The 45,709-nt window shown below is 65.8% G+C and carries 46 protein-coding genes and 1 pseudogene (1 of these 47 running past the window's edge); 26 read left to right on the top strand and 21 right to left on the bottom strand.

Annotation, left to right across the window (positions count from 1 at the left end; all coding sequences use genetic code 11):
- On the top strand, window positions 1-2,320 hold a 2,320-nt coding region (locus GQR91_RS01815), incomplete at its 5' end, for an autotransporter outer membrane beta-barrel domain-containing protein (RefSeq protein WP_164727726.1).
- Between the two features lie 1,072 nt (window positions 2,321-3,392).
- Here the strand turns inward: GQR91_RS01815 and GQR91_RS01810 are convergent.
- Window positions 3,393-4,739 (bottom strand): BNR repeat-containing protein, encoded by a 1,347-nt coding sequence (locus GQR91_RS01810; protein WP_211368550.1) that lies wholly within the window; start codon window positions 4,737-4,739, stop codon window positions 3,393-3,395.
- 417 nt (window positions 4,740-5,156) lie between these two features.
- Between GQR91_RS01810 and GQR91_RS19420 the strand changes: the two genes are divergently transcribed.
- From GQR91_RS19420 to GQR91_RS01795, 3 genes are all read left to right on the top strand, one after another.
- The gene (locus GQR91_RS19420) at window positions 5,157-5,477 is read left to right on the top strand and encodes an HU family DNA-binding protein (protein WP_149683324.1); all 321 of its coding nucleotides are present in this window, start codon (window positions 5,157-5,159) and stop codon (window positions 5,475-5,477) included.
- Window positions 5,478-5,574: 97 nt separating this feature from the next.
- Complete coding sequence (locus GQR91_RS01800; protein ID WP_149683323.1) at window positions 5,575-5,832, top strand: HU family DNA-binding protein; 258 nt, start codon at window positions 5,575-5,577, stop codon at window positions 5,830-5,832.
- A gap of 142 nt (window positions 5,833-5,974) precedes the next feature.
- The gene (locus tag GQR91_RS01795; RefSeq protein WP_174236668.1) at window positions 5,975-6,217 is read left to right on the top strand and encodes a hypothetical protein; all 243 of its coding nucleotides are present in this window, start codon (window positions 5,975-5,977) and stop codon (window positions 6,215-6,217) included.
- Between the two features lie 63 nt (window positions 6,218-6,280).
- On the opposite strand, the gene GQR91_RS01790 is transcribed toward GQR91_RS01795, so the two are convergent.
- Window positions 6,281-6,490 carry a hypothetical protein gene (locus GQR91_RS01790; protein ID WP_149683322.1) on the bottom strand — a complete coding sequence of 70 codons (210 nt, stop codon included), beginning with the start codon at window positions 6,488-6,490 and terminating at the stop codon, window positions 6,281-6,283.
- A 226-nt stretch (window positions 6,491-6,716) separates the two neighbouring features.
- On the opposite strand from GQR91_RS01790, the gene GQR91_RS01785 reads away from it, so the two are divergent.
- The 7 genes from GQR91_RS01785 (at window position 6,717) to GQR91_RS01755 (ending at window position 15,483) form a co-directional block, all read left to right on the top strand.
- A complete protein-coding gene (locus tag GQR91_RS01785) occupies window positions 6,717-7,583 on the top strand; it encodes a TorF family putative porin (RefSeq protein WP_149683321.1) in 867 nt (288 codons plus the stop codon).
- A gap of 113 nt (window positions 7,584-7,696) precedes the next feature.
- Window positions 7,697-7,786, top strand: coding sequence for a K(+)-transporting ATPase subunit F (kdpF, locus tag GQR91_RS01780; protein WP_037531783.1), 90 nt, complete (start codon window positions 7,697-7,699; stop codon window positions 7,784-7,786).
- Between the two features lie 13 nt (window positions 7,787-7,799).
- The gene (gene kdpA / locus GQR91_RS01775) at window positions 7,800-9,503 is read left to right on the top strand and encodes a potassium-transporting ATPase subunit KdpA (RefSeq protein WP_164727725.1); all 1,704 of its coding nucleotides are present in this window, start codon (window positions 7,800-7,802) and stop codon (window positions 9,501-9,503) included.
- Window positions 9,504-9,514: 11 nt separating this feature from the next.
- Window positions 9,515-11,551, top strand: a complete 2,037-nt coding sequence (gene kdpB, locus GQR91_RS01770) for a potassium-transporting ATPase subunit KdpB (RefSeq protein WP_149683385.1) — start codon at window positions 9,515-9,517, stop codon at window positions 11,549-11,551.
- A gap of 12 nt (window positions 11,552-11,563) precedes the next feature.
- Window positions 11,564-12,136, top strand: coding sequence for a potassium-transporting ATPase subunit KdpC (kdpC, locus tag GQR91_RS01765; RefSeq protein WP_149683384.1), 573 nt, complete (start codon window positions 11,564-11,566; stop codon window positions 12,134-12,136).
- Window positions 12,120-14,795: a sensor histidine kinase gene (locus GQR91_RS01760; protein WP_149683383.1), complete on the top strand. Its 2,676-nt coding sequence runs from the start codon at window positions 12,120-12,122 to the stop codon at window positions 14,793-14,795. Before kdpC ends, GQR91_RS01760 begins: the two co-directional genes overlap by 17 nt.
- A gap of 1 nt (window position 14,796) precedes the next feature.
- Entirely contained in the window at window positions 14,797-15,483 is a 687-nt protein-coding gene (locus GQR91_RS01755; protein ID WP_149683382.1) for a response regulator transcription factor, read from the top strand.
- A 29-nt stretch (window positions 15,484-15,512) separates the two neighbouring features.
- Here the strand turns inward: GQR91_RS01755 and GQR91_RS01750 are convergent, their stop codons facing one another.
- The 5 genes from GQR91_RS01750 to GQR91_RS01730 all read right to left on the bottom strand — a co-directional run bounded on the left by GQR91_RS01750 (window position 15,513) and on the right by GQR91_RS01730 (window position 18,757).
- Window positions 15,513-16,859, bottom strand: coding sequence for a glycoside hydrolase family 27 protein (locus GQR91_RS01750; RefSeq protein ID WP_149683381.1), 1,347 nt, complete (start codon window positions 16,857-16,859; stop codon window positions 15,513-15,515).
- Between the two features lie 131 nt (window positions 16,860-16,990).
- Entirely contained in the window at window positions 16,991-17,245 is a 255-nt protein-coding gene (locus GQR91_RS01745) for a ribbon-helix-helix domain-containing protein (protein ID WP_149683380.1), read from the bottom strand.
- Entirely contained in the window at window positions 17,242-17,895 is a 654-nt protein-coding gene (gene parA, locus GQR91_RS01740) for a ParA family partition ATPase (RefSeq protein WP_112384088.1), read from the bottom strand. Before parA ends, GQR91_RS01745 begins: the two co-directional genes overlap by 4 nt.
- 57 nt (window positions 17,896-17,952) lie before the next feature.
- Entirely contained in the window at window positions 17,953-18,105 is a 153-nt protein-coding gene (locus tag GQR91_RS01735; protein WP_160146861.1) for a hypothetical protein, read from the bottom strand.
- A gap of 106 nt (window positions 18,106-18,211) precedes the next feature.
- Entirely contained in the window at window positions 18,212-18,757 is a 546-nt protein-coding gene (locus tag GQR91_RS01730) for a sugar O-acetyltransferase (RefSeq protein WP_149683379.1), read from the bottom strand.
- Window positions 18,758-18,928: 171 nt separating this feature from the next.
- On the opposite strand from GQR91_RS01730, the gene GQR91_RS01725 reads away from it, so the two are divergent.
- Window positions 18,929-19,888 carry a ferritin-like domain-containing protein gene (locus GQR91_RS01725; RefSeq protein ID WP_149683378.1) on the top strand — a complete coding sequence of 320 codons (960 nt, stop codon included), beginning with the start codon at window positions 18,929-18,931 and terminating at the stop codon, window positions 19,886-19,888.
- A gap of 30 nt (window positions 19,889-19,918) precedes the next feature.
- The gene (locus GQR91_RS01720; RefSeq protein WP_149683377.1) at window positions 19,919-20,920 is read left to right on the top strand and encodes a ferritin-like domain-containing protein; all 1,002 of its coding nucleotides are present in this window, start codon (window positions 19,919-19,921) and stop codon (window positions 20,918-20,920) included.
- A 227-nt stretch (window positions 20,921-21,147) separates the two neighbouring features.
- Here GQR91_RS01720 and GQR91_RS01715 read toward each other — a convergent pair whose 3' ends face one another.
- Window positions 21,148-21,960: a helix-turn-helix domain-containing protein gene (locus GQR91_RS01715; protein WP_249042498.1), complete on the bottom strand. Its 813-nt coding sequence runs from the start codon at window positions 21,958-21,960 to the stop codon at window positions 21,148-21,150.
- 462 nt (window positions 21,961-22,422) lie between these two features.
- Complete coding sequence (locus GQR91_RS01710) at window positions 22,423-23,364, bottom strand: replication initiator protein A (protein ID WP_211368549.1); 942 nt, start codon at window positions 23,362-23,364, stop codon at window positions 22,423-22,425.
- A 364-nt stretch (window positions 23,365-23,728) separates the two neighbouring features.
- Here GQR91_RS01710 and GQR91_RS01705 point away from each other — a divergent pair, with 364 nt between their 5' ends.
- The 9 genes from GQR91_RS01705 (at window position 23,729) to GQR91_RS01665 (ending at window position 30,243) form a co-directional block, all read left to right on the top strand.
- Window positions 23,729-23,965: a DUF6894 family protein gene (locus tag GQR91_RS01705; RefSeq protein ID WP_164727724.1), complete on the top strand. Its 237-nt coding sequence runs from the start codon at window positions 23,729-23,731 to the stop codon at window positions 23,963-23,965.
- A gap of 47 nt (window positions 23,966-24,012) precedes the next feature.
- Window positions 24,013-25,653, top strand: a complete 1,641-nt coding sequence (locus tag GQR91_RS01700) for a M61 family metallopeptidase (protein WP_160146859.1) — start codon at window positions 24,013-24,015, stop codon at window positions 25,651-25,653.
- A 10-nt stretch (window positions 25,654-25,663) separates the two neighbouring features.
- Window positions 25,664-25,873, top strand: a complete 210-nt coding sequence (locus GQR91_RS01695; protein WP_149683375.1) for a hypothetical protein — start codon at window positions 25,664-25,666, stop codon at window positions 25,871-25,873.
- Between the two features lie 98 nt (window positions 25,874-25,971).
- On the top strand, window positions 25,972-27,120 hold the full coding sequence (locus GQR91_RS01690; protein WP_112384093.1) for a zinc-dependent alcohol dehydrogenase: 1,149 nt from the start codon (window positions 25,972-25,974) through the stop codon (window positions 27,118-27,120).
- 13 nt (window positions 27,121-27,133) lie between these two features.
- Window positions 27,134-27,724: a hypothetical protein gene (locus GQR91_RS01685; RefSeq protein ID WP_211368548.1), complete on the top strand. Its 591-nt coding sequence runs from the start codon at window positions 27,134-27,136 to the stop codon at window positions 27,722-27,724.
- 64 nt (window positions 27,725-27,788) lie between these two features.
- The gene (locus GQR91_RS01680; RefSeq protein WP_149683374.1) at window positions 27,789-28,685 is read left to right on the top strand and encodes a Gfo/Idh/MocA family protein; all 897 of its coding nucleotides are present in this window, start codon (window positions 27,789-27,791) and stop codon (window positions 28,683-28,685) included.
- A 74-nt stretch (window positions 28,686-28,759) separates the two neighbouring features.
- A complete protein-coding gene (locus tag GQR91_RS01675; RefSeq protein ID WP_149683373.1) occupies window positions 28,760-29,266 on the top strand; it encodes a GNAT family N-acetyltransferase in 507 nt (168 codons plus the stop codon).
- A gap of 63 nt (window positions 29,267-29,329) precedes the next feature.
- Window positions 29,330-29,764 carry an antitoxin Xre/MbcA/ParS toxin-binding domain-containing protein gene (locus tag GQR91_RS01670; RefSeq protein WP_112384095.1) on the top strand — a complete coding sequence of 145 codons (435 nt, stop codon included), beginning with the start codon at window positions 29,330-29,332 and terminating at the stop codon, window positions 29,762-29,764.
- A complete protein-coding gene (locus tag GQR91_RS01665; RefSeq protein ID WP_162853779.1) occupies window positions 29,761-30,243 on the top strand; it encodes an RES family NAD+ phosphorylase in 483 nt (160 codons plus the stop codon). The genes GQR91_RS01670 and GQR91_RS01665 overlap by 4 nt, the downstream gene beginning before the upstream one ends.
- 18 nt (window positions 30,244-30,261) lie before the next feature.
- Here the strand turns inward: GQR91_RS01665 and GQR91_RS01660 are convergent, their stop codons facing one another.
- From GQR91_RS01660 to GQR91_RS01635, 6 genes are all read right to left on the bottom strand, one after another.
- Window positions 30,262-31,041, bottom strand: a complete 780-nt coding sequence (locus GQR91_RS01660; protein ID WP_149683372.1) for a hypothetical protein — start codon at window positions 31,039-31,041, stop codon at window positions 30,262-30,264.
- Complete coding sequence (locus tag GQR91_RS01655) at window positions 31,038-31,646, bottom strand: hypothetical protein (RefSeq protein ID WP_149683371.1); 609 nt, start codon at window positions 31,644-31,646, stop codon at window positions 31,038-31,040. The genes GQR91_RS01660 and GQR91_RS01655 overlap by 4 nt, the downstream gene beginning before the upstream one ends.
- A 76-nt stretch (window positions 31,647-31,722) precedes the next feature.
- Window positions 31,723-32,271 (bottom strand): hypothetical protein, encoded by a 549-nt coding sequence (locus tag GQR91_RS01650; protein WP_160146858.1) that lies wholly within the window; start codon window positions 32,269-32,271, stop codon window positions 31,723-31,725.
- Between the two features lie 189 nt (window positions 32,272-32,460).
- Entirely contained in the window at window positions 32,461-33,471 is a 1,011-nt protein-coding gene (locus GQR91_RS01645) for a CsgG/HfaB family protein (protein ID WP_149683369.1), read from the bottom strand.
- A gap of 1 nt (window position 33,472) precedes the next feature.
- Complete coding sequence (locus GQR91_RS01640) at window positions 33,473-33,859, bottom strand: curli assembly protein CsgF (RefSeq protein WP_174236669.1); 387 nt, start codon at window positions 33,857-33,859, stop codon at window positions 33,473-33,475.
- Window positions 33,860-34,237: 378 nt separating this feature from the next.
- Window positions 34,238-34,975 carry an SDR family oxidoreductase gene (locus GQR91_RS01635; protein ID WP_149683368.1) on the bottom strand — a complete coding sequence of 246 codons (738 nt, stop codon included), beginning with the start codon at window positions 34,973-34,975 and terminating at the stop codon, window positions 34,238-34,240.
- A 191-nt stretch (window positions 34,976-35,166) separates the two neighbouring features.
- On the opposite strand from GQR91_RS01635, the gene GQR91_RS01630 reads away from it, so the two are divergent.
- Window positions 35,167-35,352 (top strand): hypothetical protein, encoded by a 186-nt coding sequence (locus tag GQR91_RS01630; RefSeq protein ID WP_149683367.1) that lies wholly within the window; start codon window positions 35,167-35,169, stop codon window positions 35,350-35,352.
- Window positions 35,353-35,413: 61 nt separating this feature from the next.
- On the opposite strand, the gene GQR91_RS01625 is transcribed toward GQR91_RS01630, so the two are convergent.
- Complete coding sequence (locus GQR91_RS01625) at window positions 35,414-36,475, bottom strand: hypothetical protein (protein ID WP_149683366.1); 1,062 nt, start codon at window positions 36,473-36,475, stop codon at window positions 35,414-35,416.
- A gap of 51 nt (window positions 36,476-36,526) precedes the next feature.
- On the opposite strand from GQR91_RS01625, the gene GQR91_RS01620 reads away from it, so the two are divergent.
- Window positions 36,527-36,859: a cupin domain-containing protein gene (locus tag GQR91_RS01620; protein WP_149683365.1), complete on the top strand. Its 333-nt coding sequence runs from the start codon at window positions 36,527-36,529 to the stop codon at window positions 36,857-36,859.
- Window positions 36,860-36,892: 33 nt separating this feature from the next.
- On the opposite strand, the gene GQR91_RS01615 is transcribed toward GQR91_RS01620, so the two are convergent.
- Window positions 36,893-38,452, bottom strand: a complete 1,560-nt coding sequence (locus tag GQR91_RS01615; protein WP_149683364.1) for a cryptochrome/photolyase family protein — start codon at window positions 38,450-38,452, stop codon at window positions 36,893-36,895.
- A gap of 223 nt (window positions 38,453-38,675) precedes the next feature.
- On the opposite strand from GQR91_RS01615, the gene GQR91_RS01610 reads away from it, so the two are divergent.
- On the top strand, window positions 38,676-39,968 hold the full coding sequence (locus GQR91_RS01610) for a site-specific integrase (RefSeq protein WP_149683363.1): 1,293 nt from the start codon (window positions 38,676-38,678) through the stop codon (window positions 39,966-39,968).
- An 8-nt stretch (window positions 39,969-39,976) separates the two neighbouring features.
- Here the strand turns inward: GQR91_RS01610 and GQR91_RS01605 are convergent, their stop codons facing one another.
- Window positions 39,977-42,184, bottom strand: a complete 2,208-nt coding sequence (locus tag GQR91_RS01605) for a TonB-dependent receptor domain-containing protein (protein ID WP_235904156.1) — start codon at window positions 42,182-42,184, stop codon at window positions 39,977-39,979.
- 354 nt (window positions 42,185-42,538) lie between these two features.
- Here GQR91_RS01605 and GQR91_RS19415 point away from each other — a divergent pair.
- Window positions 42,539-42,850 (top strand): annotated as a pseudogene (locus GQR91_RS19415) (response regulator); the annotation flags it as partial.
- Window positions 42,851-42,941: 91 nt separating this feature from the next.
- Here the strand turns inward: GQR91_RS19415 and GQR91_RS01595 are convergent.
- The 3 genes from GQR91_RS01595 to GQR91_RS01585 all read right to left on the bottom strand — a co-directional run.
- Window positions 42,942-43,445 (bottom strand): acyltransferase family protein, encoded by a 504-nt coding sequence (locus tag GQR91_RS01595; protein ID WP_149683362.1) that lies wholly within the window; start codon window positions 43,443-43,445, stop codon window positions 42,942-42,944.
- A 177-nt stretch (window positions 43,446-43,622) separates the two neighbouring features.
- A complete protein-coding gene (locus tag GQR91_RS01590) occupies window positions 43,623-45,317 on the bottom strand; it encodes an alpha/beta hydrolase (RefSeq protein ID WP_211368547.1) in 1,695 nt (564 codons plus the stop codon).
- 83 nt (window positions 45,318-45,400) lie between these two features.
- Window positions 45,401-45,709 carry the 3' portion of an acyltransferase gene (locus GQR91_RS01585; protein ID WP_149683361.1) on the bottom strand. Its footprint extends 282 nt past the window's final position, so 309 of the gene's 591 nt are visible here — the last part of the coding sequence; its start codon lies off the right edge, out of view — the gene reads right to left on this strand; it ends in the stop codon at window positions 45,401-45,403.

The following is a 45,709-nucleotide window of genomic DNA, read 5'->3' as shown; positions in this document are numbered from 1 at the left end:
TCTTGGCTCCGATGGCGATGACAGCTTCGCCACGGACGGCGATGTCGCGCGCGTGGCGCTCGGCGCCGGCAACGACCTGCTTGCGCTCGGCACCACGCGCGCGTCCGGTCTTTATGCGGGCGGCGCAGGCACCGACACGCTGCGCTTCACCGCGACCGACCCCGTCACGCTGGCGGGTACGGCAACCGGCTTCGAACAGGTCGTGCTGGCGGGCAACGCCCTGACGATCACCGGCACGCTCGGCACCGTTGGCGCATCGCTGACGTTCGGCGCAGGGGATCAGCAAATATCCGTCGCCCCGACCGGGACGCTCGCTGGCGTGATCGATCTCGGCGCGGGCAACGATGCGCTACGCCTTGCGGCTGGGGCCACGCTGAACGGCACCGTCTCGGGTGGCACGGGCAATGATATCGCCACGCTGGAGCTGGCCGGCGACCGCACCCTCGCCAGCACCACCTTGCGCGATTTCGAGACCTTGGCGACCGAAGGTCGCGGTGTCCTGACGCTTACCGGCGCGCATGTCTATGACCAGGTGCTGGCGGGCACCGACCTGGGTATCGCCAGCGATTCCTCGCTGGCGGCGACGCAGGTCCGCTTCGGGGGCGGCGACAACCGCATGCTGATCGCCGGCCGCTTTGCCGGCGCAGTGGATGGCGGCGCAGGCCGGGACAGCATCTCGGTATCCGGTGGTTCCGCGACCGCGCCGGTCGCCTTCACGTCGATCGCCGGTGTCGAGGCGTTTGGCATGACGGGCGGCTATGCGACCATCGCCGGCACCGCCGCACTTGGCGGCATCGACCTGACGGGCGGGCGCCTGGTGGGGCTGGCCGGATCGACGATTACCGCACCGCGGATCGCGGTCGGTCAGGGCGCGACCTTCGGATCGGCCGGTACCGTCAACGGCGACATCGCGGTTGCAGGCACGCTCAGTCCCGGCGCATCGCCGGGCGTCATGACGGTCAACGGCAACGTCACGCTCGCCAGCACCTCGACCTCCTTGTTCGAGATCACGCCGGCGCTCGCCGACAAGCTCGTCGTCAACGGCGCGGTTGCGATCGGCCAGGGTGCCACGCTTCAGATCACCGCGACCGGCGCGATCCGGCCCGGCACGTCCTATGATCTCGTCGTGGCCAGTGGCGGCATCACCGGCAGCTACACCAACGTTCTGAAATCCGACACCTTGTTCGGCTTCGTCGTGCAGCGTGCGGACCGCATCCAGCTCCTCGGCCAGTTCCTGGGCGACCCGCGCTTCAGCCCCCAGGTCAGCCGCTCCATCGCCTATGCCAACGCCACCCTCATCACCCAACCCGCCACCAGCACCCTGTTCGCAGCCTTGCCCTCCCTGCTGACCGCATCGGGCACCTCGGACCCGCGCGCCTTCGCCCAACTCACCCCCGAACCCTACGCCTCCGCCACACAACTCGCCGTCGACCATGCATTGACGCTGACGCAGGCCGCGCGCAGCCCTGCATTTGCAACGACACGTGACGAGCCCGGCGCTTTCACCTTTGCGCAGACGGTCGGCCAGTGGCACACGCTGCAGGGCGATGCGGCGCAGGGAAGCGCAACCGCACGCACCCAAAGCTACGGCTTCCTCGGTGGTCTGGGCTATGGTGACCGAGAGTGGTCGGCCGGGGCGTTTGCCGGCTATCTCAACGGCCGGCAGCAGATCGGCGCACTGGGCGCGCGTACCCGCGCCGATGGCATCGTGGCCGGTGTGCACGGACGCTACGGCGCCGACGCGGGCTGGGGCTTCAGCGCGTCGCTGCTGTACGACGGTGGTGAAGCGTACACCGATCGTACGCTGCTCGGTGCAGGGGGTGCAACTGCCCGTTACAACCTGCATAGCTGGGTCAGCGATCTGGCGGCCTATTACGGACTCGAGGTCGGTAACGGCTGGTCGCTGCGTCCGCGTGTCGGCATCACCTACGTTCGGACCACGCGTGAGGGGGTCACGGAAAATGGTGGCAGCGCCTTTGCCCTTGCGGTGGCACGAGACCGGCATGTCGCAGGCTTCACGGATGCGGGTGTGACCTTCGCGCGTAGTGAAGCCTCGGACGCTCCGTTCCGCCCGTTCGTGACACTGGGTGCGCGCTACCAGATCGAGGGACAGCGCACGGATGCACGGGCGGGCTATGCCGGAGGCGGCCTTGGCCTGACCGCGATCGGCGCGTCACGCGCCGAACTGGTTGGCACCGCGTCAGGCGGTGTCGCCTATCGTCTGCCAAGCGGGCTCGACATCTTCGCCACCGCTGCGGCCCAGACCGGGCGTGACGATCACCAGGAGACGATCAGCGCGGGAGTGCGCCTGCGCTTTTGATGTGACGTCCTCCGGTTTTGCCCAGTTTGAGTGAGGATTTTTTGTCCTTTGGAGCCTTTGGGCAAAGATCCGGGATATGAAGAAGCCGAGGTATACTCAGGAGCGAATTGCCTTTGCGCTAAACAGTTGGTCACGGGCCTGTAGCTTGGACAAGCAAATCCGGCAGGAGGTTCTGGCAAAAAAGCTCTGACGCCTGAACGTGTGCGAGATAGTCGCGCACGTCCAGGCGTCTCACGGTGTCAGCGAGTAGCGCGACTGCTCGGCGCTAGGCGTCGAGCAGTCGTCGATGCGCTCCTACGCCGGCTTCATCGGTCTTGCCTCTGCATTGCTCGGGTTGCCCACGCGGACTAGCGAAATTGGCCATGCCGCCCACAGCTACCACCCCTCCAAACCATAGCCGATATCTTATAATAACCATAACATGGTATTATCGTTACCGACATTTAGAGATTACATCGGTTGATGGTTGATCACGCCCTTGCTGTCCGGCAGCGGCACCCGCGCGCACTGTGATGGGTAGCGGATCCTTGATCCTCGCTCCGGCCCATTGGCCCCCGTATGAACCAAGCGCGACAGGTGCGCGGATCGCTAGTGATTTGATCAGTTCAATTATGCTTTTGACGACACCGTATAAGGGCGTCGGCGCATACGGTCGGGATTGCTGAACCCCGACCACCCGGCGGTCGGCCTTGGCCGCATCGGAGCGCGACCATAGGCACCGATCAACGCTCAAAGGCATCTTCGTGAACCTGGATAGCGATCGGTGCCGGGGCGTCCTGGCCATTTTAGATTCCGGCGCTTGTTGAATCGGTTGCGCGGCCATCTGCTAAAACAGCGCAGGACTACCAAGACCGCATGAGGGATCTGGCGAACCATATCCCGGCAATAGGATGGACGGCGCAGGTTCGGCGGTTTCAGCGGCTTCGCCGTCTGGGGCGTTTCGGATGGCAGTGATGAGAGCGTACGCTGACGGAGTGGCTCTGCGATGCCCCCACGAACCGTCCGGAAGCCGTATGATGTGCCGGCTACGACCTATCTTGGCGGACACATAGCGCGCGACACGTCGCCTGCCTCAACGCGGCGTCGCTTCCTCCACCAGCCGCAGCACGGTCGGAGTTGTGATGTCTTCGTCCGGCTGATCGCGATGCGGCGGGCGGCTGGGCCAGGCAAGCGCGACGCCGCTGCCACTCGGGTCCTCCAGCGTATTGAGTACCATGCCTTCGGGCACCGCGATCACGCCGCGCAAGCGATCCGCCAGGCGGTTCGCCGGCCGCTCCTCGATCCGTTTAAGGCTGGCGGCATCAAGGAGGAAATCGATCGGCTTGCCGTCCCGTATGACGGACACGCGGATGCGATCGCGGCCGACCGGCACCGGCCCCTCGACAAACAGACGACTGTCGAGCGAGCCTCCACCACGAAAGTCCCAGCGAAAGCCCTGCCAGCCGCTGACCTGCTGCGTCCGCCAGCGATCGCCCTCACGCCGCGCGACGAAGATCTGCGTGTTCCCGGCCTTGTCGAACTTGTGATAGGTGATCATCACCCGCCCTCCGGGGTCGAAGCCGATCACGGTGTTGTTGTTGATCATCCCGCCCTCGACCGGAACGGGATCGACGATTTCGGCGCTAGACAGGCGGATCGGCAGCGTCAGCGGAGTGCCGTCGGCCCGCGTCCAGTGCACCAGATCGCGGCTTTTGGCATAGGACAGGTCGTGGTTCGTCTCGGCCATCGGGCTTTCGCGCCAGACCCAGGCGAGATGGAACCAGCCATCCGGGCCCAGTCGTGGCCCGACGAAATAGGCGTTGCGCCGCCCTTCCCCATCGGTCAGCGGTGTCGACAGCAGGTGGCGCCACGTCCGGGTGGCGGGGTCGTAGACATTGTAGATCTCGTTGCCGTTGCCGCTGCGCCCATCGCGATATTTCATGACGAGCCGCCCATCGGCATCGTGCAGGAATATCGGATAGGTCATGCGCTGTTCGGCCGCGGGGTCCACCATCACTGGTACGCGCGCCAGGGTACGGACATCGCCCGCCTGCGTGGTACGGTAATAGACCAGCGGATCGCCGTGAAGATTGCCGACGACATGGATCTGTCCGGCCGCATCCAGCGCCATCGCGAGGTAATTGTGGCTGTCCCATCCGGTCCAGCTGTCGACCTTGTGATAGACCCAGGCCGGGGCGCCGCGCGGTCGCGAGGCGACGGTCAGTTGCCGGTTGGCATCATAATAGGCGACGATGATCCGGCTATCGGTGACGACCATCGCATAGCCGACCCGGTGGCTGGACCAGACCCGGTCGATTGCAGACAATGCCGGGGTAGCGGCCGCGATCGGCGCCTGCATCGCACCTGTCGGCGCCCCGCTTGAAAGGACCACCCCGGCGAGGAGCGCCAGGACGGAGGTGGAAAGCAGCGAAGGGAGCAAGTGCTTGATCCTCGTCAAAAGGCGACGCGTTCACCGATCTCATAAAGGTCGCCGATTATATCTGCATACCACTGCAGATTGATCTTGGATTTATATACTCATGCATGAGCATTATTCAGGTCTAGTGGCATAAAACTGTGAAAACAGCGGCATAGCACCGGTCCTTGCTGGCATGACCACTAAACCTTCCGACCGCCAACGCTTTGACGGATCTAACGGAGCTATAAGAATCAATCGGGCTCGGTTTGGAATGCGCATATGTCACGCCGGAAGGCTGCCGCGTCGCGCCTGTCCGTACCCTCCCCTCGCGCCCGAAATAGGTCGATTGTAAAGCATTACACGGCGCATTGGGCATATTCAGAACTTGATCCTTATCAGGTAAACGATTGTAAAAGCTTGCGAGCAGGAGGGTGTGCCGTGTTGCGATCCGAGTTGGTGCAGATGATCAAGGAACGGCACGCCGATTTCACGACGCGCGAGGCGGAGCTTATCGTCACCGCGTTTTTCGATGCCATCGTCAGGCAATTGCAGGCCGATGGCCGGGTCGAATTGCGCGGGTTCGGCATGTTCACCACACGGGCTCGTGAAGCCCGGCAGGCGCGCAATCCGAGAACCGGCGAAGGTGTGAAGGTGCCCGCAAAGCGCGTCACCTATTTCCGGCCCGGCAAGGAACTGCGCGAGCGGCTGAACGCGGATGCTCCTGCCGATGTCGAGTATGACGACGTCTTGGCGGCCTGACCGGTCGGCATTTTCGGCATCGGCGTCATCACCGTGTAGACAATGCTGGATTTCTTCGCGACACGTGACACCGCTGTCAGCGCGAGGAAGGGACAAGGTGACGCGATCCGATCTGATTGCCCGGTTGACCCTGGACGATCGCGGATTGACGCCAGACCAGATCGATCAATTCGTCGACCGCTTCTTCGGCCTCCTGCAAGATCGGTTGCACGGCGACACCGTCATTACCGTCTTCGGGCCCGTCCAGCACCTGCAGCTTCAGTCCACCCGCACCCATTCGGCCAGCAGGACCGGGGTCGATGTCGAGGCGTCGCTGATACCGGCGACACCACCGCCCGGCAGCCTGTTGTCATAATCCGCGCGAGGGCTCGCGAACGCCGGTGATCCCGTGCCCGATGCTTCCATGCAGCTAAATGCCTGAAAACTTTGTTCATCGTTAACGCCTCGACCTTAGCGAGGGGGCCGGGCATAGGGGCCACTCACCAAGGGAGATTACAATGATCGCAAAGTTCCTCGCCGCAGCAGCGGCCACTGTTCTGGTTGCCGCTCCGGTTGCCGCTGCTCCTGCGAACCCGGCTGCCAGCCTGTCGGTCGCCAAGTCCGCCCGCGCCTCGGCACCCGCCGCCAAGTCGAACAAGCTCGCCGGCGCCGGCATCGCTGCTGCGGCCATTGCCGCCGGCATCGCGGCGATCGGCGTGATCGCGATCGTGAAGAGCGACGACGACTCCGACAGCAACTGATCGGACCGGCATTCCTGCCGCAAGGAAGGGGGCCTTCACGGCCCCCTTTTTCGTGGTCATGTCTCAGGGGCAGTAGCGAGCCATCAATACCTCTTCTGAGTTATTATCCAGATCAGTTTCGGTCGATATAGTACCATAATGGTTGCAAGAGCGCGCTGGCGGCAGGCGGCATCCCTGATCGCCGATGATGCCGACCGGGATGCCATCGACCACCGATTGGCGACCGAGGTTGCGCGCTGCCTGTTCGCCGATGATGCCGTGTGTATCGAGCATTGGCGATCCATCGGGCAAATGGTGGAAACCATTCTCGCACCTGACTGTCTCTGCTGATCCGGGCGCGGCCCTGCCGACAGGTAACGCCTAGGAATATTTGCAAAACATATGCGCGCTATATGCGTTTTTCCCCGATCGATCTCGAATTGCTACGCGCACCAGGCCTAATCGCGCACCCCTGAAGGCGATCGTCACGGGACGGTCGTCGCTCCGAAGGGGTGTGACAATGAAGTTCCGACAGACGGCCACAATGGTCGCGTTCCTCGGCATGCCGCTCGCCGCACAGGCGCAGTCGACGCCGGATGACAGGGTCCGGACGACCGACGCTCCCGCGCTCACCATCAGCGGCGCCGCCACGATCGCCTCCGACTACCGGTTCCGCGGCGTGTCGCAGTCCGACCGGGAGATGGCGGTGCAGGCGGGCATCACCGCGGCGCACGACAGCGGCGTATATGCCGGGGTCTGGGCATCGAACCTTGCCGGTTGGGGCACCTTTGGCGGTGCCAACATGGAGCTGGACCTGATCGGCGGGTACAAGGCTTCGCTCGGGCCCAACGCCGCGCTCGATATCGGCCTCACCTGGTACATGTATCCGGGCGGCGCCGACAAAACCGATTTCGCCGAACCCTATATCAAGCTGACCGGTACCCGCGGCCCGGCCACGCTGACCGCCGGTGCCGCCTATGCGCCCCGGCAGCAGGCGATCGGCAAATGGTACAACGCCGGCGCGGATGCGGCGAACGGCAACTATACCGATCCCGGCGACCGGGACGACAATCTCTATCTATGGGGCGACGCGGCGCTGGCCGTGTCCGCTGCGCCGGTCACGCTGAAGGCGCATATCGGCCATAGCCGGGGCCAGGACGGGCTGGGGCCGAACGCCACCGCCATCGCCCCGACCGGTGCCTATTGGGACTGGTCGATCGGTGCCGACACCAGCTACCGGAACCTGACCCTGGGCGTCAGCTATGTCGACACCGACATCTCGACCGGGCGCGCAGCCTATCTCCGCCCGAGCTTCAGCAAGGGCCAGGACGGCACCGGCACCATCGCCGGGGGCACCGTCCTGGTCTCGCTGACCGCCGCCTTCTGACCCTTGGAGGACATGCCCGTGCAGGATCTGCTGTGGATCGCGATCATGGTCGGATTGGTGGCGCTGACGCTCGCCTATGTCCGCCTTTGCGACAATGCGTGAGGGGAACGGCGATGACCCTCGACCTCTGGCTGGCGGCGCTGACCGCGCTCGGCCTTCTCGTCTACCTGGTGGCGGTGCTGATCCGCCCCGAACGCTTCTGAAGGAGGCGAACCGATGACCGCTCAGGGCTGGTTCCTGATCCTCGGCTTTACCGCCATCCTGCTCGCGCTTGCCAAGCCCTTGGGCCTGTGGCTGTTCGCGCTGTACGAGGGGCGGCGCACGCCGCTTCACCGCATGCTTGGGCCCGCGGAGCGCGGCTTCTACGCGCTTGCCGGCGTCGATCCCGCCCGGGAACAGGGCTGGCGCCGCTATGCGGTGCACATGCTGGTGTTCAACGCGGGGCTGATGCTCTTCACCTATGCGGTGCTGCGCCTGCAGGCGGTGCTGCCGGGCAATCCGCAAGGGCTGGGCCCGGTCGGCGAGCATCTTTCGTTCAACACCGCGATCAGCTTCACCGCCAACACCAACTGGCAAAGCTATGGTGGTGAGGGCACCATGTCGAACCTTTCCCAGATGCTGGGGCTGACGATCCACAATTTCCTGTCGGCGGCCACCGGCATCGCGCTCGCCTTTGCGCTGTTCCGCGGGTTCGCGCGGGCAGAGACGAAGACGATCGGCAATTTCTGGGCCGATATCACCCGGATCACCCTGTATCTGCTGCTGCCGCTCTGCACGCTGCTGACCATCTTCTACATCGCCAGCGGCGTGCCCCAGACCTTGGCCGGCGTCGTCGACATCCGGACGTTGGAGGGCGCACGCCAGTCCATCCTGCTCGGCCCCGTCGCCAGCCAGGAAGCGATCAAAATGCTGGGCACCAATGGTGGCGGCTTCTTCAATGCCAACAGCGCGCATCCCTTCGAAAACCCCACCGCGCTGACCAATTTCGTCCAGATGCTGTCGATCTTCGCGATCGGCACGGGGCTGACCTGGTGCTTCGGCAGGGCGGTCGGCAACACCCGTCAGGGCTGGGCGATCCTGTCGGCGATGATGATCCTGTTCCTGGCCGGCACCACGGTTACCTATTGGGCGGAAGCGGCGGGCAATCCCGTCCTGCACCAGTTCGGCGTCGCCGGCGGCAATATGGAGGGCAAGGAAGCCCGCTTCGGCATCGCCGCCTCCGCGCTGTTCGCGGTGGTCACCACCGCGGCATCCTGCGGCGCGGTCAATGCGATGCACGACAGCTTCACCGCGCTCGGCGGCCTCATCCCCCTCTTCAACATGCAATTGGGCGAGGTCGTGATCGGCGGGGTCGGTGCCGGCATCTACGGCTTCCTGCTCTTTGCCATCCTGGCGGTGTTCGTCGCCGGGCTGATGGTCGGCCGCACCCCCGAATATGTCGGGAAGAAGATCGAGGCGCGCGAGGTAAAACTGGCGGTGCTGGCGATCGCGGTGCTGCCGCTCGTCATCCTCGGCCTCACCGCGCTGTCCTCGGTGCTGGCCCAGGGCCTGGCCGGGCCGCTCAACAAGGGGCCGCACGGCTTTTCCGAGATCCTTTACGCCTTCACATCCGCGGTCGCCAACAACGGCTCCGCCTTTGCCGGCCTGACCGCCAACACGCCCTATTATAACGGGCTGCTCGGCGTCGCCATGTGGCTCGGCCGCTTCTTCGTCATCATGCCCATGCTGGCCATCGCCGGCAGCCTGGCAGCGAAGCGCTACACGCCGGAAAGCGCGGGCTCGTTCCCGACCACCGGTGGCCTGTGGATCGGCCTCCTCGTCGGGATCATCCTGATCCTGGGCGGTCTCACCTTCCTGCCGAGCCTCGCGCTCGGTCCCATCGCCGATCATCTTGGCATGATCCGCGGCCAATTGTTCTGACAGGGGCCATCATGGCGAAACCAAGTCACAAGAGCCTGTTCACGGCCGACCTCGTCGTGCCCGCGGTCAGGGCATCGTTCGTGAAGCTGAACCCGGGCGAACTCGTCCGCAACCCGGTGATGTTCGTCACCGCAAGCGTGGCGGCGCTGATGACGGTCCTGCTCGTGATCGGGCAGGACGATCTTTCCACCGGCTTCAAGCTGCAACTCGCCGTCTGGCTGTGGCTGACGGTGCTGTTCGGCACCTTTGCCGAGGCGCTGGCGGAGGGGCGCGGCAAGGCGCAGGCGGCATCGCTGCGCGCCGCCAAGGCCGAGCTCACCGCCAAGCGGCTGAAGGGCGATGGCCGGGCGTGGGACGACATCCCCGCCAGCCAGCTCAAGGTCGGCGACATCGTGCTGGTCGAGACAGGCGACCTGATCCCGTCGGATGGCGAGGTGGTGTCCGGCGTCGCTTCGGTGAACGAAGCCGCGATCACCGGCGAAAGCGCCCCCGTGATCCGCGAGGCGGGTGGCGATCGTTCGGCCGTCACCGCGGGCACGCGCGTCATCTCCGACGAAATCCGCGTGCGCGTGACGGTGGAGCCCGGCAAGGGCTTTCTCGACCGCATGATCGCACTGGTCGAGGGTGCCGAGCGGCAGAAGACGCCGAACGAGATCGCGCTGACGCTGCTGCTGGTCGGGCTGACGATCATCTTCCTGATCGCGGTCGCCACCATTCCGGGCTTCGCCGCTTACGCGGGCGGCAGCATTCCGGTCGCAATCCTGGCCGCCCTGCTCATCACGCTGATCCCGACGACCATCGCGGCGCTGCTGTCGGCGATCGGCATTGCGGGCATGGACCGGCTGGTCCGCTTCAACGTCCTCGCCAAATCGGGCCGCGCGGTGGAAGCGGCCGGCGATATCGACGTGCTGCTGCTCGACAAGACCGGCACCATCACCATCGGCGATCGCCAGGCCTCCGCCTTCCGCGCGGTCGGCGGGACCGGCGAGGCGGCACTGGCGGAGGCGGCACTGATCGCCAGCCTGGCCGACGAGACACCGGAGGGTCGCTCGATCGTCACCCTCGCGCGCGAAACGTTCGGCGTCACCACGGCCCGGCTGCCTGCGGATGCGGAAGTCATCCCCTTCACCGCGCAGACCCGGATTTCCGGCGTGCGGGTGAACGGCTCGCTGATCCAGAAGGGCGCGGTGGACTCGATCCTGCGCGCCAGTGCGGGCGCCGGCGCGACCGCGGCCGCGACCGAGTTGCGCCGCATCACCGACGAGATTGCGCGCGCCGGCGGAACACCGCTCGCCGTGGCGCAGGACGGGCGGCTGCTCGGTGCCATCTTCCTCAAGGACGTGGTAAAGGCCGGCATTCGCGAGCGTTTCGGCGAACTCAGGACCATGGGCATCCGCACGGTGATGATCACCGGCGACAATCCCCTCACCGCCGCGGCGATCGCGGCCGAGGCGGGGGTCGACGATTTCCTCGCCCAGGCGACGCCGGAGGACAAGCTGGACCTGATCCGCCGCGAACAGGTGGGTGGCAGGCTGGTCGCGATGTGCGGCGACGGGACGAACGATGCCCCCGCGCTGGCCCAGGCCGATGTCGGCGTGGCGATGAACACCGGCACGCAGGCCGCGCGCGAGGCGGGCAACATGGTCGATCTCGACAGCGATCCGACCAAGCTGATCGAGGTGGTGGGCCTGGGCAAGCAGCTGCTGATGACCAGGGGTGCGCTGACCACCTTCTCCGTCGCCAACGACGTGGCGAAATATTTCGCGATCATCCCGGCGATGTTCGTCGCGCTCTATCCCGGCCTCGGCGTGCTCAACGTCATGGGGCTCGGCTCCCCGCAATCGGCGATCCTGTCGGCGATCATCTTCAATGCGATCATCATACCGCTGCTGGTGCCGCTGGCGCTGAAGGGCGTGGCCTATCGGCCGATGGCGGCCGGGCCGCTGCTCGCCCGCAACCTCGCCATCTACGGTCTGGGTGGCCTCGTCGCACCCTTTATCGGCATCAAGCTCATCGACCTCGTGGTCGGTGGCCTCGGCCTCGCCTAAGGAGTTGAATATATGGGCAAGGATTTCTCCTCCGCATTACGGCCTGCGATCGTCATGATCATCCTGTTCGCCGCCCTTCTGGGGCTTGGCTATCCGCTGGCGATGACCGGCATCGGGCAGGCGCTCTTTCCGGTTCAGGCGAATGGCAGCCTGGTGCGGGATGCAGGCGGCCAGGTGATCGGCTCGACCGTGATCGGCCAGCCGTTCACCGCCGATCGCTATTTCCAGACGCGACCGTCCGCGGCCGGCAAGGGCTATGACGGGCTCGCCTCGTCGGGCTCCAATCTCGGTCCGGCCGCCCAGGCGCTGGTCGACCGGGTGGGAGCCGATGTGGGCAAGCGCCGCGGCGAAGGCGTGCACGGCCCGGTTCCCGCCGACCTCGTCACCGCCAGCGGCTCGGGGCTCGACCCGGACCTGTCGCCCGCCGCGGCATTGGCGCAGGCGCCGCGTATCGCCCGTGTGCGCGGCATCTCCACCGATCGCGTCCGCGCGCTGGTGACCGGGCGGACGCAAGGGTCGGTGCTGGGCGCCCCCCATGTCAACGTGCTGGCGCTCAATCAGGCGCTCGATGCCGGTCTCCGGTAACGGCCGTCCCGACCCGGACGCCCTCCTGCGTGTCGCCGCGCAGGAGGGACGCGGCCGGCTGAAAATCTTTCTCGGCGCCGCACCGGGTGTCGGCAAGACCTATGAGATGCTGTCCGAGGGTGCGGCCCGCCGGCGCGACGGCGTCGACGTGGTCGTCGGCATTGTCGAGACCCATGGTCGCGTCGAAACCGACGCGCTGACCCGCAACCACGAGATCATCGCGCGCCGTGCCGTCCCCTATGAGGGCCGCACGCTGCGTGAAATGGATCTCGACGCGATCCTCGCCCGTGCCCCGCGACTGGTGCTCGTCGACGAGCTCGCCCACACCAATGCCCCCGGCAGCCGGCATCCCAAGCGGTATCAGGATGTCGAGGAGCTGCTGGCGGCCGGGATCGACGTCTATTCGACGATCAACATCCAGCATGTCGAAAGCCTCAACGACGTCGTCGCCAGCTTCACCCGCGTGCGGGTGCGCGAAACGGTGCCCGACAGCATCCTGGAAGCGGCCGAGATCGAGGTGGTCGACATTCCGCCCGACGAACTGATCGAGCGGCTGAAGGCGGGCAAGGTCTATCTGCCGCAGGAGGCGACACGCGCGCTCGGCCACTTCTTCTCCAGGTCCAACCTCTCGGCGCTGCGCGAACTGGCGCTGCGCCGTGCCGCGCAGGCGGTCGATGCCCGCATGCTCGACGATGTGCGCGCCCTGGGTCTGGGCGGAACCTGGGCGGGCAGCGACCGCATCGTCGTCGCGATCAACGAACTGCCCGGCGCCGACGGGCTTGTGCGTGCCGCCAAACGCGTCGCCGACAGCCTGCGCGCGCCCTGGACGGCCCTGTTCGTCGAAACCCCGCGCGCGGCCCATTTCACCGACGAACAGCATGCCCGCGTCGCCGCGGCGATGACGCTGGCGACCCAGCTTGGCGGGGCGGTGGCGACCGTTCCCGCCGCAAACGTCGTGGAAGGCATCCAGACCTTTCTTCGTGACGCGCGCGCCACCCAGCTCGTCCTCGGCAAGTCGCGCCGGTCGCGCTGGTTCGAGCTTCGCCACGGCTCGGTCGTCGATCAGGTGATCCGCAACACGCCGGACGTGACGGTCCATGTCCTGCCCGTGCCTCCCGGCAGCGATGCCGGCGGGCGCGGCCGGCGCCGCCCTGCCCGGTGGGGCACGCCGCTTGGCTATACGGCGACGACGGCGATGGTCGCGGCCGTCACGGGCGCCGCCAGCGCGCTCTTCCACGTCCTCGACCTCGGCAACGTCGCGCTGCTCTACCTGTTGCCGGTGATGGCGGCCGCCAGCTTCTTCGGGCTGCGCACCGGCCTTTATGCCGGGATCGCCTCCAGCCTCGCCTACAACTTCGTGTTCCTGCCCCCGGTAGGTACGCTCAGCATCAGCAATCCCGAAAATCTGATCTCGGTCATCGTCCTGCTCGGCATCGCCTTTGCCACCAGCCACCTGATGTCCCGCGTCCGCGCCCAGGCCGATCTCGCCGCGGCCAGCGCCAGGACAAACGCCACGCTTGCCGGGTTCCTGCGCCAGATCGCCGGCGTCAACGATGCCGAAACCGCAGCGCAGATGATCTGCGACGATATCCGGCGCCTGCTGGGCGTGCAGGTCATCCTGCTCGGGCCGGTGCCTGGCGCGACGCTGGAAATCCTCGCCGCCAGCGACCCCGCCTACCGGCTGGGGACGATGGACGATGCCGCGGCGGGCTGGGCGTTCGAAACCGGCAGTGCGGCGGGCAAGGGATCGGCGACGCTCGCCGCCTCGGAATGGCTGTTCCAGCCGCTAAAGGCCGGCGACCGCATTCTCGGCGTGCTGGGTGTCGCCAGCGAAACGGGCGCCGATCCGGTACGGCCCGACCAGCTGCCGCTGCTCAGCAGCCTGATCGACCAGTCCGCGCTCGTCCTCGAACGCCTGCGGCTCCAGGCGGAGATGCGCGATGTCGATGCCGTCCGCACCCGCGACCGCCTGCGCGCGGCCCTGCTCTCCTCGGTCAGCCACGACCTGCGCACCCCCCTCACCGCCGTGATCGCGGCGGCCGCGCAACTCCACCACGGCACCACCCCCGACCTGATCGCCACCATCGAAAGCGAAGCCGCCCGCCTCCACCGCTTCGTCACCAACCTCCTCGACATGGCCCGCGTCGAAGCAGGCGCCATCCGGCTGAACATCGAGGCGACCGATCTGAGTGATGCCGTGACCGGCGCCGCACATGACGCCCGGCGTGCGCTGGAGGGTCACGGGGTGCGGTTGGATGTACCGCCCGATCTGCCGCTCGTCCGGGTCGACCCGCAGCTCCTTCATCATTGCCTGCTCAACCTGCTCGACAATGCCGGCCGCTACGGCGATCCGGGCACCGAGATCGTCGTCGAGGGCCGCAACCGGTTCGGCGAAGTCCGCCTCGCGGTCCTCGATCTCGGCCCCGGACTGCCAGCGGGCCGGGAGTCGCAAGTGTTCGAGACATTCACCCGCCTCGAAGGCTCCGACCGCGCCGTTGGCGGCACGGGACTGGGCCTTGCCATCGTCAAGGCGTTCGCCGAGGCGATGAACATGACCGTCGAGGCGACGAACCGGGCGGACGGCATCGGCGCATCCTTCGCCCTGATCTTCCCGCCCGCCCTGATCGTTCGCGACACCCCGACCGAAGGCTTGTCCTGAAATGCCCGCAAAAATCCTCGTGGTGGATGACGAAGCCGCCATTCGCCGCCTGCTCCGCAACACGCTGGTCCGTGCCGACTACCTCGTCGTCGAGGCGGAGGATGCGAAGAATGCGCTGCATCAGGCCGCGGCCCAGCAGCCGAGCGCCATCCTGCTCGATCTGGGCCTGCCCGATCGCGACGGTCTTTCCCTCATCCCGCTGCTGCGCGCGAAAGCCGATGCCGTCATCCTGGTAGTGTCCGCCCGCGACGCCGTCGACGAAAAGGTCGCCGCGCTCGACCTCGGCGCCGATGATTTCGTCGGCAAGCCGTTCGATACCGAGGAGCTGCTCGCCCGGCTGCGCGTCGCGCTCAGGCATCATGGCCGATCGGTGACGACGCCGCAGCTCGTGCAGCGCGGCGATCTCAGCATCGATCTCGATCGCCGCATCGTCTGCCGCGGCTCCACCGAGGTGCATCTCACCCGCAAGGAACATGACGTGCTGGCACTGCTCACCCGTCATATCGGCCGGATCGTCACCCATGAACGCATCCTGTCGGCCTGCTGGGGCGGCGAGGAAGACCCGCGCATCGAATATCTGCGCATCGTCATCCGCAACCTGCGCCAGAAACTGGAGGCGCCGGCGCCGGTCGGCAGCGTGATCGCCAACGAACTGGGGGTCGGATACCGCCTGCGCACCGACGCCTGACGCGGCCGGGCCCGCCCCCATCACCAGCTTCAGGTCAAACGGTAGAGCGCGGCGCCGTGCGAGGGCACAGTGCGCGTGACATGGCCGCTTGCGGTGCCCGCGTCCTGACCCGTCCACAGGTCCCGCAACCGGACCGTGCCGGCCTTGCCCAGTTCGCGCAGGGCGATGCCCACCTCTTTGGGTTTGTCGGTGGTATTGAACAGCGCGAGATAGCGGTCCTGGCTCCCCTCCGGCCGGGCCGACCAGATGCGCGTGCCGTCCTCGACGAAATGCGGCTGGTTGTCGGTCGATGCCTGGTTGACCGCCAGCACCGCGCGATTGGTGAGCAGCGCCAGCGTCGGCGCATCCAGGTGGCGCAGGTCGCCCCCCATGATCAGCGGCGAGCGTGCGATCGACCACAGGGTCATCAGCGTGCGCTGCTCGTCGGGCGTGAACCTGGTGTCGCGCTTGCCCAGCGCCAGCAGGCCGAGCGGCAGCATGTCGGCATCGGGCCAGGCACCGGGGCGGCGGTGCGGGTTCCAGTTCTCCAGCCGGGTGAACTGCGCCTCCAGCATTCCCCAGTCGTCCCAGAAATCGTCCGAGATCCGCCACATCTGCGCATATTGGCGAACATGGTCGCCGCGGATCACCGGCGTCTCGCCCGGTGACAGGCTCAGCATCATCGGGCGGCCGGTGTTCCGGATCGCCTTGTGCGCGCCCTCGATCTCGGGCGCGTGCGCGTCATAGGGGCGGCTCATGTCGTCCATCTTGACGAAGTCGACGCCCCAGTCGGCATAAAGCTTGAACACGCTGTCGTAATAGGCCTGCGCGCCCGGCTTCGTCATGTCGACGCCGTACATGTCCGGGTTCCACGAACAGATGCTGTTCGTATCGGCGATGTCCTGCGCGCGGTACGGCGTGCCGAGCACCGGCAGGTTCTTCTTCACCGCCAGGCGCGGGATGCCGCGCATCAGGTGGATGCCGAACTTCATCCCCATCTTGTGGACATCGGCGGCCAGGGGTGCGAACCCCTTGCCGCCCGCGCTGGAGGGAAAGCGATTGGGCGCGGGGATCAGCCGGCCATAACCGTCCATCGCCGGCACCGGCTCGGCATTATATTCGTAGCTCGACGCGGCGGGCTCATACCATTGGATGTCGACGGTGAAGATGTCGTAGCCGAAGGGCAGCAGCTTTGCGCGCATGATCGCGGCGGTTTCGCGCGCCTGCGCCTCGGTGATCGTGGTCGCAAAGCTGTTCCAGCTGTTCCAGCCCATCGGGGGCCGCGGCGCCAGCAAGGTGCCGGCCGATGCCGATGCCTGTGCCCCCGCCTGCCCGGCAACGCCGACCGCGGCCACGCCACCCGCCAGGCCGGACGCCAACAGCGCCCTGCGGTTCATCTCGACATCTCTCATGATACCCCCCCCGTCCGACACATCCGCTGCCGCGTGTCCGGCAGGCGGTTTTTCTACTCGTACAATTGCAGGGTTGGGCTTGCGCGGCAATCCGTGCGCCGCGCCGATATGGCCGCCTAATCGCCGATCGGGCTCTCGCCATATTTCTTCAACACGTCGTTGAACGCCTCCGCCATCAGCGCCTGCAGGCTCCGGCCCTGACGCCGCGCGGTCATATGCATCGCCAGCGACATTTCCAGCGAAAAGAAGCCGGCGATCTGCTTGCGGCCTTCGCGGCTGGCGGGGCGCGCGGCGCGATCCTCTTCCGGCTTTGCGGCAGGAGCAGCGGGGGCATGGCTGCGCAGATTGGCGAAACTGGGTTTGCGGCTCATGCGGGCACCTTCCTGAAACGGGGCTTGGGGAGGCCGAGCTGGCGGCTCGCCCATGTGTAGAGCTGGCGGATCTCGTCCGCGGCCTTGCCCGCAGGCTCGGCCTCCATCACGGTCCGCCCCTCGGCCGCGGCATGGCGATAGATGGCGCGGTCGGGCAGGATCACCGGGCAGGGCGGCGTGCCATAGCTGTCCACCAGCTCGCCCGCCTCGGCATAGATGCGCGGGGCATTGGGTGCGCCGGCGGTGAACACGACGAAAGCCGGCTTGCGCAGCAACTGGACCAGCTTGGCGGTGGTCTGGATCGCCGACAGGTCGAACGCGCTCGGCCGACACGGGATCAGCACCAGGTCCGCCACCTCGACTGCCGCCCGCGCCGCGCTGTCGGCATGGGGCGGCGTATCGATCACCACCAACTGTGCGCCCTGTCCCATCGCCTGCTGCACCTTGGCCGCCAGCCGCGGTGGCGGGCTGTCGATCACCTCGGGCGGCGCATCCTGGCGCCATGTCGCCCATTGGCCGGCAGTGGCCTGGGGATCGGTGTCGATGATGAGCGACACCTGGCCTGCCTCCTGCCCCGCGCTGGCGAGATGGATGGCCAGCGTCGTCTTGCCCGCCCCGCCCTTCTGACTGATGATCGCGATTGTCGGCATATCGATCGCTCTACGTGTCGACACCGCGACATGTCGAGCGGCAAATCGCCGTCGACCCTAGTTCTGGTGGGCGAGATCTGCTTGCGGCGCGGGTGCGGGTTCGGCGGGCACGACCGGCTTTGCCTCCATCGCGCCGATTGCACGCGCGAGCACGAGCCCGGCCGTCACCGACACGACGATCCACGCAACCGCAAGAAGAAGGATGAACACCGCGCTTATGCTTTCGGATAAAATGATTACACCGCGCTTATGCCACGGATCACCTTATCAGAACATTGATAAACACGGCACTGAGTGATCGATTATGGCACTCTTTTCAGCCTCTTGACCGTGCCGGGTTGCCCATCACCGTGGCCCCTGCGGCCACATCGCGGGTAACGACGCTGCCCGCGCCGATGATCGCGTCGTCGCCGATCGTCACGCCCGGTACGATGATCGCGCCGCCCCCGATCCATACATTGGCACCGATCCTGATCGGTCGGCCGAACTCCAGCATCTGCGCCCGCGCGGCGGGATCGCGGGGATGATCGGCGGTCAATATCTGCACGCCCGGCCCGATCTGCGTCCCCTCGCCGATATCGACGCGCACCACGTCCAGGATCGTGCACCCGAAGTTCAGGAATACGCCCCGCCCCAGATGGATGTTGTAGCCATAGTCGCAGTGGAATGGTGGCCGGATCGTCGCGCCCGTGCCGGCGCTGCCCAGTCCCTCCACCAGCATCGCGTGCCGATCGGAAGCGGACGCCGCCAGCATCCGGTTGTAGCGCTCCAGCCAGCGCATCGCCCGCGCGGCATCGGCCGCCAGTTCGGGATCGTCGGCGGTGTAGAGTTCGCCCGCCAGCATCTTGTCTTTCTGGGTCATGCGCGCCCCGTCTCCATGGTCGTTGCTATTCCGTCCCGCGACGCGGCCGGAAAGACAATCCAGATCAAGAAACACAGGCAAAACACAAGTATTTTACGTATGCGTATCAATAACTTGGAACATAGGAGTTCGTTCGGGAGCTTCGCAACCATCCTGATGGGAGGTTCGCACATGACACAAAGCGATCAATTGCTCGAAGCGTTGGAAGGACAGGCACGACGCCGCGAAGGGCGCCGCGCCTTTTTCCGCGCCGCGGTGGGGGCGGCTGCAATCGGTGCCGGCTCGTTCCTGGTCGCCAACCGGGCGGCCGCACAGACGCTGACCGATGCCGATGTGCTGAATTTCGCGCTTAACCTGGAATATCTGGAAGCGAACTTTTATTCCTATGCGGTGTTCGGCACGCCGATCGCCGCGACCTCGGTGGGCGGCACCGGAACGCCGGGCGCTGCGACCGGCGGGCGGGCGGTACGCTTCTCCGACCCGATCGTCGCGCAGCATGCGCGCGAGATCGCGCTGGACGAGATCGCCCATGTCAATTTCCTGCGCCAGCAGCTCGGCGCTGCGGCGGTCGCCCAGCCGGCGATCGATGTCGGCACCGCGGCAGGTGGCGGGTTCAGCAGCGCGGCCCGCGCAGCGGGCGTCATCACCGGTGCGGATGCGACCTTCGACCCTTATGCCTCCGACGAAAATTTCCTGCTCGGCGCCTTCCTGTTCGAGGATGTCGGCGTCACCGCGTACAAGGGTTCGGTCGGGCTTCTGACCAACAAGACCTATATCGATGCCGCAGCCGGCATCCATGCGGCCGAGGCCTATCATGCCGCGATGATCCGCACGACGCTGGACCAGAAGGGCATCGACACGCCGACGCTGATCGCCAATACCGAGGCGATTTCCAATGCGCGCGACCGGCTCGACGGCAGCGCCGACATCGACCAGGGCATCGCCCGCGTGTCCAGCGCGGCCGGCGACGTCGCCAACATCGCGCCCACCGACGCCAATGGCATCGCCTTTGGCCGGACCGCGCAGCAGGTGCTGAACATCGTCTATCTGAACGCGGCCGCGGTCACCGCGGGCGGGTTCTTCCCGGCCGGCGTCAACGGCACGATCCGCTCCAGCGCGCTTTCCGCCTGACCTCCTCGCTTATCCCAAAGGGGACACAGCATGATCGATCATGACAGTCTGCTTGAAGTGTTCGAACTGGCGGAAAAGCGCCGGGCGGCGCGACGTCGGTTCCTGAAGTTCGCCGGCACCGGCGTCGCTGCCGTTGGCGGTGCCGCGATGCTCAGCGCGTGCGACGATGACGAGGAACAGACGATCATACCCGGCCCCTCGCCCACGCCCACCCCGACGCCGGCCCCGGTCGGCGCGGCCGATGCCGACATTCTGAACTTCGCGCTGAACCTCGAATATCTGGAGGCGAACTATTACCTGTCCTCCGCGCTCGGTACCTCCCTCGCCTCCTCGCTGACCAGCGGCACCGGCATGCAAGGCGCCGTCACCGGTGGTCGCCGCGTCAACTTCGGCGACAACAGCATCGCCGCCTATGCCCGCGAGATCGCAGCCGATGAAAATGCGCACGTCACGTTCCTGCGCCAGCAGCTCGGCAGCGCCGCGATCGCCCAGCCTGCGATCAACATCGATGGCGGTGCCAACGGCGCCTTTACCGCAGCCGCGCGCTCGGCCGGGGTGATCGGCCCGAACGAGACGTTCGATCCCTATGCGTCGGACGAGAACTGGTTGCTGGGCGGCATGCTGCTCAGCGACGTCGGCGTCACCGCGTACAAGGGTTCGGCCGCGGCGATCGCCAGCCCCGTCATCCTGGAGGCGGCAGCCGGCATCCTGGCGGTGGAGGCCTATCATTCGGGCCTGTTGCGCACGATGATCTATCGCAAGGGTCTCGATCTGCCGGTGCTGCGCACCAACGCCGGCCGAATCTCGGATGCGCGCGACAGCCTCGACGGTCCGGCCGATCTCGACCAGGGCGTGACGGGCGATGCCGACACCTCGAACATCGTGCCGGCCGATGCGAACGGCATCGTCTTTGGCCGTACCCCGCAACAGGTGCTCAACATCGCCTATCTCAATCGTGCCGCGGTGACGCAGGGCGGGTTCTTCCCGGCCGGCGTCAACGGCAATGTCCGGTCGAGCGCCGCGAACGGCTGATAACGCCGGTGGACATGACGTGTAGGATTGTCGGCCCCCCGACACTTCTACACGTCATGCCCGCGAGGGGACCAGCCGTCATCTCTCGCTGCGGTCAACCGCCTGCTTCCACCGGGAAGCATCCGCGCCGGCATAGCCGGTGCATCGACCGTTCCTGTTTCGGCTTCCTTCGTTGTTCTGGTTGTCTTTTCCGCGTTCGTCGCCGTCAGGCGGATGGCGTCGGCCGGCTAGGCCGACACCGTCAGGTTCATATGAATAGACTCTGAGAGCGGTTCAGGATCCTTTTGAGACTCGCATCCCTGTCGATCGAGGGTCGCGCCCAACCGGGCCAGGACCCTGCCGAGCGGACCACTGATCGTCACTTCGGCCAGGTCACGGCATGAAAGCGTGCCGAGCATGTCACGCATCGTCTCGGCGCGCTCCGCCTGATGCTGCGCCTCGTCATCGGGCAGCGGCGCAGGCCGCATCCAGCGCGGCAGATAGGCCTCGACCGATGCCGGCATCAGCGCCCGGTACACGTTGGAGGTCTGCGCATAGCGCGCGGTGCCGCCTTCGCTGGCGACACGCTGGAAACGCCGCTGCCGCACCAGAAAGCCGATGCCCTCCAAAACGGTCAGGGCGCGCGCCACGGTCGCCCGTCCCATTCCCGTCGCTTCCGCCAGATGGTCATAGGAGGGATAGACACGGCCGCGGTTAAGGCGCGCCAGCGTCAATAGCTCTTCGAAGATGCGCACGGCTCCCGCGCTCAGCCGCACGATCCACCGTTCGCGCGCACTCAGCGTCCGCATTCCGGCCCGTGCATCCCGGCGCAGCCGGCGGGCCGCGTCCAGCGTGCGCCGCGCGACATGGAGCAGGCGATCGGTCTCGCCCTTTGCCGGCACCGCAAAGAACGCCTCCTCGAAGCTGCCCGCTTCCAGGCTGCCGCGCAGCACCGGCGCGCCGGTGCGATGCACCGCGCCCGATCGCGCAGCTTTGCGCGCGCGCATGTTACCCAGCGCCTGGAGCGAGGCCGCTCCAATCGTGATGATCGCCATCGTCATGATCCCCATGCGGGACATGCTCGGGCAAAGGAATGACGTGGCGCGAAACGCGCATCCTTGCGGGAAGGGGCAGGATCATGTATCCGGAGATCACGAGTGAGGTGATCCCGCACACGCTTGCCGGCGTGTCGATATGAACCTTGGATGCCCGGCCTTCGTGCCGGGTTTCCTTTATCCGGTCATGGTGGTCCCTTTTTCGTCCCCGGCCGCGGGGTCATACCCGCCACCACCCGACCCTGGCCTGTGCCCGGCATCATCAAACCGCCGGCTGCACACACCTGAATCGCGCAAGGGTCATCATTGCCGCCAAAGCGGTTTTACCCAAGCGCGTTGAATCGTGCTTTCACGCGGAAAACCTCAACAAAGATTCGTGCTTTCACGCGGAAAACCCCCCGTTCGAGCGCCGATCATGGTCCGTATCGGCGCCGTGCGCGCAAAATCGTCTGCTAGGAGGATGGGTCCTTACGGATTCGTGCTTTCACACGGAAAATCCGGCTCCGCGCCCTCCCCGCCGATCTCGTCCATGTCACCGCTTTCATCCGATAGCGGCCTGGGCCGCGTCCGGAAGCTGACCAGCGTGCGCACCCGCGGGCGTCCGCCGCGTGCCGAGGGCATCTTCTCCTCATCCAGCATCACGGTATATTCGGGCAGCGGCTGCTTGTCGGCGACGTCGCGCAACTGCTTCTTCAGATATTCCAGCCCGCGCTTGTCGGTCGCGCAGCCGACCCGCGTCGCCAGCGCCTCCAGATCGATGGTGAAGCCGGCTTCGTCGTCGATGCAGTTGAACTTGGCCAGTTCGTACAGGCGGCGTTCGATCGGTCCCAGCTTGAAGAAGTCCAGGTGATAGGCCGCGATCCGCCGGTCGGTCAGGATCGCGCGGTACAGCCAGTCGCACACCATCACCTCGACCCGCTTCACCCGGCGCTCGCCGGACGGCAGCTTGGTATATTTGATGTCCGCCTTCAGCAGCCACGAAAAGGCGCTGTCCGACCCCTCCCCGCCCGTCTCGATATTGGTGATGATCTGCGTGCCCTGCAGACGGTTGAGCGACGCTTTCAACGAGGTGTAGGACCGTGCCGAGGCATTGGTGCCGGTCACCCGGAACAGGTCGTTGGCGGTAAAGCTCATCACCCGCTCGACCTGTTCGCCCTGCTCCATCCGCGCGGCCATCAGGCTGGCGATGTAGAGCAGGATCTCCTTGTCGTAGATCGTCGCGACGCCCGTCTTGCTGGGATTGATCTCGATCCGCGCATCACCGCTCTCGAAGATCATCGGCGTCATCTGCGCCTTCTTGGTCAGCGCGAAGAACGGGAATTCCGCAACGGTACGCTCGCCCTGAACGTCGCCGTACAGCGGGCTGTCGAGCGGAAACAGATCGTCTTGCCGTCGTGAAATCTCGCCCATCGTCCCGCCTTCCCGTCGGGCCGGAGCATGTGGCGATCCCCGCGCCTTGTCCACATCGCCGGGCGGCGCGGGGGGGTTTTCCGCGTGAAAGCACGAATATTCGTCACCCGCCCCTGCCCCTGGGGGCGAATTGCTTGGAAAAACCCGTATTTCCGCCGCCTGGACGCCGTCACCGGCCAACGGACCTGTTTTCACGCGGAAAACGCGAGGGGCTTGGCCCTCCACGGCCGGCGATCGTCCGCCCCATTCGTGCTTTCACACGGAAAACCCCCCTTTGCTCCCACCCGGCATGGGGGCCGCCCACAATCGTGATGATCCGGATCAAGCCCGGGAACGGCGGACCTGCGCGTTCGATTATCGGTTTATGCGACTGTATCTACTGGCTTTATTTGACCAGTCGGGTCGCATCGTCGACCATCGCAGGCTGCAGGCCGCCAGCGTCTCGCTGGCGCTGGCCCATGCCAATCGCCGGCTATGCAGCCTGCTCAAACGGGCCGGACGCAGCAGGATCGACCCGCGCGGACGCATGGATGTGCTGGACGAGAACGGCATGCCCGTCGCGCGCGTCCATTGCCGCGATGTGCTGCACTCGATGTCCTGACGCGCCCGTTCCGGTCCCCCTCTCCCGCCTGTTGCCGGAGCTTTCCAGTGCACAACATCGCCCCACCCCTTCACCTGCCGCATCCGCTGCCCGATCCGCCCGGCATCCCCGAACCCATCGATCAACCCTATTGCGGGGTGCTGCACCTCGCCGTCGATGCGACGGACGTCGATCGCGGCATCTTCCGCGTGCGCGAAATCATCCCGGTCACGGGCGCCGGCGAGCTTGTGCTGCTATATCCCAAATGGCTGCCGGGCTTTCACGCCCCACAGGCGCCGATCGAGCTGTTTGCCGGGTTGTGCGTCCATGCCGGCGGGCGCGACCTACGCTGGCGGCGTCATCCGGTGACCGTCAATGCCTTTGCCATCGACGTGCCGGACGGCGTCGACGCGATCGAGGCGGAGTTCCAGTTCCTGTCGCCCACCGATCCGGCGCAAGGGCGCGTGCTGTGTACCCCCGACATGCTCTGCCTGCCCTGGAACACCAGCGTCCTGTATCCGGCGGGCCATTATGCGCGCGGCATCATGGTCGATGCCAGCCTGACGATACCGCCCGGCTGGCAGGCGGCATGTGCCCTGGCCGTGCTGGACCATGCCGATGGCACGATCCGGTTCGAGCGCACCGCGCTCGACACGCTGGTGGACTCGCCCGTGCTGGCCGGACGCCATGTCCGCCGCGAGGCGCTCGACGATCAGGTCAGCCTGACCATCGTCGCGGACGAGCCGCATCTGCTCGGCGCGACGCCCGAACAGATCGACGCCCACCGCGCGGTGGTTGAACAGGCCGACCGGCTGTTCCGCTCGCGCCCCTTCGACCGGTTCGAGATGCTTCTGGCGCTCAGCGAAACGCTGACGAGCGTGGGCATCGAACATCATCGCTCGTTCGAGGCGGTCAGCATCCCCGGCTATTTCCGCGACTGGTCGGACAACGCCGCACGGCGCGACACCGTGTCGCACGAATATGTGCATAGCTGGAACGGCAAGCATCGGCGCGGTGCGGACTCCTGGACGCCCTGTTTCGAGAAACCGATCCGCAACAGCCTGATGTGGGTCTATGAGGGGCAGACCCAATATTGGACGCATATTCTGTCCGCCCGCTCCGGCCTGTGGTCTGCGGAGCAGGCGCTGGGCGCACTCGCCTTTACCGCCGCGCGCTACGATGTCCGCGCCGGCAGTCGCTGGCGTCCCACCATCGACACGACCCGCGATCCCATCATCGCCGCCCGCGCTCCCCTTCCCTGGACGAGCTGGCAGCGCAGCGAGGATTATTACGCCGAAGGGGCGCTCATCTGGCTCGATGTCGACACGCGGTTGCGCGAACTGTCCGGGGACACCCGCTCGCTGGACGATTTCGTCCGCATCTTCTTTGCCGCCGCGCCGGGGGACTGGTCGACCTATACCTATGAATTCGACGAGGTGGTCGACACGCTGAACGGCATCGCGCCGTTCGACTGGCAGGGCGTCTTTGCCGCACAACTGATCGAAACCCACGAGCATGCGCCGCTCGCCGGGCTGGAGCGGGGCGGCTACCGGCTGGTCTATCGCGATTACCCCAGCGCCTATCAGACGTCGTTCGAAGGGGTGTTCGGCCAGATCGACCTGACCCATTCGATCGGCCTCGCCGTCACGCCGGAGGGCAAGATCGCCGACGTGCTTTGCCTATCAGGCCGCCCTCACGCTGGGCACTAGGGTCGAGGCGGTGAATGGCCGTCGCTTCACACCCGACCGGCTTCGCCAGGCGGTACGGGCATGTGCGGCGGGCGGCGGGATCGAACTTGCCGTGTCGCATGGCACGCGGCACCGCAAGGTGCAGGTCGGGGTGCCCGCAGGCCTGCGCTATCCGCATCTCGAAGCGATTGCCGGCGCGCCGCCCCGGATCGATGCGATCCTGCAACCTCTTCCACGGTAAAACCTTGCTAACACACGATAAACAAAGGAACTTCACCCTTCCCTTACGCTTCATCCCCTGACGCGGCGACACCGCCGGACTATGCAAGGGAGCAGCGCATGCTGGCGATGAACTACCGCGGGCCATACCGCGTCAGGGCCGATGAGAAGCCGATGCCGACTATCCTCCATCCCGAGGATGCGATCGTCCGGGTGACGCGGTCATGCATCTGCGGATCGGACCTGCACCTATATCACGGCATGGTGCCCGACACGCGCGTCGGCATGACCTTTGGCCATGAATTCTGCGGCATCGTCGAACAGGTCGGCCCCGCGGTGCAAAATCTGAAGGTCGGCGATCATGTGCTGGTGCCGTTCAACATCGCCTGCGGCAAATGCCATTTCTGCCAGCAGGGGCTGTTCGGCAACTGTCACGAATCCAATGCGCAGGCGACCGCGGTCGGTGGCATCTTCGGCTATTCCCACACGGCGGGCGGCTATGACGGCGGGCAGGCGCAATATGTGCGCGTGCCTTATGCCGATGTCGGCCCCATGGTGATCCCCGACTGGATGGACCCCGACGATGCGGTATTGATGACCGATGTCGTGCCGACCGGATATCAGGCGGCGGAGATGGGCGGCATCCGCCCCGGCGATACGGTGGTCGTGTTCGGTGCCGGGCCCGTCGGGCTGATGGCGGCGCGCTCCGCCTGGCTGTTCGGCGCCGGCCGGGTGATCGTGATCGATCATATCGAATACCGGCTGGATTTCGCCCGGCAATTCTGTCCCGCCGAGGTCTATAACTTCCGCGAGATCGACGATGTCGTCGTGTTCCTGAAGAAGCAGACGGACTCGCTGGGCGCGGATGTGTGCATTGATGCGGTGGGCGGCGACGCTGCGGGCAACGCGCTGCAATATCTGATCGGCACCAAGCTGAAGCTGGAGGCGGGCAACGCCATCGCGCTCCACTGGGCGATCAATTCGGTGAAGAAGGGCGGGATCGTCTCGATCGTCGGCGTGTACGGGCCGACCGGCAACATCGTGCCCATCGGCAATGTCGTGAACAAGGGCATCACCATCCGCGCCAACCAGGCGTCGGTGAAGCGCCTGCTGCCCCGCCTGATCGATCATCTGAAGGCCGGGCACATCAATCCCAAGGCGATGATCACCCACCGCGTCCCGCTGACCGACATTGCGGACGCCTATCACCTGTTCTCGGCAAAGCTCGACGGCTGCATCAAGCCCGTGCTGCTGCCTCATGGCGCATGAAGGAGCAAAGGGCATGAGCAAGTCTCTGGTCGACACCTCGACAATTCCGGGCTGGGGCGTCGATGCCGATGCCCGGAACGACCCCACCTATCCGATGCGCCATGTCGAGGATCAACAGACCCGCGGCCTCTCCTGGACGCGCCCGCCCGAGCAGCAGCCGGATGTCGAGGTGCTGCAATCGATCGAGCATAACCGCCTGCCCGCGGTGATCGGCACTTCGACACCGCCCAGCGGGGTGAGTGGCATGATCCGCCGCTATGCCTTTCGTCGCAGCGAGTCGGACTGGTGGCATTGGCTGCTGCTGATGGGCGCCGACCGGATCAACGTGGTCGAGGGCGTGGTGGAGGACCTCGGTCGCGGCATCATCCCCAACATCCCCGGCGAGATGGGCGCCCGCGCGGAATGGCAGCACAACAAGAAGGGGCTGGCGATGAAGCTGGCTGTCGGCGCCGGCCTGTCGCTCGGCCTGTTCCTCGCCCTTCGCAAGCCGCGCCGCGAAACGCCGCCCGCCCCCGTCCCGGTAAAGCCGATCACGATCGAAACCCGCGAAACCGCGCTTGGCGACAATCTGCGCAACCAGCCCGGCGAGGTGATCATCGGCTAGCGGCATTTCTTCCATGCGCCTGTCCGGGTATCGCACCGCCACGGACAGGCGCATGGACGGGCACATGCGGGTATTGATGGTCGGACTGGGCGATATCGCGCGCAAGGCTTATCTGCCGGTGCTCGCCGCGCTGCCCGATCTCGAACTGCACCTCGCCACGCGCGACGCCGGCGTGCTGGATGCCGTTGCGGCCCGCTACCGGATCGCACACGCCCATGTCGGACTGGACGCGGCACTGGCGTCGGGCACGTTCGACGTGGCCTTTGTCCATGCCGCGACGCCCGCACATCCCGGCCTCGTCACGACGCTGCTGGAGCGCGACATCCCCGTGTTTGTCGACAAGCCGCTTGCCGACAGCGCGGACGAGGCGGCACGGCTGGTCTCCCTTGCCCGGCACCGGGATGTGCTGCTCGGCGTCGGTTTCAACCGCCGCTTTGCACCCGACTATGCCGCGCTCCGCCAGACCCTGCGCAGCCTGATCCTGATGCAGAAGCACCGCCACGCACAGGCCGACACGCCCCGGCGCGTCGTGTTCGACGACTTCATCCATGTCGTCGATACCCTGCGCTTCCTCGCCCCCGCACGGCCCATGCGCGAGACGATCGAGACCGTGGTGCGCGATGGACGGCTGGAGGCGGTGACGCTGACCCTGGCGGGCGATGGCTATCACGCGATCGGCACGATGCACCGCGCCTCCGGTCTGGACGAGGAGCGGATCGACATACTCGGCGGCAACGGCAAGCGCGCCGTCGTCAACCTGGCCGAACGGATCGAACAGGACGGTACCGAGCATGTCCGCCGGCGCGGCGACTGGACGCCGGTTGCCGAACAGCGCGGCTTTTCCGCCATGTGTGCCGACTTCCTGGCCGCGGTGCGCGCGCGGCGGCCCACCGCGGCAGACGACATCATGGCCACCCACCAGCTGTGCGAAGCGATCGTGCAGCACGCCGGGGGTCGATGACGGGCCCGCTAATGCGGAACCAATCCACCCGGTGGAACGATGACCGGGCAGACCGCCCGACAAAGGACCATGCCATGACCGAACAGCCGCTCGTCACGCGGACCGGCATCCGCCTGGTGGTACGCACCGCCCGGCCGGACGATGCCTCCGCGCTTGCCGCCTTTTTCCGCGAGGTCTCGCCCGAGGATCTCCGTTTCCGCTTCCTGACCGCGGTGCGCACCGTCGGCGCGGCACAGATCGCGGCGATGGTCGCCCCCGATCATGATCGGTCAGAGGCGTATCTCGCTCGCGATACCGACAGCGATGAAGTGGTCGGCGCCGCGATGCTGGCGACCAGCGACGACGGCAGCCGCGGCGAGGTCGCGATTTCGGTGCGCGCCGACCTGAAGAACCGCGGCATCGGCTGGACCCTGCTCGATCATGTCGCCACCCGCGCCAAAGCCAAAGGCTTGCAGACGCTGGAATCGATCGAAAGCCGCGACAATCGCAGCGCGATCGAACTGGAGCGTGAGATGGGCTTCACCAGCGAGCCGGTTCCCGGCGACAGCACACTGGTCCTGCTGCGCCGGCACCTCGCCTGATCGCCAAAACTTGCACCGATCCCAGTTGAGGCATATATAAGCCTCAACTGAGAAGAGGCAGATATGGCGACCCAACCCGCATCGATCGAAGCGCTGCTCGGCGTCACCGCCGGCCTGCACGCCTCACGCCTCGCCCTGGCCTATTCGATCGAGAAGGGGTTGCCGGTTACTGCGCTGGACCGGCTCGCCGACAGCGTCGCACCCGACGATGCGCGCTTCAAGTTCCGCCTGATCCCCAAGGCGACGCTGGAGCGTCGCCGCAAATCCGCCTCCAAGCGGCTGACCAGCGAGGAGGGCGACCGGCTGGCCCGGCTGGCCAAGGTGTTCAGCTTCGCCCTGTCCATCTATGGGGAGCCGGAACGCGCCCGCGCCTTCCTGACCCGCCCGCACGCCATGCTCGACGGAAAACCCCCGCTCGACGTCGCCCTCGCCACCAGCCCCGGCGCCGACCTCGTCATCAACCTGCTCGGCCGCGCCGCCTATGGCGGCGGCGCGTGACGAAAGGCCACCGCACCGACCGCGTCCTGACCGTGTATCGCATCGGCGACCCGCACGGCGCACACCCGATCTACGACAGCGAAGGCGCGCGGCTTTATCCGGGCCGCTGGAACACGGCGCTCAGCCCGGTCATCTACACGTCCGAGCATTATTCGACCGCGATGCTGGAAAAGCTGGTCCACGCCAATGGCGTGCTGCCGCCCAACCAGCATTATATCCGCATCACCATCCCCAATGGCACCAGTTACGAAATCTTCCAGACCGCCGCCCATCCCAGCTGGGACGGCAAGGATGAAGGTCTGTGCAAGACGTTCGGTGCGGACTGGTTCACCGCCCGGCGCAGCGCGCTGTTGCTCGTTCCCTCGATCCCGGCGCGGCTGGAACGCAACATCCTGATCAATCCCGCGCATCCGGATGCGGCCGCAATCACTTATGATCTGCCGGAGCCCGTCTGGTGGGACGAACGGCTCTACGGTTAGATCTGCGGCGCAGACCGGTCAGCCCGGATTCGCTGTCATTTGATCGATCACGGCGTTCAGCAGGTCGTTTACGATGACCGGGTCCCCCGCCTTTGTATCCTCTGCTGGAATGGGATCGGAAACGGGTTGCCCCAGCACGACCGTGGCTAAGGCTTGCGTATCGATCGAGGCGGGATCGACATCGTTGCGGCCGACGCGCTGCACCTCGGCCAGGACACCGCGCTCCTGCCGAGGCGTATAGCGTTCGGCAAGCAGGCGCTCCTCGGGCGAGAGATCGGGTCGTTCAGTTGCAAAACTGTCCGCACGCGCCTCGATCACCTGCTGGCAGACAGATGATGCGGCACGTGCCTGGCTCTGCGGATCGCATCGATCTGCACCGGTGATACGCGGTACACGCACGTTGCGGCTTTCACCCGCTGCGGTCAGGCGTTCGCCGGGTTGCACCGATCGGTCACCATGCGACGCTTGCGAAGCCTGGGGCGAGTGGGACGACGATGTAGTTATCTGGGTCAGGGGCACTGCCCGATCGGCCGGCACCGATTGCATGGCTCCGTTCAGCGGCGCGGCACGCTCGCTCCGCGCGACGGTAGGAATCTGACCACGATCCTGACTGAGCTGCGGCATCGTCGTGTCCGACACATCGCGATGCACATCATGGGGCTTGTCCACGATCTGACCGCCGGGTGGCGCGGTACGATCCTGTGCGAACGTGCCGGCCGTGCCAAACAGAATGGCCGTTCCTATCGCGGCATATGACCATGCGCGACTGACACGGGATGCGGGATCGTCCCGCGTCATTGCTGCAGGATATAACCGGTTGCGCCACCGGATTGGGTAATCTGTAGATCGGGCAGGTCGTTACCCTGCTGCGCCCAAACCAGCATGTTGTTACCGCCGAGCTGCGTTGCCGTCATCGCATTGTCGTTGCCGGACTGGGTCAACACGGCCTGATTGCTGCTGCCCGTCTGGGTCAGCGTAGCGGTATTGCCTTGGCCGATCTGCGTCATCACCGCCGCATTGATGCCGCCTGTGCCGGTCTGGATAGCGGTCATCCGATTGTCGGCACCCTGCTGAACCATCGCGAGTGTCAAAATGCCCTCGCCGCTCTGGCTGCCTGATGCCATATTCCCGGTGCCCGATTGAACAACGGTAGCAATCGCGTTGGAGGTTGCCTCGGCACGGAGAAACGCGCTGTTGCGATCGCCGGACTGGCGGATGCCACTTTGGCTGCGCGCGGCATGCTGCTCCACCGACGCGGTGTTCGTGTCGCCGATCTGTGCGACAAAGGCGCTGGAACCAAGCGGCGTGGAAGACGTCACACGCTGTTGCCCATATGCCGGCATCATGGTTGCACCCATCGCCAGCATGGCACCTGCGATGATGCCCCATCGGGTCATCTGCATATCGGCATCCTCTTCCTGTCGACAGGCATAAAAGCAAAAAGGGGCGCCCCCGCCGCGGCGGGGGCGCCCGATCTTATCAGTGCTGGGTCACGTTCGCGGTGTTGGCCAGGCCATCCTGAACAACGACCGAGACGTTGTTGTAGCCGTCCTGGTACACATTGGCGTAGTTTTCGTCGAAGGTCTGCGTGATAACCGAAGCGTTGCCCCAGTCGCCGCTGGCGACGATCGCTTCGTTGCCCTTGCCGTCCTGCATGATCAGCGACGAGGAGTCGCCCGACGCAGGCGAGAAGGTCACGTTGGCATAGTTGCCTTCGCCCGACTGGCTGGTGATGCTCGTGCCGTTATAGCCCGACATGCGGGTCTGGCTGTCGTTGCGGCCCGACACGAAGTCGGTCTTCTGCTGCAGCACGAGCGACTGGTTGTTGCCGCCGCTCATCTCGACCAGCGCGGTGTCGTTGCTGCTCGCCTGGAAGATCTGCGAAACGTTGGTGTCGTCATTCTGGAGAACGGTTGCAGCGTTCTCGTTACCGATCTGCTGAACATAGGACTGGTTGCTGACGGTCTGCGCGAGAGCCGGGGTAGCGAAAGCGAGAACCGAAGCCGAAGCGAGGACGAGAATCTTCATGGTTGTCATTCCTTAAAATTTGAGGTGATAACCATGGCGCCGTGCCGGTTGGCGCCGGCCTGGCGACATGATCGTTGTTTTTCCACGGCAACGTTCCTTCACGGCGGGGTTACCGCCCCGTCGTGAAGACCCCCGGTTATTGTTCGTATGCCGCGGGGGTACGGCCATCAGGGTCGTTCGGCGGTCCGCTTAAAGCGCGCCTCCCGATCCGGATGATTCCTTGGGCGACCCGTCCTTGCGGTCGGATGCGGACTGGTCCTTCAACCGGTCCCGCGTCGCCAGGATCTTGAGCGGCGGAGCGGCATCGGCCGCCTTCATCGCCGTCTGAACCTGCTCGGGGGCAAATTGTCCGTCGCGCTCGATCTTGTAATCGCGCAGCAACGCCGTTCCCGCCGCAGGATCCTTGAAATTCCAGAGCTTCAGCTCCACGCCTTCCATCACCAGGCTGTATACCGCTTTTTCGATCGCCTGGCGCAGCGCCAGCTGATCGGGCTCGTTGGTGGTGATGCCCATTTCGGCCTGAAGCAGCTCCTTGAATGCCACGTAACGGAACGTGCTGGCATTCAGGGAGCGCGAAGCGATCGTCTTCGACGTCGTGACCGAGGTCAGCACTTCGCCGGTACGAACGGATACCGCCCGCAGATAAACGGTGACCGTGTCCTGACGATACTGGGTATGTGCGCCCAGCCCCAGGAAAGCTGCGCCCGCGCCCCCGGTGACGGTGTTGGTGTCATACCCGATCACGCCGCCTTCCAGCAGCACCCCGGCGAACAGCAGCGCTGGAAGCGCCTGCGGGTTAACCGCCGTTTCGCCCAGATAACGCTCGCGCATCTCGCGGATTACCTGTCGCTCGTTCAGCAGGTTCTTGAACTGCTCCCGCTCGACAACGGTGAACCACTGACGGTTGCCCGCATCCTGCAACGCCTTCATCAGGATTGATCCGGCGCCTTGCGTCACGGCACGCGACAGCGTCTGGCCCGTCTCGCTCGGCTTGAACTGACCCGTCTGGTCGCCGAACCCATATACCGCGACCGCGACCTGGCGCGCCGGCACCGGCAGCTTGTTGAGGCTCAACTCGGTCGGCGTCTTGGCCGGTACATAGGCCTGAGGATTATATCGGGCCGGGCCCACATCATAGGCGGCACATCCTGACAGACTTGCGGTCAGGCCGGTCGCCATCAGAAGAAGAGAAGCACGCATCTCAGCTCGCCCTCACCAGCGTGGGGATGGAGATCACGGTTTCCTTGCCGCTGGCTTGATCGGTGATGCGAAGCGTCACGCTGTCCAGGCCGCGATCAAACTGGATCACCTGTCCGCCGAACTGAATCGTTCCGCTTTGCTGCGGATCGTCACCAAATATCGCATCAACGACCTGCGAAGACAATGATGACAAAAGCCGGGACTGAAGCTGCTGGGCAAATATCTCTGCTTGGGTTTGATTCGAACTATCGTTGGGATCAGTATATTTATTCTGTGCGTTGGCCTCACCAAGCAGGTGATTAGAATTGAAAGGATTACCGCCAAATCTCGGATTGATTGGCTGATAAGAAAGATCCTGCGCTGACGCGCATATCGGCATCAGCATCATGCAGGTGCATATTGCAGCACTGGCTGTTTTCATACTGATTACAGGAGCTTTGCTCCCACCCCCCCGGATTGCCATCTTTCGTGATGACCGATTTCTAAGCGAATCACCTTTTCTCGTGAACCGCCAATCACGCTACCCTTCTGGCCCATTGTTCCATTTTAGATCAGATATTAAGTGTATTTAATTACAAGTTCATCACACCTTAGTTGCCCCGTATAAAACAGGATCAATCCCTTTGGTGCTAAGTGCCTACTAGGCAACATTAATAATTTACATTGCGTAAGACAGCCATGCATCTTCGCACTTTTGGTGATCGATCATGTTTTTCTGATTCTTGCTGTTTTCAAGCAGGTCTTGGTTAATCCAGACGCTGCAACATCAGAAATGCGCGGTATACCCGCCATCCACGGCCAGCACCTGTCCGGTGACATAGGATGCCGCGGGCGATACCAGGAACAGCACCGGGCCGACGATCTCTTCCGGTCGCCCCCAACGGCCAAGCGCCGTGCGCGTCGCCAGATGCGCGGCGATTGCCGGATCGGCACACATCGCGGCATTGGCCTCGGTCGCGAAGAAGCCGGGTGCAACCGCGTTCACGGTGATGCCGAGCGGCCCCAGTTCTGCGGCCAGGGCGCGGGTCAAGGCATCCAGCCCGCCCTTGCTTGCCGTATAGGCCGCATCGCCCCCGCGCGCGATCTGTCCGGCGATCGAGGTCACGTTGATGATACGCCCCCCCGCCCCCATGCGCGGCGCGAGCAGCCGTGCCAGGTCGAAGGGCGCAACCAGGTTCACCTCCAGCATCTGGCGCAGCGCCTCCCGGTCCAGTGCGCCCAGCGGCCGGCGATCGCGCCGCCCGGCATTGTTCACGACGATATCGATACGCGGCCAGGGCTTCAGCGCTTCGACCACCGCCGCCCCGTCCATCAGGTCGACCACCAGCGGCCAGGCCACCCCGCCTGCCGCCCCGATCGCTTCTGTCACCTCTTCCAGCGCCGCGGCGCGGCGCCCCTGCACGATCACCGCCGCGCCCCCGGCCGCCAGCCCCTGCGCGATCTCCCGCCCCAGCCCCCCGCCGGCCCCGGTCACCAACGCAACCCGCGCACCCTGTGTCGACATATCGGCTCCAACCCGCCTGATGATCCCGCCGCTATGCGGGTCAGCGTCCGTCTTTGCCAGTGGCTTGGACGCATGTATGCGCCTCGACGTGTCGACAATCAGGCTTGGTTATTCCTGCCCCAAGCCCCAAGTCGCCGAACCCGATCCCTTTCCAAAGCGTTTGACGCAACACGCATCAGGAAAGGCCGACCATGTCCAATCTCGATCAGGCAATAGAGCGACTGCAGAGCTTTCGCGCCCGCCATGCGGCCGGGCAGTCGATCGACAGCGGCCTGACTGCCGACGACATCGACACTATCCTTGAGCAGCTGCGTCGCCCCACCGATCTCGAACCGGGCGGGTCGCTGGGCGCAGACGATCTTGGCAATCTGGCCTGACGATCCGGCGGGATGGCCGACACTCCGACACTCTGACATGTCGACAGCACGACGTCGGGAGTTATGCCGGGTGCGGCCCCTCGTTCAGGCGATCGATCGCCGCCAGATCGCGATCGATCGCCTCGACCGCATGCGCCAGCGACGAAGCATCCGTTGGTGCGGCCGGCCCGGGCTCCGGTAAGGCGTAATCGATGACCCCGCCGGGCTGCAGCGTCGCCAGTCCGGCCCCGGCCAGCGCACGCATCTGCATGTCCGCTCCACCGCGCGAAAGCGTCAGCGCGCGCCCGAGTTGCCGGCGGGTGAGCATCTGCAATGCCGCAACCACGCCCCAGGCATCACGCGCGCGCGCATTGCGCGACAGATGCGCCAGCGCCGCCCCCCCGCGCGCCAGTTCGTCGTTCAGCATCAGCAGGCGTCGATAGGTCCGCTCGCCGGCCGAAACGGCATCCGTCATCAGTTGACCGGCAACCGCATCCGCGTCGGCAAGTCCATGAAACAGCGCGCGGCTGACGATGCCGATGGGGGGCGGCGCGCGCTCGGTCACCCTGGGGTCGGCCAGCATCGCGAGGTTCAGCGCCCAGGCGGCGCCGGGCGAAGGGGCCGCCACCCGGTGCCGTACCGGAGCACCGACCAGAGGCCGAACCAGACCACCATCCTCCGCTTCCAGAAAGTCCGGCACGACGCGCAACCGGTCGACCGCACCCGCAACCGTGGTGAGCATCATGCCACTGTCCGGCCCCAGCGCGGCGGTCACCGGCCCCGCGACTGGCACCGCCAGCGCGTCGCCCGCCACCTCCAGCAAGGCCAGATCGGCCGTGCCGAACCGGATTTCGGCATCCACCATCCGCGCCATCCACGCCGCAGCCTCGCGCAGCACCGGGGCGGCATGATCCGCCAGCCAGAGCAGCACGGCATCCCGCCGCGGATCCTCGGTGAACAGGATATGGGTCGAGCTCGCCTCGTGCGCGGGCCCGACATGGCCCGGCCCGGCATCGCGCCGAACGATGTCCCAGACATCCCGGATCAGCGCCAACGCTGTGAAGCGGCGCAGATCGGCCGAGGCGAAGCGCCAGCCGGCATCGATCCGGCCCAGCGTATGCGCGAAACGGAAAACAGGCGTCATGCCCGCGGCCTATATCAGCGGATGCGACGCCGTGGCAGAACCCGCCGCACGATGACCGACGCCCCACCGCTCCCCAACCTGTTCGCCGATATCCCGGCACCCACCGGGCATGAGGAATTTCGCGAGATCCTGTGCCGCCCCGGCTGCCGGATCGAGCGTATCGTCTCGCAGGGGCAGGTCACGCCGGCCGATGCGCCCTATGTCCAGGATCATGACGAATGGGTGCTGCTGCTGGCGGGAAAGGCAGTGGTCGCGCTCGCCGATCGCGCGGTCGTGCTGGCACCGGGCGATCACCTGATGATCCCGGCCGGTGCGGTCCACCGCGTGACCTTCACCGACCCGGCCGCCCCGACCATCTGGCTGGCGGTACATTTCGATCGATGATCATCGCTGTCGACACGTCGACGTGCCGACATGTCATGTCGGGGCCTTGCTCCATCCCTGGTCGGCGGGTGCCAGCCCGTCCAGAAAGGTCGCCGCGCTGTCGCGACAGGCGGTTCGCTGTGCCGCATCGAACCGGTCCCAGGTGGCGTACATGCCGCGCATCCGTGGATTGCCGCGCAGGCGCCGCTCATGGCGGGCCAGGAAATCCCAATATAGCGCGTTGAACGGGCAGGCGTCCGGTCCGGTCTTGGCCTTCACGTCATACCGGCATCGCCCGCAATAATCCGACATGCGGTCGATATAGGCGCCGGTCGAGGCATAGGGTTTGGACGCGATGATCCCGCCATCGGCGAACTGGCTCATGCCGATGACGTTGGGCAGCTCGACCCATTCATAGGCGTCGAAATAGACGACCAGGAACCAGTCCGAGATCGCCTGCGGCGCCACCCCGGCCAGCATCGCGAAGTTGCCGAGTATCATCAGCCGCTGGATATGATGGGCATAGGCCTCGCGCCGGGTCTGCCCCACCGCTTCGGACAGGCAGCGCATGTCGGTGTCGCCGGTCCAGTAGAATTGGGGCAGCGGCCGCGTCGCCCCCAGCGCGTTGCGCGCAGCAAATTTGGGCATGTCCCACCAGTACATGCCGCGCATATATTCGCGCCAGCCGATGATCTGGCGGACGAAGCCCTCCACCGCGTTGATCGGCGCCGCTCCCTTCTCATAGGCGGCGACCGCCGCCTCGCACACTTCCAGAGGGCCCAGCAGCCCCAGGTTCAGGCACAGCGACAGGCTGCTATGGTACAGATAATCCTGCCCCGCGATCATCGCGTCCTGATAGCGGCCGAAATCGGGGAGCGCGGCCGCGATGAAATGGTCCAGCGCCGCCAGCGCCTGTTCGCGGGTGACCGGCAGGCCGAACGGCTCCAGATCGCCGAAATGCCCACCGAACCGGTCCGCGACCAGCGCCAGCACGCCTTGCGTGATCGCATCCGGCGCGAAGCGCTCCGGCGCAGGATAGTTCAGCCCGCGGGGCGGCGTCTCGCGATTGTCCTTGTCGAAATTCCATTGCCCGCCGACCGGCTTGCCCTGCGCCGTCATCAACAATCCGGTGCGACGGCGCATGTCGCGGTAGAACCACTCCATCCGGTAATCGCGGCGCCCCCGCGCCCAGTCATAGAAGTCGGGCAGAGGGCAGACGAAGCGATCGTCCTCCATGATCTCGACGGGCAGGCCGGTGCGCGCCGCCCAGTCGTCCTGATCGCGCCGCACCCGGTATTCGCCGCCTGCCACCACCCGGATCGCTTCGGCCCCGTGCCGCTCCGCGGCGCGCGCCACCTCGCCGGCGAAGCTCTGGCTGTTCCCGCCCGCATCCAGCGTCACATAATCGACCGTCCAGCCGTCACCGCGCAGCGCCTCAGCGAAATGGCGCATCGCCGAGAAGATCAGCGCGATCTTCTTCTTGTGATGGCGCACATAGGTGGCCTCGTCCCACACCTCCATCATCAGCACGACGGCCCGCGCCCGGTCGACCCCGCGCAGGCTGGCCAGCGTCATCGACAATTGATCGCCCAGCACCGGGATAAGCAGCGTCATGCCGCCCACAACGCGCGATCATCCTGGATCGACGCGATTTCGCTGCCCCCCGGCTAATGGCAGCTGTTTAAGAACGTGCTGAGGGCACGTTCTGCGGTGCCGGCCCGCTCCCCCACCCGGCCACCCACATGGTATTCTGATGGGTGGCCGGGTGGGGGAGCGGGCCGGCACCGTCTTGAAATTCGCCCTTTCGCGAATTTTCAAACAGACTTTAAAAGGCGCCATGCGTTTCGAGTTGAAGGAAGGCCGCGCCCAGGCAAAGGCACCCCCGGTGCCCGCGGGCGAGATCATCGTCCACCGCACCGATGGCGAGGCGCTGCCGATGCGCGGTCGCCGCACCCGGCCGGAGCCGGTCGACGCCCGGCTCGCCCGCGTGCTGGGCGCACTCGTGCCACCCGGTGCCGCACCGGTCAGCGCGATCGGCTTCGACGCGCAACTGACCGCCATGGCGGAGGCGAGCAAGGCTGCGCTCGCCGCGGACCTGACCTGCTATGGCGCATGGTGCGCGGACGATGGCTGTTCGCCCTTTCCCGCCGATCCGGAGGCGCTGGTGCGCTATCTGCGCCATCTCGACACAAACGGCTCCAGCCCCGCGACGCTGGCGCGCCGGCTCGCCAGTCTCGCGACCGCGCACCGGTTGATGGGACTGGCCGACCATGCCGAGCTGCCGACGCGTCACGCCATGGTGCGTGCCGCGTTGAAGGGGGTGCGACGTCGAAAAGGCGCCGCACCGCGCCAGGCCGCGCCGCTGCGCTTCGGGGCCGCGCTCGATCCGCATGCCGGCAAGGGGGTCACGCTCAGCGCGATGCTGACGGCGTGCGGCACCGATCTTCAGGGCCTGCGCGACGCCGCCCTGCTCTCGCTCGGCTATGATGCGGGCCTGCGCGTTAGCGAGCTCGTCGCGGTCGAGGAGCGCCATATCGATCCCCAGCCTGACGGCACCGCGACACTGTTCATCCCCTCGTCCAAGACCGATCAGGAGGGTCAGGGCGCCTGGGCGTGGCTGTCCGCCGACACCATGCGCCGCGTCGGCCTCTGGCTGCAGGCCGGCGGGATCACGAGCGGCCCGATGTTCCGGCGGGTCGGCGTCGACCGGCGCCGCGCCCGCGCCGAGGCCGCACCGCTCGCCTATGCCGCGATCCCCGGCCACACCCGCCAGTGGCGCGAAAAACTCGCCGGCCAGCCGGCCCAGTCCGCACGCATCACCTACACCGTCGGTACCACCGCGCTCAGCCGGCAGGGCGTCTGCCTGATCTATCGCCGGGTCGCGCTTGCCGCCTGGGATGCCGGTCTGGTCGATCTGCCCGCGTCCGACATTGCGGAGGCGGTGCGCGGGCTATCCACCCACTCGCTGCGCGTGGGGCTGACGCAGGATCTGTTCGCGGCCGGCGAGGACGGCGTCGGCATCGCCCAGGCGCTGCGCTGGACCTCGCCGGCCACCGCGCTGCGCTACGGCCGCAAGCTGGCCGTGCGCAGCAACGTCGCCGCCCGCGTCCTGTCACGGGTCCGGGGATAGAAAGACGGTCAGAAGTCGACGTTCACCGAGACATATACCCGACGCGGCTCCTGGTTGTTCGCATATTGCTGCGCATACACCGTGGCGCCGCGCTCGGTGTACGGCAGGTAGCGCACGAAGTTGCGGTCGAAGACATTGTACAGCACCGCGTTCAGCGTGATGTTCTGCGCCAGTGCCCAGTTCGCGCCCAGATGAAACACCTCGAACCCGTCGAAATCCCCCAGCGCCGCCTGCGCCGTGTTGGCGCCCCGGTAGCGGCTCGACTGGATCTGGCCGCGTGCCCATAGCGACAGGTCGTCCAGCGCCTTCCACCGCACCTGCGTGTTGAACATGTGGCGGGGCGTACCGATCAGCGGCTGGCCCTGCTCGCTGCCCGATCGCTGCACGCTGTCGGTCAGCGTATGGTTCGCGGTCAGGGTGAGGCGCGGCGAGAAGACGAAGCGCAGCGCGGTCTCGATGCCGCGCGTCCGAGCCTGATCGACGTTGATCTGCTGGCCGAACAGGTCGACGTTCGGGAAATTGCCGACATCGATGCAGCCCGGCCGGTCGCGCGCCAGCCGGAACGCACAGTTGGGGATACCGGGGCCCGCCGCGATCTTGTTGTCGAAATCATTGTTGAAGACGGTGACGTTGCCCGAAATGCCGGTGAACGTGTCGAAATACACGCCCAGTTCGCTCGATGTCGTCGTCTCCGGTCCCAGGTTCGGGCTGCCGATCTGCGGGATCGTGCCCTGCCCGCCGAAACCGACGATGCCCGGCGTGATCTGGTTCAATTGCGGCGTCTTGAACCCGCGCGACACGCCGCCCTTCACCGTGATCCCGCGCGTCGCGTTCCACACCGCATAGCCGCGCGGGCTGAACTTGCCGCCGAAGGTGGTGTGTTCGTCATAACGCCCGCCCGCGGTCAGCGTGAACGTTTCCGCGATCTTCCAGCTCGCCTCCAGAAAGCCCGCCCACTGGTCGAAGGCATAGTCGCGCGGCGCGACGCCGTCGGTCATCCGCGCCCACCAATATTGCCCGCCTGCGGTAAAGATCACCGGCCCGACCTCCGAAATCAGGCGGGAGTCCAGGATGGTGTTGGTCGCGCGCAGCGCACGCTCGTCACCGGGCGTGCGGCCCGGCGTGCCGGGCGGGATGGTACGGCCGAACGTCTCGGTCGCGTTGCGCGTCACCGTCGTCTCCAGCGTACCAAAGCCTGCCCGCCAATTGTGCGCGGCGCTATACTGGTCGCGCACGAAGCGCATCTCGGGGCCGTAACCGCCCTGCACCGTGCCCGTGCCCAGCTGCGAGTCCGCATTGTCGTAGCGCTGGTGCGATCGGTCATATTCCAGCCACAGGTCGTGGTTCGACGCCGGCGTCACCGACAGGCGCCCGCCAAGGGTGTAGATGTCCGCCTCGACCGGGCTCGGCCCCCGCGCGCTCACCTCCACCGGATTGCCGTTCACGTCGGTATAGTTCAGCGAGGAGGCATCGCGCCGCAGATAGCTGCCGCGTACCGACAGGCCGATCAGGTCGCGGACCAGCGGCCCCTGTGCAAAGGCGTTGCCCGAATAGGTGTTGCCGAAATCGCCATCGCCCTGGATCGTCGCGTCCGCGGTCGCGGTGCCGACCCAGCGATCCCCCACCTTACGCGTGATGACGTTGATGACGCCGCCCATCGCGTCCGATCCGTACAGCGTCGACATCGGCCCGCGCACCACCTCGATCCGCTCGATCGCCGACAGGGGCGGCAGAAAGCTGGTCGACGTCTCCCCGAACCCGTTGGGCGTCACGTTGCCCGGCGCGTTCTGGCGCCGCCCGTCGAGCAGCACCAGCGTATAGTCGCTTGGCATGCCGCGGATCGACACGTTCAGCCCGCCCGTTTTCCCCGCGGTGCCGCCTACATCGACACCTTCCACATCCACCAACGCATCGGCCAGATTGTTGAACCGCTCGGTTTCCAGCTCGTCACGCCGGATGACGCTGATGCTCGCCGGTGCATTCTCGATCTTCTGTTCGAAGCCTGCGGCGGTGACGACGATTTCACCCGACTGGCTGGACGGTCCGGTCGCGCGGATGTCGCGCTGCGCGGTGCTGGCGGGTGCCTCGCTGTCCTCGCCACTGCGCTGCGCGGTGACGGGTCCGCCTTGTGCCCCGACCTGTGCCCCGACCTGCGCCACCGCCATCGCATGACCGGACGCGGCCAGCATGATCGCCGTCACGACGAGCGTCTTCATAATCCCCCAACCCCTGATATTGCTAATTACTCGCAAGCGCGATTGGGGCGTGGGTCGTGAGGGGTCAAGTTACGAAGTGTTGCTGGGTGGTTGATCGGTGACAGGCTGCCCGGCCGGACCATGGCTTGTGGGGCCGGGCATCAGATGCGGCTCCGCCAGACGGAGATACGCCGGCGGTCCGCTACCCGACCGCCCGCCGGCTGGCGACGCCGGCAATCGATATGGCCGGTGGATCCGCCAGACCGATCAGCGCCGCGAAGGCGAAGCGACGACAAGCCATGCTGCTCGCACGGCTGGTGCGTGCACCAAAATGGCTTGCCGCGCCCCGCTCCCTGGTCAGCGTGGCAGAGGACCGACGTGCTCGGCGATCTTGGCTATAGCGTGATCGAGGCGACCGATGGTGTCGCCGGCCTCAGGATCCTGCGCTCCGATACCAGGATCGATCTGCTGGTCACCGATGTCGGCCTGCCCGGCGGGGTCAACGGACGCCAGATGGCCGATGCCGGCCACGCGGTATGCCCCGACCTGCGGACGCTGTTCATCACCGGCTACGCGGAAACCGCCGTCATCTGCAACGGCCAGTTAGAGCCCGGTATGCAGATCCTGACCAAGCCATTTGCCGTCGATGCGTTGGCCGCACGCATTCGCGAGTTGATGAAGGATTGAGATGCGGGCGGGCGGCGCCTGTCCGGCGCCGTGTCGACATCATGACGGAACATCCTCGCAAGCATTGCACGACACAAGAAGGACTCGATCGTCAGGACACTGCCTTCACGGCTCCGTCGCAGGTATGGTCGTTGCCCGTGTCGATACGATCGACCTGATTGATCATCGGCCGGCGACAGGTATTTCGCTCGACCGCCATTGCCACGCAATGTTTCAACCTCTGCACGGCGACACCTTCGATACAGGGCGCCACGATCAAAGCTGCTGCCACGGGCAAGGTCAGGATCGCGAGAAACATCGACACATCCTCTCCGGCACGCAGACCGGCATGATGCATGACGATGATGATCGGCCAATGTATCAGATACAGGCTGAAGGATGATCCGGCGAATATCCTGGCCGCATGACGCACTGCTTCAGGCACCCGAAGGTCGTTCGGTAAAAGCACTCTACCGAAAATGAACATACACGATATCAGGAATGCGAGCAGCGCGTCGGTGAAGGCATAGGAAGAGAATCTCCATGCTTCCACATCAACGCTTATCCCGCGCAGCGTGCCATAGAATCGACAATGCACTTTAACGGCACGGAACAATATAATCAATTTTACAAGGGTCCAGCGACATAAGCGGCGTCTATACCATTACAGTAAAGACTTTGCTGCCTGTCAAACACCGGCCATACCGGTTGAAGTCGCTGCCATCGGCCCAGCCCGCGTCACGTCGCACCAGAAGCAGCCGCAAATGCCCCGCTCCATCATGCCACATGTCTATTATGATGAGCTCGCCAACGCCTCCATTTCGATGCGTCGCGCGAGATGCCGCTTCAGCCGGGCAAGTGCAGGCGGTGTCCATCCCTGCGGCTGGGTCACCGCGGTCCAGGCATCGACATAATCCTCAGGGGCATAGACATGGCCGTGCCCCATCGGCGGCGTCGTCGCGATCGCCATGTCCAGTCCCAGTTGCAGGAAGGTCACCAGCGGATACCAGCGCAGCGACGCGGATACGTCCGGCCCGCGCGGCCCGCTCAACCAGGCGGGAGGGCGAAACGCGGACCGCGTCTCGAAAAAGGTGATCGGGTCGCTGGCATATTGCAGATAGACGATCCGCATCGGCCCCCAGGGTGCCGGTGCCTGTTGCACCGCGTCGCCCTGTCCGGTGAAGCGGATCACCGATCCGTCGCGAAACCGCGGCAACCAGGCGGGTGATCCGGGCACACGCTCCCGCGTCGCTTGCAACCATGTCCGGCTCTGAAAGGGAGGACCGCTCCACAACGCGCCCTGGTGCGGATCGCCGATCACGTCGAACAGATCGGCCGACAGGTCCGAATTGAGCGCACCCAGGCTCAAACCATGCAGGTACAGGCGCGGCCGGCGGTCGCGCGGCAGGCGGTGCCAATGGTCATAGACCTTGCGGAACAGCGCACGGGCGGTGTCGGCGCCGTAGGTCGGCTCTACCATCAGTGCCAGCCAGCTCGGCAGATAGGAATATTGCACGGCCACCGTCGCCACGTCGCCGCGGTGGAGATATTCCAGCGGCATCTGGCTTGCAGGATCCAGCCACCCCGTCCCGGTCGGCGTCGTCACGACCAGCACGGAGCGCTCGAACGCCCCGACCCGCTGCATCTCGGCCAGGGCCAGCACGGCGCGGGCCTCGATCGTTTCGGCGGATTGCAGGCCGACATCGATGCGCAGCGGCTCCATTGCCGGCTGCCCGGTAAAGCGCGCGATCTGCGCGCCCGTCGCCCCGACCGAGATGGCCTCACGCCCCATGCGCCCAAGATCCGCCCAGCGCAGCAGCGAGGCATCGCTGCCGGTCTTGCGGGGATCCACGGGCTGTTCCAGCCCGTCCTCGACATGCGCATCGAGCTGCCGATAGGAGGAGTCGAGCGCACGAAGCCCCGCACGCAGCAACACGCCGTTGCCGATCGCCCAGAACAGCATCAGCGACACAACGATCCCGGCGATCGCTGATACCCGTCGCGGCACCACGCGGTCCAGCAGGTGCGTGACGCCGCGTGCCATCGCCTTGAACACCCGCGCCAACAGGATCGCCACGACCGCGATCGATGCCGCCACGCCCCCGACCAGCATCGGCCGCGCGCTATCCACCGCATCCATGCCCATCGGCAGGCGGACGGAATTCTGCCACGCGGATGCATGCCACAGGAAGAAGCCGGCGATCACGACGCAAACGAGAGCAGCCCCGATCTTGGCCCACCGCCCGATCCGGCTCTCGTCCCATGCCGGCAAATGCAAAAACCGCCACCCCGCCCTGAGCGCCACGCCGATGCCATATCCAAGTGCAAAGGCAACGCCGGACAACAACCCCTGAAGCAGCGCCCCACGCGGCACCAGGCTCGGCGTCAACGAAGCCGCAAAGAACAGCGTCCCCAACCACAGACCCGATCCGCACAACGAAAAGAGCAACCGGGCGGGCAAGCGGTGCAGAGCGTCAGGCATATCCATGACGCTTCCTAACTGTCATGGTCCATGATGACGATCGTCGAGCCGCAAGGATGGCGGGATCGCCATCCTCCCGGCCATGATGATCAGTTTACGACCGAAAGCTGTACCGGTGCCGGCACCCTGCCGACGTGCGCGTCCACCTTTCCGACAGGCAAGTCCTTGTAGCGCCTTGCGCGTACCGCACCACCTGGGCTTGCCATGTTCAGATACATGCCATGCGGCTCGGTATCTTCCACCACCAGCGCCTTCGCGCCGATCATGCATCCTTCGGCAATCGTCACGCCCTGGTTGATCGTCACATCCGCCATCACCCAGGATCCTTCCTTGATGGTGATGGGCGCCACGATGATCAGAGGGGAGGAACGGCGCTTCCAATCACCAAAAGGATGAGA

Source organism: Sphingomonas carotinifaciens (genome assembly GCF_009789535.1).
GTDB lineage: Bacteria > Pseudomonadota > Alphaproteobacteria > Sphingomonadales > Sphingomonadaceae > Sphingomonas > Sphingomonas carotinifaciens.
The sequence above is the reverse complement of the archived record's forward strand: the minus strand, read 5'-3'. Positions and strand labels throughout refer to the sequence as shown.

Bases quoted from the DNA above. Each gene is read 5' to 3' on its own strand.
- GQR91_RS01745 (WP_149683380.1), bottom strand. From the start codon at position 17,245: ATGAGCCGCAAACCCAGTTTCGCCAATCTGCGCAGCCATGCCCCCGCT.
- GQR91_RS01625 (WP_149683366.1), bottom strand. From the start codon at position 36,475: ATGACGCCTGTTTTCCGTTTCGCGCATACGCTGGGCCGGATCGATGCC.
- parA (WP_112384088.1), bottom strand. From the start codon at position 17,895: ATGCCGACAATCGCGATCATCAGTCAGAAGGGCGGGGCGGGCAAGACG.
- GQR91_RS01730 (WP_149683379.1), bottom strand. From the start codon at position 18,757: ATGACCCAGAAAGACAAGATGCTGGCGGGCGAACTCTACACCGCCGAC.
- kdpF (WP_037531783.1), top strand. From the start codon at position 7,697: ATGACCCTCGACCTCTGGCTGGCGGCGCTGACCGCGCTCGGCCTTCTC.
- GQR91_RS01755 (WP_149683382.1), top strand. From the start codon at position 14,797: ATGCCCGCAAAAATCCTCGTGGTGGATGACGAAGCCGCCATTCGCCGC.
- GQR91_RS01645 (WP_149683369.1), bottom strand. From the start codon at position 33,471: ATGCGTGCTTCTCTTCTTCTGATGGCGACCGGCCTGACCGCAAGTCTG.
- GQR91_RS01590 (WP_211368547.1), bottom strand. From the start codon at position 45,317: ATGGATATGCCTGACGCTCTGCACCGCTTGCCCGCCCGGTTGCTCTTT.
- kdpB (WP_149683385.1), top strand. From the start codon at position 9,515: ATGGCGAAACCAAGTCACAAGAGCCTGTTCACGGCCGACCTCGTCGTG.
- GQR91_RS01705 (WP_164727724.1), top strand. From the start codon at position 23,729: ATGCGACTGTATCTACTGGCTTTATTTGACCAGTCGGGTCGCATCGTC.
- GQR91_RS01615 (WP_149683364.1), bottom strand. From the start codon at position 38,452: ATGACGCTGCTTATCCCGGTGCTGGGCGATCAATTGTCGATGACGCTG.
- GQR91_RS01725 (WP_149683378.1), top strand. From the start codon at position 18,929: ATGACACAAAGCGATCAATTGCTCGAAGCGTTGGAAGGACAGGCACGA.
- GQR91_RS01795 (WP_174236668.1), top strand. From the start codon at position 5,975: ATGATCGCAAAGTTCCTCGCCGCAGCAGCGGCCACTGTTCTGGTTGCC.
- GQR91_RS01650 (WP_160146858.1), bottom strand. From the start codon at position 32,271: ATGAAGATTCTCGTCCTCGCTTCGGCTTCGGTTCTCGCTTTCGCTACC.
- GQR91_RS01670 (WP_112384095.1), top strand. From the start codon at position 29,330: ATGGCGACCCAACCCGCATCGATCGAAGCGCTGCTCGGCGTCACCGCC.
- GQR91_RS01675 (WP_149683373.1), top strand. From the start codon at position 28,760: ATGACCGAACAGCCGCTCGTCACGCGGACCGGCATCCGCCTGGTGGTA.
- kdpC (WP_149683384.1), top strand. From the start codon at position 11,564: ATGGGCAAGGATTTCTCCTCCGCATTACGGCCTGCGATCGTCATGATC.
- GQR91_RS01635 (WP_149683368.1), bottom strand. From the start codon at position 34,975: ATGTCGACACAGGGTGCGCGGGTTGCGTTGGTGACCGGGGCCGGCGGG.
- GQR91_RS01610 (WP_149683363.1), top strand. From the start codon at position 38,676: ATGCGTTTCGAGTTGAAGGAAGGCCGCGCCCAGGCAAAGGCACCCCCG.
- GQR91_RS01785 (WP_149683321.1), top strand. From the start codon at position 6,717: ATGAAGTTCCGACAGACGGCCACAATGGTCGCGTTCCTCGGCATGCCG.
- GQR91_RS01790 (WP_149683322.1), bottom strand. From the start codon at position 6,490: ATGCTCGATACACACGGCATCATCGGCGAACAGGCAGCGCGCAACCTC.
- GQR91_RS01680 (WP_149683374.1), top strand. From the start codon at position 27,789: ATGCGGGTATTGATGGTCGGACTGGGCGATATCGCGCGCAAGGCTTAT.
- GQR91_RS01720 (WP_149683377.1), top strand. From the start codon at position 19,919: ATGATCGATCATGACAGTCTGCTTGAAGTGTTCGAACTGGCGGAAAAG.
- GQR91_RS01655 (WP_149683371.1), bottom strand. From the start codon at position 31,646: ATGCAGATGACCCGATGGGGCATCATCGCAGGTGCCATGCTGGCGATG.
- GQR91_RS01690 (WP_112384093.1), top strand. From the start codon at position 25,972: ATGCTGGCGATGAACTACCGCGGGCCATACCGCGTCAGGGCCGATGAG.
- GQR91_RS01620 (WP_149683365.1), top strand. From the start codon at position 36,527: ATGACCGACGCCCCACCGCTCCCCAACCTGTTCGCCGATATCCCGGCA.
- GQR91_RS01760 (WP_149683383.1), top strand. From the start codon at position 12,120: ATGCCGGTCTCCGGTAACGGCCGTCCCGACCCGGACGCCCTCCTGCGT.
- kdpA (WP_164727725.1), top strand. From the start codon at position 7,800: ATGACCGCTCAGGGCTGGTTCCTGATCCTCGGCTTTACCGCCATCCTG.
- GQR91_RS01750 (WP_149683381.1), bottom strand. From the start codon at position 16,859: ATGAACCGCAGGGCGCTGTTGGCGTCCGGCCTGGCGGGTGGCGTGGCC.
- GQR91_RS01685 (WP_211368548.1), top strand. From the start codon at position 27,134: ATGAGCAAGTCTCTGGTCGACACCTCGACAATTCCGGGCTGGGGCGTC.
- GQR91_RS01660 (WP_149683372.1), bottom strand. From the start codon at position 31,041: ATGACGCGGGACGATCCCGCATCCCGTGTCAGTCGCGCATGGTCATAT.
- GQR91_RS01715 (WP_249042498.1), bottom strand. From the start codon at position 21,960: ATGACGATGGCGATCATCACGATTGGAGCGGCCTCGCTCCAGGCGCTG.
- GQR91_RS01710 (WP_211368549.1), bottom strand. From the start codon at position 23,364: ATGGGCGAGATTTCACGACGGCAAGACGATCTGTTTCCGCTCGACAGC.
- GQR91_RS01630 (WP_149683367.1), top strand. From the start codon at position 35,167: ATGTCCAATCTCGATCAGGCAATAGAGCGACTGCAGAGCTTTCGCGCC.
- GQR91_RS01605 (WP_235904156.1), bottom strand. From the start codon at position 42,184: ATGAAGACGCTCGTCGTGACGGCGATCATGCTGGCCGCGTCCGGTCAT.
- GQR91_RS01640 (WP_174236669.1), bottom strand. From the start codon at position 33,859: ATGATGCTGATGCCGATATGCGCGTCAGCGCAGGATCTTTCTTATCAG.